Source organism: Streptomyces sp. NPDC029138, assembly GCF_055564375.1.
Genome location: NZ_JBVHWM010000071.1, coordinates 1 through 53,789, shown reverse-complemented (window position 1 = coordinate 53,789; position 53,789 = coordinate 1). Strand labels below are relative to the sequence as shown.

Below are 53,789 nucleotides of genomic sequence, written 5' to 3'. Positions count from 1 at the left end.
AGTCGTCGGGTGGCCCTGGGGGGCCGCGTGCGGCCGTGCGCGTCCGCGCGGACGCGCACGGCCGCACGCGGCCCCCCAGGGCCACCCGACGACTTACGGAGAATCCCATGACCCACCCTGAGACCGGGCCCATCGTCCTCGTCGCGCGCATGCAGGCGCGTCCCGGCAAGGAGCAGGAACTGCGGGACGCGCTGCCTGCTCTGGTGGCCGCTACCCGGCAGGAGGACGGTTGCCTCACCTACGTGCCGCACCAGGGCCTGGACGACCCCGGGCTGCTGGTGATGCACGAGGTGTGGCAGAGCGAGGAGCACCTGCGCGCCCACGCGGGAAGCGACCACCTGCGGCGGTTCGCGGAGCTCGCGGAGATGCTGACGGTGGGGGGCATCCAGATCGAGCGGCTGACCGAACTCGCCGTGTAGACGGTACGTCCGGGCCGGCTCACCAGGCCAGGATCAGGTCCTGAGCCGCGGGGCGCTAGCGTTGCTCACCGTTCGCGCCCCGCCCGGGGCGCACCGAGGTTGGGACCCCGATGTTCACCAGCGTTCTTCTGATCGAGCAGCAGCTGTCGGCGGCGGACGTCAAGTTCGTCACCACTCTCCACGACGACGAGACGTTCTTTGTCGTCCTCATGCAGCCCCGGGGCGCCGAGAACCGGCTGCTGCGCTCCCTGGACGACATCGCGCTCGGAGAGCTGGAGCAGGCTGCCCGCGAAGGTGAGGAGCCGGAGGGCGAGGAGGCCCGGCAGCAGGCCGCCCTGGCACTGGAACACTCGGTCCGGAGCCTGCGGGCGGCCGGCAGCGAGTCCGTCGGGCAACTGGTCGGCGGCCACCCCCTGACCCTTCTGCGGTCGGTCGTCGAGGAGACCGGTGCCGATGAGGTGATCGTGCTGACCGCTCCGCATCTCGTCGAGGAACTCCTCCACCTCGACTGGGCCGGCCGGGCCCGTCACACGGTGGGCGTTCCCGTACTGAAGCTGTACGCACACGACGACGAGAGGTGACCGGCCGCGCGCATGCCTGCTCGACCCGGCCGGCGCGCACCACGGCGGAGCGGCGGAGGGGAAGGGATGTCCCGGCTTCAAGGACACGTCGTCGTGGCGGGCATGATCGGCACCATGTGCGTGGAATCGACGGCACGCGGCGCCATGGAGCGCGGATACCGGGTGACCTTGGTCCCGGATGCCACGGCCCCCGACGGCGGAACGGACTCCTACGGGCAGACGCTGCGGCGTTACGCGCTGATCGCGCACGAGGTGCTGACCACCGGCGAACTGCCGGGGACGGAACCGTTCCGGATCCGCTGATCCGATGTGCCGGGGCCGTCGCCGTGGCGGGACCGGCGGTCAGTCCGACTCCGGCTCCCTGGTGCCGGTGTGGAAGACGGCGGTGACGGCCTTGCCTTCGAGCGCCGGACGGGCGTGCCAGGAGTCGGCGAGGGCGGCGACGAGGTGCAGGCCCCGGCCGGACTCGGCCAGTGGGTCCGCTTCGGCCGCGCGCGGCCAGCTCGTCGTCCCGCCCTTGTCGAAGACCGTCAGCGAGGTGACGTCCCGGTCGTGATGGAGCATCAGGCCACGGACACCGGACGTGTGGGAGACCGCGTTCGCCACCAGCTCGGTGACGACGAGGAGCGCGTCCGGCAACCTCGCTCCGAGCAACTCCGCGCAGGTGTTCCGCACCGCTTCCCGGGCCCGCTGCTCCGCCCGGCCGGAACCGGCGAGGCTGATCACCCGGCAGGCGCCCGCTGAGGGCCGCACCTCCGCCAACACGCCTTCTCGCTCAGGACTGAGTGTTCTGTTCACGATCGGTGTCCTCCCACGCCAGAGCCGTTGTTGAGGCCAACCGAACCATTGAGTTGGATATTCCAACTAACTGATCGCCGACGTGCGTTGACCGCCGGGCGTGACGGACGCCGTCTCCGCGCTACGGATTCCTTCTCCCCTGGGTTCGCGAGGCGGGACTGTCGCGTGTGTTGAGGCAGAAGGGCTGCCCCAACGGCTCGTTCCTGTCTCTCCGCAGCCGCTTCCGACCCTGGCGGCAGCAGGATGAGGGCGGCGGGTTGTGGATGACTCGCAAGGAGGGGAACGCGATAGCGCCCGTTCCCCTCCACCCGCGACACGGGGTCGGTGCGGCCGGCTCGAAGCAGGCGTCTCGCACACGCTCAGCCACCCACCCGGGCGTGGTCCGGGTGGCGTCCACCCGTTTTCATCAGGTGAGAGGAACAACGATGACGTCCTTGGCCCATGCCGTACACGTCAGTCCGATGCAGCCGGTGGCGCCGACCGCCCTGCCTCCCCGGCCGGACGGCGGCCCGTTGCTGTGGTCTCCGCTGACCACCGCTCTCATCTACGGTCCCCGCGAGGCCGTCCTGGTCGACCCGGGGCTGACCACGGAGCAGGGAGTCGCCGTCGCGAAGTGGGCCGCCGGTTTCGATCGTACGATCACCGGCGTCTACGTCACACACGCGCACGGCGACCACTGGTACGCGACGGCGCCCGTGCGTGAGCAGTTCCCGGACCTGAAGGTGTGGGCCACGCCCGAGACGATCGCGGAGATGGAACGGACCACCCCCGGCGGTCAGCCGAACCCCTTCTGGGGAGCGGCCTTCCCCGGCCTGATCGGCGACACCCCGGTCATCGCCGAGGCCGTCCCGGAAGGCGGCCTCCAGGTCGACGGGCAGCCGCTCGTACCCCATGCCGCCGGGCACACCGACACCGATCACACGACGTTCCTGCACGTGCCGTCCTTGGACCTGGTCGTCAGTGGCGACGTCATCTACAACCAGGTGCACCAGTACCTCTCCGAGGCCGGCGGCCACGGCATCGACAGCTGGCTCGACGCGATCGACGCCGTGGCCGCCCTCAACCCGACCACCGTCGTGGCCGGGCACAAGAACCCCGAGCGTGACGATCCGGCGTCCATCATCGACGACACGCGCGACTACCTGCGTGCGGCCGCGGAGGTCTTCGCCACCGCCACCAGCCGGACGGAGTACTTCGAGGCGATGACGCAGAGGTTCCCGGCATGGCTGAACCCGGGCATCGCATGGCTGACCGCGGTCGGGCGCTGGGCCGAGTGAGCCAGGTGTGAGGCACCGCGACGGGTCGTGCCGGTGGCGATCAGCACCGGGTGCGGCCCCTCGCCCCGGTACACCGGCCGGCCCGTCGGAAGCGTCGGGGGACCGCCCTTGTCGCAGTATGCCTTGAGATCGTAGCCGTCTGCCCGACGCCGGACGGCGGGTGGAACGGTGTACGTGTTCACCAGGGAGACGATCAGTCCCTCCTCGTTCGGTTCGGCGGCCTCGACACCCACCACAGCGCCGATACGGCCGTCGGGGGTGCGGAACGAGGCGGCCCACTCGGCCCGCAGCGCGCCGTCCGGGTCGGCCGTGGTCTGCCACAGGCGCCGGGACTCGGCGGACGTCGTGACGAACCGACGGTGGGAGCCGCGGATCGCCGGGACGGTCCGGGCGGAGGCCGGCTGAGCCGCCGCCCGGGACGAACGCTCAGGCCGCGGGCCCGTACTCACGGTCGAACTCCTCGGCCGGCACCCCGTTGGCCCGGGCCGCACGCCGTACGAGGTCGGGCGCGAGCAGAGTCGCCGGATGCGCGAGCATGAAGCTCACGTCGCGGAAGGCCTCGGCCACCTGGCTGTCGTGAACCGCCGCGGCCATGATGTTCCCCATTGCCCAGGCGTGCGGCGTCCGCGGTCGCCGACGTCCGCCACGCCGCGGCGACGGCCACGTGTTGCAGCGCGAAGAAGTGCCGGGCAGGAGCGTCGAGGTCCGGCTCACCGCGCAAGTACTCCGACAGGCAGGACGCGTGCAGCATCGCGGAACCCATGCCCTGGCCGTAGACCGGGTTGAACGACGCCACGGCCTCCCCGGTCACCACCAGGCGGGCGGGGAGGCGTCCGAGGGCCTCGAAGTGGCGCCAGCGGTTGTCGGGGTGCCGGAAGGGTACGGGTTCGCCGATCAGCCGGCCCTTCACGGCTTCCTGGTAGACCGGTTGCAGTTCGGCGCACCGGGCCCGGAACCCCTCGGCGTCCGACACCTGCGGGTCGTCGCCGTAGGAGGCGAGCATGACGGCCCATCGCTGGTCCTCGACGGCGTTCACCGCGGCCCCGGCGAACCGCGCGGACGCGAACCGCGGGCTGTAGCGCGTGATGCCGCTGAGCGGACCGGTCCGGTCGGGTGAGCGCTCGAAATGAGCCGTGACGTAGTGGACGTCGACGTGGAGCCGCTCCAAGCGTGGCCGGGGCCACTCCCCCGCCTCCAGCCAGTCGGCCATCCGGCTGCCGCGCCCGGTGGCGTCCACGAAGAAGTCGCCGGCCCGGACGACCTCGCCCGCCCTGGCCCAGTACCTCACCGCCGCGCCGCGTCGACCGCCGTGGACCAGACCCGTGACGCGGCCGGCGACCAGCTCGACGTTCGGCAGGCCGAGGGTGCGTTCGCGTGTCAGTCCTTCGAGGAAGGGCCGGGTGCAGATGAGGGGGTCCACGTTGGGGGTGGGGATCTGCTGGACCCCGTCCACGTACGACGCGCTCCGGTCCGGACCCGGCAGCACCGCTCCCCGTGCCTCGGCCTGGCGCGCGGCTCCCGGGTACCACCGCTCCAACTGCCGGACGCCACCGGACATCAGGGTGTGGACCTGGGACCCCTGGGGCAAACCCGGGCGCGGGGCACGGCCGGTGTCCCCTTCCCCCGCGTCGGGGTCGATCACGACGACACGCTCCGCGTGGTCGGAGAGGGCCCTGGCGGCGAACAGTCCCCCGATTCCCGCGCCCAGTACATGCACGGTGCCGAACAGGACGGGGGTATCGGCGGGCGCCCGGGAGGCGCTGGAACACGGCCATGGGTGAGGCTGACGCGCGCTTCTCCAGGTCGGTCCGGGGCTCCGCGACGACATACGGATCACGGGAGACACCTGTGGCACCGACACATGCATCACACCTGCGATCCGGCACCCGGGTGGCAACCCGCCGGGGGCCCGGTCCCGGCCGCGGCCGGTGAACCGGGCCGGAACCCCGGCGGAACGGGTCGGCGGCTCGGCGAGGAGCGTTGCCGGCCTGCTGGACCGGTGCTCACTCGAAGCGGTAGTCGGACAGGTCGACGGAGACGATCAGCGGCTCCGGCGCGGGGGTGTTGTCCGGCTGACGCGGGTAGATCCGCAGCTTGGACGGCAGCGTGATCCCCTGGACCCGCACCGGGTCGATGAGGTAGCGGGCCGCGGGGTTGCTGCCCTGGATGTCCACCTCGTAGTCGTGCCGGACGAGAAGTCCGCTCCCGTTGAAGTAGTACGTCTGGACCTCACTGTGCGTCGCGATGGTGTCCGGGAAGACGACGCGCAGGCGCCGCCACTCCTCACCGTTCTCCTGCCACGGTTCGATCTCCTCGGCCGTCACGCCCGGCTGCTTGAGGAGGAAGGGCGACGTGAGGTAGGTCCACATCGTGTACCCGCTGAAGTACGCGACCTGCGCGTCGCTCCAGGGGGTCGCCATCTCGTAGCCCGCGAACGACTTGCGGGGCTCCTCCAGTTCCTCGACCACCGCGCCGTCCGGGGTCTCGATCGCGACGCGGTCCGGCGTGAAGACGGAGTGGTTCCGGGTCGGCGCGAACGGCCAGTGGGACACCCGCTCACGTGTGAGGTCGACCCGCACATGGCAGTCTTCCAGGACCGCGGGCTTGCCCTTGAGGCCCCACAGGACACCGCCCTGGTGCAGCTTGGCGGTCAGCGAGGAGAAGCGGCTGAACTGCTCCAACCCTCCATGCGCCTGGATGGCCACTTCGGCAAGATCACTCATGCTCGTACTCCTCGTGGTTCTTCCCGGAGGTTCTTGTAGCCCGGTGCGTGGCGTCCGGCACACGTGGCCCGGCGCCGGTACCCTCGCCCGGCCCTTCACCCCACTGTGCGGGCGTCCCATGGCCTCGGCATCGGCCACATGACTTAGCCGATATCACTGAAATGACCAACTGGTCATTAGGGCGGGGGGAGTCGTATCCTCCTAATGACCGTCTGGCCATTACGGTCCGACGGCGCACCTACTCTCAGGAGTTGAGACGGCATGTCCGAAGACAGGGAGCCCACACGTCACCAAGTGGTCATCGTCGGCGGCGGCCCCGTCGGCCTGTGGACCGCTCATGAACTGGCCCTCGCGGGCGTACGCCCCCTCGTCCTGGAGCAGGGAGAGCACCGCAGCCCGCACTCCAAGGCCCTGGGCGTGCATCCCCGCACGATCGAGGTACTGGCCATGCGCGGCCGTCACGAGGAGATCCTGGCAGGTGGCCGGCCCGTGCCGAAGTGGCACTTCGGCATGCTGGACAACCGTCTGGACTTCAGCGTGCTGCCCACACCCTTCCCGTTCATGCTGGCCTTCCCGCAGTCGGCCACCGAGGAACAGCTGGAGCGGTACGCGGTCGAGTCGGGCGCGGAGGTCCGGCGGGGCCACGAGGTGGTCTCCCTGACCCAGGACGACGCGGCCGTCACCCTCCAGGTCCGGGGTCCCGCGGGCACCTACGAGGTGACCGCCCGGTACGTCGTCGGCGCCGACGGCACCCGCAGCACCGTGCGCCGGCAGGCGGGTGTCGACTTCCCCGGGACCGAGACCTCCGCGTACGGATACCTCGGCGAGGTCGTGCTGGACAGTCCGCCGCCGGCCGGGTTCCAGGCCCTGAACGAGGCCGGCCGCCTCCTGGTGGTGCCACTGCCGCACGGCAGGTACCGCGTCACCGGGTACGACCCGCTCAACCAGCACCGCGATCCGCTCACGCTGGACGAACTCCGGGACGCCGCACGGCGCATCGCCGGCACCGACTTCGGCATGCGCGACCCGTCCTGGCTGACCCGGTTCGGCAACGCGACGCGCCTGGCCGCGTCCTACCGCACCGGCCGGGTGCTGCTGGCCGGGGACGCCGCGCACAGCCACTTCCCCGCGGGCGGGGTCGGTCTCAACGTCGGGCTCCAGGACGCCATGAACCTCGGCTGGAAACTGGCCGCCGTCGCACAGGGCAGGGCCGGCTCGGAGTTGCTCGACACCTATCACTCGGAACGGCACGCGGTGGGCGAGGAACTCGCGGAGCACACGCTGGCGCAGAGCGCGCTGATCACGGACCTCACTCCGGACGTCACCGCGCTGCGGTCCCTGCTGAGCAACGCGATCGCCGAAGAGCCGCACTTCTCCAGGATGCTGGCCGGCAAGCTCTCGGGACTCGACACGGCCTACCCGCCGGCCGACGCGGACGCCCATCCCCTCACCGGGGTCCGGGCCTACGACCCCGAGGGCCAGGGCATCCTTCCGCTGCTGCGGGACGGCCGTCCGGTGCTGCTGACCATGGGTGACACCCCGGTCTCCGGGGAGGTGGCCGAGCGGGCGGCGACGGCCGGCGTCGCGGTCCACCGCAGCCGGCTGTCCACCACCAGCGGGGACCACTGGGCCGGCGTGACCGCGGCACTGCTGCGGCCCGACGGGCATGTGTGGTGGGCGACCGAACAGCCCGCCGCCACGGTCGGCTTCGCCAGTGAGACGGTCAAGGCCCTGGACACCCTGCCCGCGCGGTTCTGAGCGCCTGGGCGTGCCGCCGGCCGGCAGCGGACGCCTGTCGGCCGGCGGTGCGGGCGGCCCGTGAGCGGGCGGCGATCGGGGCCCGCGGGGGGCGGTTAGGGCCGGGAATGCATCACGGGGTGGTGGTGTTGAGAGAACCGTCTGACATGTTCGAGTCAATCGGCTCGGGCGGTCGGCGGAAGGAGTCCCTCATGGCACGCAGCACCACACGCCCCGTCGTCAAGCTGAAGTCGACGGCCGGCACCGGAGTCACGTACGTGACCCGCAAGAACCGTCTGAACGACCCCGACCGGCTGGTCCTGCGCAAGTACGACCCGGTGGCCGGCGCGCACGTTCTCTTCCGCGAGGAGCGCTGACCCCCGCGCACCCCGCCGCTGTCCCCCTCCGCCGCCCGCCGGCGGAGGGTCCCCCCGAGGAGGAACACCCCATGAGGTACGGCATCCACCCCGTCTCCCGCCCCGTCGTCTTCCGCGACCGCGCGGCAGGCTTCCAGCTGCTCACCCGCTCCACCATCGACACCGAGCGGACGGTCGAGTGGGAGGACGGCACCACGTATCCGGTCGTCGACGTCGAGATCTCGTCGGCGAGCCACCCGTTCTACACCGGCACCTCGCGCGTCGTGGACACCGCGGGCCGGGTGGAACGCTTCCAGCGGCGCTACGGCCGTACCGCCGCCGCCCGCCCCTGAGCGCCACCGACCACCACTGACTCCGGCATCCACGGCCCGGCACCGCACCCGCGGTGCCGGGCCGTTCCCATACCCCGCGCGTACGCCTGCCCGAAGCGTCCATCGCGCCGCACGAAGCCGTCAGTCGTTTGACCGATGCCCCGGACCGGCCGCCACCGCAAGCTCGCTCCCAAGTCTTTGTAACAGACACGTGAACGGGGTCTCGTCCCGAGTTCCCCTCGCGTGCGAGCGTCCAAGGAGAGCAGTGGCCACCAAACGCGACATGGTCGTGCGCCCCGCGCACGACCTCGGCGGACTGCCGGCCGGGCCGGTCGTCCCGTCGGACCATGAGATGACCCCCTTCGAGAAGAGCTGCCACGCGCTGCTCAACGTCCTCGCCGAGCACAAGCTCGTCAACACGGAGGAGAAGCGCCGCGGGGTGGAGGATCTCGGTGCGCAGCTCATCGGCGACCTCACCTACTACGAGAGGTGGGCCGTCTCGGCGTCCAAGGTGCTGATCGAGAAGGGCGTCATCACCTCGGAGGAACTGGGCGCCAAGATGAACGAGATCCGGGCCCGGCTGACGGAGGCCGCCGCGTGAGCACCCGCTTCGTCAAGGACCAGAAGGTGCGCATCGCCGACCGGGACGCCCCCGGACACGTACGGACCCCGGTCTACGTCCGCGGCAAGGAGGGCCGGATCGAGCGCGTCCTGCCCCGCTTCCTCAATCCGGAGCGGGAGGCGTACGGCGTCAACGAGGGTACCGACGTGCGCCTGTACCGGGTGCGCATCGAGCAGTCCGCCCTCTGGCCCGACTACGACGGACCCGCGGACGACGTCCTCGAACTGGAGATATACGAGCACTGGCTCGAACCGGTCGACCACTCCCCCACGCAAGGAGCCTGACCTCGTGACGACCACGCACGATCCCGCGGACGGCATCGTCGACCACGGCGACCACACGCACGGCGGCACCGGTGCCGCGGACCCGCACGCCCCCATCGAGAACACCGCCGGGGAACCGGACTACTTCGACGTCCTCCAGCAGGCCATCCGCGAACTGCTCGTGGAGAAGGGCCTGATCTCCGCCGACGAGGTGCGCGCCATGGTGGAGACGCTCGACGCGCACCGGCCCGCGCTCGGTTCGGCGCTGGTCGCCCGGGCGTGGACCGACCCGGCCTTCAAGGAACGCCTCCTCGCCGACGGCACGGCCGCCATCGAGGAGTTCGGCATCGACAACTACGACGGCACCAAGCTGATCGTGCTGGAGCAGACGCCCGACGTGCACAACCTCGTCGTGTGCACACTCTGCTCGTGCTACCCGCGCCCGGTCCTGGGTCTGCCGCCGGACTGGTACAAGAGCCGCCCCTACCGTGCCCGTGCGGTGCGTGAACCGCGGTCCCTGCTGAGGGAGTTCGGCACCGAGGTGCCGGACGACGTGACCATCCGCGTCCACGACAGCAACGCGAACATGCGCTACCTGGTGCTGCCCATGCGTCCCCCGGGAACCGAGGACATGAGCGAGCCGGAACTCGCCGCCCTCGTCACCCGGGACACCATGATCGGCGTCACCACGCCCCGGCTGCCGTGACCGGGTCCTTTCCACGGCCGGGCGCGGCGGCGGACACTCCGGGTCCGCACACCGCGCCCAGCGGCCAACTGCGCGAGCCGCCGCGGGCCCAGGAAGCACAGGCCGCCCGCGCGCGGTGGGTGGTGCTCGGCCGTCCGGTGTCGTCGTACCTCGCGGAGGCACTGGGCTCGGCCTGGCTCGTCCTGGCCGCTCTCACCGCGGTCTCCTTCACGATGCGGGCCGACGGCAGATACCTGTCCTCCTGGCCGCTGACCGTGCGCCTGGCCATTGTGGGGCTCGCGGTCGGCGGCAGCGTCGCGGTGTTCTCCCTCACCCCGCCGGGCAAGGAGTCCGGTGCCCACCTCAACCCGGCGATCAGCCTCTTCATGACCCTCCGGGGTGTGCTGGGCGTCTCCGATCTGGTCGCCTACAGCGCCTTCCAGCTCGGCGGTTCGGTACTCGGAGTGCTCGCCGCCCGTGGGATCTGGGGCGAGAGGGTCACCGCGGTCCACGACGGGCTGATCCAGCCCGGTCCCGGCTGGGACGATCCCGTCGTCGTGGTGCTCGGCGAGTCGCTGAGCACCGCCGTCCTGCTGTGGGTGCTGGCGGCCATGACGGCCAGGCCCCGGCCGCGGTCGACGCCGTGGATCGTCGGCGCCGCCGTCTGGGCGCTGATCACCACGACCGGTTCACGGACGGGTGCGAGCTTCAATCCGGCGCGCAACTTCGGACCGCACGTCGTCTCGGGCGACTATCGCCTGTTCTTGGCCTACATGTCGGCGCCCCTGGCCGGAGCCTTGCTGGCCGCGGCCGTGCAGGCCCTGTTCAGGCCGGGCGCGGCCTGGACCAACAAGGTGTGCTGTGAGCGCGACATCCACCGCTACCACCAGTTCCGGCCGCGTCCGCGGCACCGTCTCCCCTCTTCCCCCCGGTGATCCCATGTCCCACCCCCTCAACGGCACGGACAGCGAGCACGTGCGCCGCCAGGCGCGGTCCGTCGTCGCCGCGCTGGGCCTCGACGGCACAGAACTGGCGCCCGACCTGGTCTTCTCCTTGCTGCGCGCGGGATTCGGAGTACAGACCGACACGATGACCGGAGGAGTGGAGGTCCGCGACTGCCCCGAGCACTACGGTCCCGGGTCCGTCCTCATCAGCTGGGCCCCGCACGAGGCGGCGTACACACCACTCGACCCGCGCGTCACCCAGGTGGAGAGCATCATGACCGGCGCCCTGCTGGACACCGTGCGGGCGCTGGGGTTCCGTGCGGAGCGCCTGGGCGTGTCCTACTCGGTGCTGGTGCGGCCCGGGAGGTCCGATGTTCCAAGCTGACGTGATGGGCAGGTTCGTCAGGGAGCACCGGAGCACGGTCGCTCTGGTCTCGGTCATCGCGGTCACCACCGTGTGCGCCTTCGCGCTGCTCGCCTGCGTGGTGTCCGCGCACCGGTTCTCGGTCGGCACGCAGGTCTTCGGCACCGGGCTGGGCGTCACGGCGTACGTGCTCGGCGCCCGGCACGCCTTCGACGCCGACCACATCGCGGCGATCGACAACACCACCCGCCGGTTTCTGGCCGAGGGGCGGCCGTCGGCCGACCTGGGCTTCTGGTTCGCCCTGGGACACTCCTCGGTCGTCGTCGTGCTGAGTCTGCTCACAGCCGTCGGAGCCCGTCTGGCGACCCGGCTGACCGACGACTCGTCCGCCGCCCACCGCCTCCTGTCCGTGCTCGGCACGTCCGTCTCCGGGGTGTTCCTGTGCCTGGTGGGCGTGCTCAACCTGCTGGCGCTGCGCCGCATCGCGGCCGTGTACCGGTCGGCGCGCCGAGGGGCTTACGACGAGGAGCGGCTGGACCAGGTCCTCGACGAGCGGGGGCTGTTCTCCCGCCTGCTGCGCCGTCTCACCTCGTCGACGACACGTCCCTGGCACATGTTCCCCCTCGGCCTGCTCTTCGGGCTCGGCTTCGACACCGCCACCGAGGTGTCCCTGCTCGTCCTGTCCGGTGCCGGTGCCACGTCGGGCGTGCCGTGGTACGCGCTGATGCTCCTGCCGCTGCTCTTCACGTGCGGCATGAGTCTCTTCGACACCCTCGACGGGGCTTTCATGTCCGCCGCGTACCGGTGGGCCTTCGTCCATCCGCTGCGGCGCATCCATTACAACCTCACCACCACCGGCCTGTCGGCTGCGGCGGCGCTGCTGGTCGGAGCCGTGAACCTGATGACGTTGCTGCGCAGCAGGGTGCCCGCGGTGGAGCGGGCCGTGCCCTGGCCGGCCGGCATCGGCCTCAACGGTGTCGGCTACCTGATCGGCGGTCTCTTCCTCGCGGCCTGGATCAGCTCCTTCCTCTACTGGAAGGTCGCCGGCCGGCCTCGCGGCCTGACGCTGCCTGACAGGTCACCAGACACCGGCCATGAGGGCACTTCGGCCGCGTCGGTGTTGTGAGCCGGTGCCGGCCGCTGCCACGCTCGTGGGGCCGGTCCGGGCGTGCCCGCCGTGGACCGGCAGGCGGAGTGGCTGACCGGCATGTCCCCGGATGCCGGTTCGGCCGCCTGCGGCGCTCCGGCATCCGAGGCTTCCGGCCCTGGAAGCCGAGCGCCGCAGGCCGCCTTCTGCGCGACATCCCGTGGGTTCCCCTGAGCCCGGCTGAGTCCCCACCCCCGCGGCCGGGGGCACGTGCCCCGTGCCCAGCGCGAGGCCCGGCAGATCAGCATTCCGCTGCTGGTCCTGTTCGACGACTTCGGCAGCGAGGAGAAGAGGGCACACCTGCACCCCGTGATCCGAGCTGGAGGACGGGTGCCGGTTCCTGGACCGGCACCTGAAGCGAGGCCGGGCCGTCAGGTCGGCAGCAGGCGGTAGGCGGTACCGGCCATCGGCGGTACCGGCCGGTCGGGGCAGCGCTTGGCCACCGGTGTGCAGCCGTACAGGTCATCGGGGGAGCTGGATCTCCCGCTTCAGGATCTTGCCGGTGGAACCCTTCGGCAGGGAGGGGAGGAACCAGATCTCCCGGGGGTACTTGTAGGGGGCGACACGTGCCTTCACGAAGGAGCGCAGCTCCTCCTCCGTGGTCCGGGCGTCCGGCACGAGGACGACGGCCGCGGCGACCTCCTCGCCGAGGGACGCGTGCGGGACGCCGAGCACGGCCGCCTCCAGGACGTCGGGGTGTGCGTACAGCACGTCCTCCACCTCCCGGGGGTAGACGTTGTACCCACCCCGGATGATCAGGTCCTTCTTCCGGTCGACGATGAAGAAGTAGCCGTCGTCGTCCTGCCGGGCCAGGTCTCCGCTGCGGAACCAGCCGTCCGGGATCGCCTCGGCCGTGTCCTCGGGCCGGTTCCAGTACCCGGCCATGACGTTGTGGCCCCGGATGGCGATCTCACCGACCTCGCCGGCCTGCACGTCGTGTCCGGCCTCGTCCACCAGACGCACCTCGATCCCTTGGATCGGGGTGCCGATCGAGCCGGCCTTGCGCGGTCGGTCGAGGTGGTTGAAGGTGGTCACCGGTGAGGTCTCGGACAGACCGTAGCCTTCTCCCACCGCGCAGCCGAAGCGCTTCTCGAATCCGTACAGCACCTCGGTGGGCAGGGGTGCGCCGCCCGAGACACACACTCTCAGGGCACCCGCCTCGGGGCCGGTGGTGACCGCGGGCTCGTGCAGCAGCGCGTTGTACATCGTGGGCACGGCGACGAAGATGGTCACCCCGAACTCGCCCAGCATGGACAGGACTCGGGCCGCGTCGAAACGGGGTACGAGCACCAGGCAGGCGCCCCGGCGGATCGCCAAGTTCATGCTGCCGGTCTGGCCGAAGGCGTGGAAGAGCGGCAGGCACGCCATCATGACGTCCCGGTCGGTGATCCGGACGACGTGGTCGGCCAGGATCTCGGCGTTCCGGCCCAGGTTGCCGTGGGTCAGCGCGGCGCCCTTCGGCGTTCCGGTCGTCCCGGAGGTGTACAGGAGCGCGGCGAGGTCACCGTCGTCCCGGGGTGACGGCGTGGCGATGGGGCCCTGTTCGCCGGCCGGCGGCAGCACCGCGCCGACCGCGGTCACCGGCAAACCCGTCCCGGCGGCGGCCGCTGTCGCCTCCTGTACGACGTCCTCGTACACGAACAGGCGGGCCGCACCCGAGTCGGTCAGACAGTGCCGGATCTCCCGCTTCTTGAGCAGCGGGTTCATCGGGACGACGACTCCGCCGGCGCGCAGGATGCCGTAGTAGAGCGCCACGAACGCCGGGACGTTGGGCAGCATCACGCACACCCGGTCACCGGCCGCCAGCCCTTCCGCCCGGAGCGTCCCCGCGACGCGGGAGGCAGCGGTGTCCAGTTCGGCGTACGTCATCACGATGTCACCGAACCGGAGTGCGGTGTGATCGGGGTGAAGCCGTGCCGTCGTCGACAGGTTCTCCGCGATGTTCGGCATATGTCCTCCTGCTCGACGGCCTGGTGGCAACCCGGCGTCGGCGTCCGCGAGTTCGGCGAGGTACGGCGGGTGCCGCACGGCCGCCACACATGTACTCGGAGCAACATAGCAGTCGGTCACTGACACATGCCTTGCTGTCCGGCGAGGCACACGTGTGCGCTGTACCGCGTCGGGACGGTTCACTTCTCCCGCAACGGCGAGCCGACCGGGACGACTTGCTTCACCTCCGGTCACTCGCGGTCCGGCGCCTTGCGCGATTGCCCTACTCTGGCGTACCGCGTCCGGCGGCTCCGGTGGTGAGCGCTCGGGCCTTCCTCCAGCGGAAGAGTTGATCAGTGTGGCTTCGTTCAATGACCTCTCCGGCGCCCGGACGGACGATGTGCGGGCGGCATACCGTCATTGCGAGGAAGTGACACGCAACGAAGCGAAGAACTTCAGTTACGGTGTTCGGCTGTTGCCGGGCCCCAAACGGCGTGCCATGTCGGCGATCTACGCGTTGGCGCGCCGGGTGGACGACATAGGCGACGGTGACCTGGAGACACGGCGCAGGACGGAACTGCTCGGGCGCGTCAGCTCGATGGTGGACGGGCTGATCTCGGGGCACGCCGATCCCGGGGACGCGGCTGACCCGGTCCGCCTGGCGCTCGCGGACGCGGCCCGGCGTTTCCCGATTCCCCTGGAGGCGTTCCACGAATTGATCGCCGGCGTCACGATGGACGTCGAGCAGAGGGATTACAAGAGCTTCGCCGATCTCCTTTCCTACTGCCGGTGTGTTGCCGGCTCCATCGGGAGACTGTCTCTCGGGGTCTTCGGCTGCGCGGACCCCGACCAGGGACGGGGGTACGCCGACACCCTGGGACTGGCGTTGCAGATCACCAACATTCTCCGGGACGTCCGCGAAGACGCCGCCATGGGCAGACGCTATCTGCCCGCTGAGGATGTCGAACGCTTCGCCTGTGACGAGGCCGATTTCACGACGGGCTTCGTCCCCACCGACGCGGAGTTCGACGATCTCGTCAGGTTCGAGGCGGGCAGGGCGCGTGCGTTGTTCGAGGAGGGATTTCGGTTGCTGCCGCTGCTCGACCGTCGCAGCCGGGCGTGCGTCGGCGCGATGGCGGGCATCTACCGGGGACTGCTCGACATCCTCGAGAGGGAGCCCGCAGCCGTGCTGGCCGGCCGGGTCTCCCTGAGCACGAAGGAGAAGTCACGCCTGGCGCTCGCGGCCCTGCTGGGACGTGTGCGCTGACGTTCGCCGTGACAGCGGAGACGGCCGGCGGCGGCGTACGGTGATCAGAGCTGTGAGAGTTCGTCCACCAGGTCGTCCAGGCCCAGGGAGTCCTGTGACAGAGCCGCCATGTGCCAGGCCTTGAGGTCGAAGGAGTCTCCGTGCCGCTCGCGGGCCTTCTCCCGGCCCAGCAGCCAGTCCCGCTCGCCGAGCTTGTAGCCGATCGCCTGGCCGGGCAGCGACAGGTAGCGGGTGAACGCGCTCTCCACGAACTCCGCCGGCCGGCTGCTGTGCGCGGCGAAGAACTCCTGCGCCAGCCCCGGCGTCCAGCGTTCGCCCGGGTGGAACGGCGAGTCGGCGGGGATCTCGAGCCCCAGGTGCACGCCGATGTCGACGATGCCCCGGACAGCCCGCCTCATCTGCCCGTCGAGACAGCCCAGCCGCTGCTCGGGGTCGGAGAGGAAGCCCAACTCGTCCATCAGCCGCTCCGCGCAGAGCGCGCAGCCCTCGGCGTTGGCACTGACCAGTCCGACGGTGGCCTGGTAGCGGGAGAGGTTCCCGGCCAGGTGCACCCACTGCGCGAGCTGGAGGTGGTGGCCGGGCACACCCTCGTGGTACCAGCTGGTGACGAGGTCGTAGACCGGGAAACGGGTCTGTCCCATGGTCGGCAGCCAGGTGCGGGCGGGGCGCGAGAAGTCCTGCGACGCTCGTTCATCAGGTTCTGCCAGCCGATTGACCTCGTCGGCGCCCTCGATGTGCCGGCCGTGCTCGCGGAGGTGTACGAGGGCCTGCCACGGTGTCGCGGCACCGGGCAGCACCTACAGCTCGCGGTCCAGGCCGAGCGACAGCGACGCGCGGTAGCCCGCCAGTGCGGCCGGCACGCCCCGCAGCCGTTCGGCTATCGCGGCCCAGTCCTCCTCCGTGTTCGCCGGCGTCACCGTGAACACCTGGCGGACGGTGTGCACCGGCGGGCCAGATTGCTGACCGAGCGCAGGCCCTCGTCCGCCTCGTGCATGGCGAGTTGGGCGGTCAGCCGTTCGCGCAGCAGCCGGGCGCACCGGCGCTCGTCGGCGCTGTCCGCGCCGGGCTGCCGTTCGGCCTCGTCGAGCCGCACGAGCGTCGTGCGCGCCAGTTCGGCGGCCGATTCCTGGCCCGCGGGCGAGGTGTCCGGCAACGCGCTGGAACTGTCCCCGGCGCCGAGGAACGTACCGAGGACCGGGTTGAGGGCGATGAGGTCGTCGACGTAGGTGTCGGCGACGTGGCGGGGCAGCGGACTCTTGGTCTCGGACATGCGACGTTTTCTCTACCGTGAATTCGACGGGCCATCCCGGGGCAGCCGAAGGCCGCACGTCTGCCGTGACGTTGTCAGGCGGTCACACATCGCTGGATTCGGTGCCGGCTGTCGGCCGGGGGGCTCACATGTATCTTGTCCGGGCCGGTCACCCACACGGGCGCTGCCCGGCGCTCCGTCGCGTTGTACCGACCGTGCAGCGGTCGTATCGGTTCGGGCAGACATCCGGACGCCGTCGAACTCCTCCCTCCTTCACTGCGTCTTGTGGGTATGGATACGAATGACCACAGCACCGAGCATGTGCGGACCGTCGTCGTGGACGGGGTGCGCCAGGTGTACCGGATCGCGGGCGAGGGGCCGGTGTGCCTCGTGCACTCGGGAGGCCCCGGTGTGCACCCGGAGTACCTGCGCATGCCCGCGCTGGAACGTGAACTGACCCTGGTGTACCTCGACCCCGTGGGGTCCGGTGACAGCGATCCGCTGCCGGACGGCGACTACGCGATGGCCCGCTACGCGCGCTTCGCCGAAGCCGTACTCGACGACATCGGCGCACCGAGCGCGTACTTCCTCGGCCACTCGCACGGCGGCTTCGTCGCCCTCCAGTTCGCCATCGACCGCCCCGGCCGCCTCGACGGGCTGATCCTGTACGACACCGCTCCCGTGTACGGGGCGGAACTCATGGAGACGGCCACCTCGAAGATGGCGGCCTTCGTGCAGCGCTGGCCGGACCGGCCGGAGGCGGTCGCGGCGGGCAGGACGTGGGAGGCGGCCGTCGTGGCCGGGACGCTGGTGCGTGACGACGACGAGTCGCACCAGCGTTACCTGAACACGATCCTGCCCGCCTACTACGCCGACTACCGCAGGACGCTGGAACAGAGGGGAGATCTCGCCCTCCGGGTCAGACATGATCCGAACAGGCTCCCGGTCAGCTGGGACGTGCGGGAACAGCTCGGTACCATCGAAGCGCCGACGCTGGTGATCGTCGGTGTCCACGACTTCATCTGTCCGCCGCGCTACGCCTACGAGCTGGACGCCGGAATACCGGACACCCGCCTGTGCGAGCTGCGGGAGAGCGGCCACTTCGGGCATGTCGAGGAGGCGGACGTGTTCGCCGCCGCCGTGCTGGGATTCGTACACGACCAGGAGAAGGAGAACCAGTAATGAAGACCACCCTGCCGATCGGCCTGGGCGAGCAGACCGAGATCGAGGCCTACGCGGACTTCGTGACCGGCGCGCCGCCGTCCGTGCGGAACACGCTGGGCATCGGCTCCCAGCGTTTCGGCCCGGTGCTCGCGGTGGCGGTCCGGGAGAACCCGAGCCGCTTCTTCGACCGGGCCGGCGGGTTCGGTGCGGAGCAGCCGGTCACGGCGGACGCCGTCGCGGAGGTGTGCGACTTCTACCGTGAACAGGGCGTCGCCCAGGGCTCGCTGATGATCGCACCGGCGTTGTTGCCGCAGGACTGGGCCGCGACCGCCGCACAGCTCGGTCTCACCGAGGGGAACCGTTTGGTCAAGCTGGGGTGCGACACGGAGTCCGCGCTGGCCGCCGCCGACGGCGTCGCGGCGCTCGAACCCGGTCTGCGCGTCGGCCCGGTCCAGCCCGACCAGGCGCACGAGTGGGCCACGGTCATGATGACCACCTTCGGTTTCACCGAACCGGCCGCCCTGATCGACATGGCCGCGTCGTGTGTCGGCAGGCCTGACTGGCGGCAGTACGCCGTCTGGGAGGGCGAGAAGATCATCGCGGTCGCGAGCGTCTTCCTGAACGGTGACTGCGCCGACATGTTCGGCGCCGCGACCCTGCCGGAAGGGCGCCGTCGCGGCGCCCAGTCCGCACTGCTCACCGCACGCGCCCGGGCCGCCCGGGAGGCGGGCTGCCGATGGCTCGTCGCCGAGACCGGCGCGGAGGGCCCCGGCGACCACAACACATCCCTGCACAACATGCTGCGCACCGGTTTCGAGCGACTGTACGAACGGGTCACCTGGGTCTGGCACGCCCAGGGCACCCCGGCCCCGTGACGTCCACGGCGGCTTCGGCACACGTGTCCGGGGCCGCCACGGTGTTTCCACCGGCCGTCACCGTCCCCGGCCCTGCCCGGCGGACGCGTCCCCGGTGCCGGAATTCCCGTGGAGCAGGGCTTCGACGGAAGCGGTGAGGTGCGCGGTCAGTTGGTCCGCGCTCATCTCTGCCAGGGCTCCGGCGCGTACGACGTACCGGCTGAACGTGACGCCGACCAGCAAGGCGGCGACGAACGGCAGCCGGTGCCGCAGGTCGTGCTCGTCCAGGAGCCGGCGGTACACCTCGTCGGTACGTTCCTGCATCGCCACGTACAGGGCGGCGGCGCTGCCGGTGTCGTCGGCGGCGCTGCGCAGCAGCGCCACGAACGTGTCGTTGCCGTCGGCGCTCTCCATGCGCTGTACGTAGCCACGGGCGATGCGGGCCGCGAGCGGCTCCCGGGTGTCCTCGGCCAGGGCGTCGATGTCCCGGGTGCCCGGGACAGCCGCCAGGAACAGGCTCTCCTTGCTGCCGAAATGGCGCAGCACCGATCCGTGGGTGACGCCGGCACGCCGGGCGATGTCCCGCAGGGTGGCCCGGTGGTAGCCGCGCTCGGCGAAGGCCTGTGAGGCGGCCTCCAGAATGGCCCGTCGGTGCAGTTCCGGGTTGCGCGTACGGCGGGGCGGCGCGGGCGGGTCGGTGTCGGGTGCGGCCATGGACCGAGCCTACCGTCGCGGTCGTTCCCGGCGCCGTCGCCGGCCGCTTCCCCGCCGGCTCAGTGCAGTTCCGTGAGGGTCCCGAGGCGGGCGAGCGGTTCGCCGCCGGGCAGCGCGATGCGCGAGTGCACCCGCCCGCGTTCGAAGTCCTCCAGGTGGAGCACCCTGGCACCGCGTCGCTCCTGCCAGGACGTGAGGTAGACGTGGGGGCGGACCTCCGCCACCGTGGTGGTCACGGTTTCGGTGTGCCCGTCGGGAAGTACGCCCCCTCCGTCGACGACGGTGAGGTCCATCGTCGCATCGGCGACGTAGTGCATCTCGAAGGTGAGGATGCCGAGGTCCACGAAGTAGCGGTGGCCGTTCTGCCGGTGTGACATGTCGCGCCTTTCAGCAACGTTCGCTTCGATACGGCCAACCCTTCCTCCTTCCCGCCGCCCGGGCATCGGTCATCCGACCGAAGCGCGGCGGTCGGTCCGCCCCGGTTGGTCCGCCGTGCGTACCGGGAGCGCGAGCAGGCCACGCGAGCGCATGGACGGGCGCCGGCGCAGGTCGTGCGGGGGCACGGCGAGCGAGAGGCCGGGGAAGCGGTCGAAGAGCGCGGTGAGCGCGATGCCCGTCTCCATGCGGGCCAGCGGAGCGCCGAGGCAGTAGTGGATGCCGTGTCCCAGCGCCAGGTGCCCGGTGGCGTCACGTCCGAGGTCCAGCCGGGCGGGGCCGGTGAAGCGGCGCGGGTCGCGGTGCGCGGCGGCGAGCGACAGCAGGACCGTCTCACCGGCCGGGACGGTGACCCCGCCGATGACGATGTCCTCGGTGGGGAAGCGGCGGATCGCCAGGGGTACCGGACCGTCGTAGCGCGCCAGTTCCTCGACCGCCCGGTCCAGCAGACCGGCATCGGCCCGCAGCGCAGCCAGCTGGTCCGGGTGGGCGAGCAGTGCCGCGACCGCGTTGCCGATCAGGTGCACCGTGTTCTCGTACCCCGCGACGAGGATGAGGAAGGCCAGCGACATCAGCTCGTCCTCGCTGAGCCGGTCCTCCTCGTCGCGCACGGCGATCAGGGCGGACAGCAGGTCGTCGGCCGGACGGGCACGCTTGTCGGCGATCAGCCGGGTGAAGAAGGACAGCAGCCGGCCGACGGCCTCCCTGGCCCGATCCGGCCGCGTCGGGTCGGGTGCGACCAGGGCGTCGGTCCAGGCGCGGAAGTCGGGGCGCTCGGCCTGGGGCACGCCGAGGAGGTCGCAGATGACGATGATCGGCAGCGGGGCGGCGTAGGACGGGATCAGGTCGGCCTCGTCCTGTCCCGACAGGGAGTCGAGCAGCCGGTCCGCGGTGCGCCGGATCGGCACCCTGAGCGCTTCGACGTGCCGGGGGGTGAACACCTTGGACACCATGCGCCGGATACGTGTGTGGTCCGGCGGGTCCATGTTGAGGAGGTTGGCGTCCAGCGCGGGCGGCAGGGCCATGCCCCGGTAGCCGCCCGGAGTCGCGTTGCGCTTGTCCAGGGAAAGCCGGGGATCGGCGAGCGCCTGGCGGACGTCGTCGTACCGTGTGACCAGCCACGCGGGAAGGCCGTCCGTGCCGGTGATCCGGTGGACCGGTCCCTCCTCGCGCAGCCGGCCGTAGACGGCGTAGGGGTCCTGGAACAGCTCACCGGAATCAACGGCTGACGGCGGAGGGGCAGTTGGGTTGCTCATTGCGACAGCTAAGCAGATCCGGTGACGCGCGAGCCGGACACCCCTCGCGGACGGCCGGATTCCCGGCCCGCTGCGGATGTCAGGAGCACCGAGGCAGGTGCGGGTCTCTTCGGGCGGGCCGTTTCCCCGACGGGTCCGGCTGCCGGCCTGGCTGCCTGCCCGCCGACAAGGGACGTCCACTCCCGACTGGTCCGCCACCATGCGGGCCGCCCTGGAAGCGGCGTTCAGGGCCGAGCACGTGGAGGACATGGCGCGGACCCATCACGGCCTGGCCGGCGCCCTGCGTCACCTCGGTGACCTGCCCGGTGCGCTGCGCCACCTGGAACGCGCACGTCGCCGAACAACCGCGCTCCACCGCCGACCTGGCACACGTCCCGCGGAACATCGGGCTCGTGCATCACACCCAGGGGGACCACCTTCGTGCCCTGCGCCATCTGGAAGCGGCCCTGGACCTGCTGAGCGGGCCCGAGCCGGGGCCGCTCAAGGCCACGATCCTGTCATGGCCGGGATGGCCCGGATGGAACTCGGTGACCCGGAGGTGGCCCTGCGGCTGCTGCGCACCGCTGTCGCGATCTTCCGCGACCTGCGCGACCTCAACGGTGAGGACTGACCCTGACGGTCATCGGACAGGTGTTCCGCCAGCAAGGCGACTTCGCGCGGTCGGCCTCTTGCTACGAGCGGGGCATCGAACTGCTGCGGCCGGCCGGCAGCCGGGCGAACGTCGCGGAGGAGCTGATGGCGGTCGGCGACATGCGGCTCGATGCCCGGGACGCGGCCGCAGCCGGCGGGCCTGGACCGACGCCCTCAGGAGCCTGGACGATCCGGACCTGCCGCTGGCCATGCAGGCCAAGGAGAAACTGGCCGGGCTCGACGCGGTGGAGGAATGGCGGGGCGCGGCCCCGGTCAGCGGGGGAGCGGCATCGGTCATTTGACTGCCCGGGGGGTTCCCGGGCCGTGCCGGGACCGCCGCCGACGGCCCCGGTGCCGCGTCGACGGACCGAAGTGTGTCCTCGTCAGCGTGAAACGCACGGGGTACCGCGAGGGGCGGACCATGTGTGCCAGCCTGCTGCGCGGGCCTCGATGCGGGCCGGGACCAAGAGATAAGTCGTTAGACAGATTCGGCCGTGCCCGCCACCGGGAGACGGTTGGTGCGTCGCCCGGCGGTGCGGTTCCCCCGCGCCGCCCCACACTTGAAAGGCCACCACCATGCCGTACATCACCGTGGGCCAGGAGAACAGCACCGACATCGAGCTGTACTACGAGGACCACGGAACCGGCCGTCCGGTCGTCCTCATCCACGGCTTCCCCCTCGACGGACACTCCTGGGAGAAGCAGACCGCGGCCCTCCTCGACGCCGGTTACCGCGTCATCACCTACGACCGCCGCGGCTTCGGCCAGTCCAGCCAGCCCACCACCGGCTACGACTACGACACCTTCGCCGCCGACCTCAACACCGTGCTGGAGACCCTCGACCTCCACGGCGTCACCCTCGTCGGCTTCTCCATGGGCACCGGAGAGGTCGGCCGCTACCTCGGCACCTACGGCTCCGCCCGCATCGCCAAGGCCGCCTTCCTCGCCTCCCTCGAGCCCTTCCTCCTCAAGACCGACGACAACCCCGTCGGCGCCGCCCCCGTCGAGTTCTTCCAGGGCATCTCGGACACGGCCAAGAGCGACCGCTACGCCTACTACACCGACTTCTACCGCGACTTCTACAACCTCGACGAGAACCTCGGCACCCGCATCAGCGAAGAAGCCGTCCGCAACAGCTGGAGCGTCGCGGCCGCCGGCGGCTCCCACGCCGCCTCCGCCGCACCCCTGACCTGGTTCACCGACTTCCGCGAGGACCTCCCCAAGATCACCGTCCCCACCCTGATCCTGCACGGCACCGCCGACAGGATCCTGCCCATCGACTCCACCGCCCGCCCCTTCCACAAGGCCCTCCCCCACGCCGACTACGTCGAGGTCGACGGCGCCCCCCACGGCCTGCTCTGGACCCACGCCCAGGAAGTCAACGACGCCCTCCTCACCTTCCTCGCCAAGTAATCACAGCCAGTGCGACGGTGGCCCCACTCCAGCGAGGCCAGGGGTGCGGGCCACCCGGGCACACCACCAGGTCGTACCCGAGGCGGCGCCGGCGGGCAGGGGAACACCTGCCGGTCTGTCGTCGACCACGTCGAATGACAGATGTCAGGGACCTCACACGTGTCTAGGTTGGAATGGTCTCTCTGCCCGGGACCCCCGGCCCGTCTGGTCGTGCGGCCCCCTCGGCGGTCCCGGTGCCGGGCGGGAAGGCCATCGAACCAACCGGAGACACGGCATGAAGCCGGACACCCACCCCTGCCGGCGGCGCGCGGCCGCGCCGGCTCGTGTGCCGGGTGTCCCCGTCGACGGCGGACCCGCGAGCCGAAGAGAGGAACGAGCCGATGACGACCACTTCTTCCCCGTACCGGGGCACGTGGGCCGACGCGGCCCCGCGTTCCTCCTCGGCGCCGGACGGCGCCCGGCACGCCGAGCCGGCCGGCAGGGGTGGCGACCTCGACACCTGCTGGCGCGCCCTCGGCCGGGGCGCGCAGGGCCGGGGTGCCGCGGTGGTGGTGCGGGGCGAGGCGGGATCCGGCAAGAGCACGCTTCTGCGGAGCGTCGCGGACCGGGCGGCCGGCGACGGGTGGCGGGTACTGCGTGTGTCCGGCGGCGACGCGCGCGCCAGGGGTGCCTTCGGCGCGTTCGAATCCTTGGCCGGCGAACTGCTCGCTTTGGCCGTCGGACTGCCCGACCTGCTGTGCACGGCTCTGAGGAGGGCGCTGAGCGGAGACCCGGCCCCGGACGCGCTGTCCACGTACGCGGCACTGCGGCAGGTGCTGGCGTCCGCGGCACAGCACGGTCCCGTTCTGCTGGTCGTCGACGACTGCCATCTGCTCGACACCGCCTCGGCCCGAGCCGTCACGTTCCTCACCAACCGGCTGCCGGGTACGGCCGTCGCCGTACTGGCGGCCACGGCGGTCGATGTCCACGACCCCTTCGACGGGTGCGAGATCACGGAGGTCTCGTTGTCCGGTCTGGACCGGCACCGGGCCGGGCGCCTGCTGGCGGATCGTTCCCCGGGCCTCGCCGCGGTGGTGCGTGCCGCGGTGATCTCGGCGGCGCAGGGCAATCCACTGGCCCTGCTCAGCCTTTCCGACGCGCTGACCCCGGCGCAACGCGACGGCAGCGCGCCCCTGCCCGATCCCCTGCCGGCGGGCCCGCTGCTGGACGGCAGGCTGGGCGGACTGTTCCGGTCGCTGCCGTCGTCCACCCGCGATCTCCTGGCGCTTCTCGCCCTGACCGAGGCGGGCATGAGCACGATGGATCTCGCGCACGCGGCGGAGCGGCTCGGCACGGGTCTCGACGCCCTCGACCCGGCGGAGAAGGCAGGGCTCGTCCGCGGTGACCGTACGGTGCGCTTCACGCGCCGCTTCCTCCGGACTCTGGCGTACTCCACGGCGTCGCCGGCCGCGCGGCGGCGGGCCCACACCGCCTGGACGAACCTCGGCCTGGCGCTGTGGAGCACGCCGGCGGCCGACGGAACGCATACCGCCCGGGGCACCGACGCGAGCGCGTCCTTCGACCGGCTCGCCCGGGCGGCGGCGGCCAGGGGGCAGTGGAGCGCCGCGCTGCGCGCGTGGCAGCGGGCCGCCGACGCCGGCTCGGACCCGGCGGGCCGTTCGCGCAGGTACGCGGCGGCGGCGACCATGGCCCTGCGCTGCGGCCGCCCGGGCCTCGCGATGGCGCTGAGCCGTCAGGCGCAAGGGGGCCGGGAGCCGGCGCTGGACCGCACCGTCAGCATGGTCCAGGCGAGCGCTGGGTTCGACACCGCCTTCACCGCCGAGACGAACCGGGCGTCCCTCTCCTCGGCTCTGACACATGGCCAGGTGCTCGGGTCCGACGGGCGTGAGTGGGCCGCCTTCCAGTTGGCCCTGCTCGGCTCGCTGACCCATCGGCCCGGCCCGGCACGCCAGGCGCTGGACTGGCTGGGCGCGCAGCCGGCGCCCAGCGCGGCGCTGCGCACGGCCGTACTCGCCCATCTGGATCCGGTGGGCCGGCTCCAGGAGATCAGGTCCGGTCTGGCCGCGGCCGCCGGTCCGGCGGCCGCGGGGGCCGCTCGCTCGAACGCGCGGGAACTGACCTGGCTGGCGGACGCGGCCTGGCGCATCGACGACATCGCGCTCAGCGAACACCTGACGGCGGCCGCCCTGCGGCGCGGCGGGCCGGAGGACCGTACTCATCTCTCGCATGCCTCCGCCCTCCAGGTCGCGCTGATGGTGGCGGCCGGACGGTGGTCGGAGGTGCACACCGTGGTGCCGGCGCGGCTGCGGGAGGCCGAGTGCGAGGGCCTGACCCGGTACGGCGTCTCGCTCAAGGCCCAACTGCTCCTGGTCTGCGCCTTCCAGGGGCGCGCCGAGCAGGCGGCCGAACTGCTGGCGGATGTCCGCCGGTGGGCTCGTGCGTACGACTCCCCCCACCATGGCCAGATCGCGTCCTACGCCGCGTACCTGCTCGCCGGGTCCGGCGCCGCCACGGCCGGCGGCGGGAGCCACGCGCCGCTGCCGTCCGGTCCGGTGAGTGACGTGGTGGCGCGCTATGCCTACGTGGACACCGTACGAGCCGCTCTGGCCCGCGGCCGGACGACACTGGCCCGGGCCCAGGCCGCGCGTGCGTCGTTGCACGGTCTCGAGGCGTTCTCGGCGGACATGCGGCTCGCGGTCCGCCACGGCCGGGCGCTCCTGGCCGCCCACGACGGCCGGAACAACACCGGAACGCTGTTCCGCGCCGCCGCCGAGGCGGCCCCGGCGGCCTCCCGCCCCTTCGCCCGCGGCAGGCTCGCCCTGGATCACGGGATATGGTTGAAGCGGCAACGGGAGACGGTCGGGGCGCGCGGTCAACTGCGGTACGCCTACGACGTGTTCACCCGGCTGGGAGCCACTCCCTGGCAGGAGTCCGCGCGTGCCGAACTGCGGGCGGTCGGCGTGAGCCTCCCGGGCCCGGGCGCCGTCGCGCACCTGGACCCGGGGCGCCCCGTCCTGACCGCTCAGGAACTGCGGATCGTCCGGATGGCCGCCCGCGGGCTGTCCAACCAGGAAATCGCGGACCGGCTGGCCGTCTCGCCACGGACGGTGGCTTCCCATCTGTACAAGGTGTTTCCGCGGCTGGGCGTCAGCTCCCGCCGGGAACTCGACCGTGCACTGCAGGAAATCGGTGATCACACATGACACGAAGCGCCGTCAAGGCACCGGTGCGGGCGCGTACGGGTCCGGCCGGCCGGTTGCGTCTGACGTCCGTGCCGGACGCGCCGACGATGAGGGCCCTGGGAGGGGGCGAGGACCGGGACGCCCTGCCGGTGACGCTCACCCTGACGGCGAGCGACGTGCTCACGGAGGAGGGCGCGCAGGCCTGCCTCCGTGGGGCGCCGGGTGTGCGGGTGGTGCCCTGGGAGGACCGGTACGGTGCCGACGTGGCGCTGGTACTGGCGCACAAGGTCTCCCTGGCGACGCTCAGACGTGTCGAGGAGGTGGCCGGGTCGGACCAGGGGCGGGGGATGCCGGTGCTGCTGGTGGTGGACTCGATCAGCGAGCGGCACCTGTTGTACGCGGTCGACCGCGGGGTGGTGGGTGTGCTGCTGCGCGGCGAGGTCGGTTACGCCGACATCGTGCGGGCGAGCCGCAGGGCCCTGCAAGGGGAGTCGCCGTTGCCGCCCACCCTGGTGCGCGCCCTGGTCGAGCGGTTGCGCTCGCTGCCCGGGGACCAGCCGGGCTCGTCCGGTCTGTCCGCCCGGGAGGTGGACGTCCTGCGACTGCTGGCCGAGGGGTTGAGCACCGCGGAGGTGGCGGGACGCCTCAACTACTCGGAACGCACGATCAAGAACGTGCTGCACGACGTCATCACCCGGCTGGGCCTGCGCAACCGGACGCAGGCGGTGGCCTACGCCATCCGCAACGGCGCACTGTGAGCGCGGTACCGCGGACGGACGGCCGTCGGGGCACGCCGTCGAGCGCGGCGCGACCCCGTAGAGGCCGAAACACTTCCGTGTCGTCTCCGCGCACAAGGCGATAACAGGCCGATGCCGCCTTGTGCCGTCCGACGGCACACCCGGCCGGCACGACCGCCCGCCGCCGGCGGGCCGTCAGGTCCTCGCGCGGTCCCCCGGAAGCGGTGTGCGGACGCGCGCCGGAGCACCGGGTCGGCGGCCCGCACGGCGGACTCGTCGCCGCCCCGGCCGGCGGACCCGGAGCCGACTCCCCCACGGCAGGATCACGCCAGAGCACTGGCGCACTCCACTACCCGCGGAGGCGGCGCATGCGAGCACTTTCCTACGACCCACAAGGTTTCCGGTCCGGCCCGCCCGGGCCGGACCGGGGGGCGAACCCGCCCGGCGGCGCCGACGGGACGGGCACGGACCAGGACGCGCTCCGTCCGGCTCCGCAGGCGCGATCGGCCCTGTTGGGCCGAGAGACGGAGATGCGCCTGCTGAAACGTTTCCTCTCGGATGCGCGGGCGTCGGCTGCCGCGCTGGTCGTACGCGGTGCCTCCGGCATCGGCAAGACGGCGCTGCTGGAGGAGGCCGCGCGACTGGCCGGAACCGGATTCACCCTGCTCGACGTCCGCGGCCTGCGGGCCGAAGCCGACCTCCCGGCCGCCGCCGTCACCCGGATCCTGCTGCGGTGCGGGTCCGGCACCGGCCACTCCACCCCGCCCGGCGGAACCGACGACTGGCTTCCGGGGCACGGAGCGGCGAACGTGCCACACGACGCGGGGACGGTTCTGGCCCGGGCCCTCCACTCGGTGCGGACCACGGCGCGAAGACCCGTACTCCTGGTCCTCGACGACGCCCACTGGTTCGACGCCGAGTCGCTGGACGCCCTCGGCCACGCGCTGCCCCGGCTGGCCGGGAGCCGGGTGAGCGTGCTGCTGTCTGCCGATCCGGCGGCCGGACCCGCCGTCCTGCCCGGACTGCCGGGCCTCTCCCTGGGCCCGCTGGACCACCGGTCGAGCGCGCGGCTGCTGCACCGGCACGGCCCCGGCCTCTCTCCCTCCCTGCACGAACGCGTCCTGCGCGAGGCGTGCGGGCACCCGGCCGCTGTCGTGAGCCTCGCCTGGAACCTCCAGGTCCGCGAGGTGACGGCGGCGGCGCTGCTGGCTCCCGCCCTGCCGCTGGGGAAGCGCTTGCAGGAGAAGGTGACAGCCCGGTTCGACGCGCTCCCCCCGGCCGCCCGTGACTTCCTGCTGCTGACGGCCGAGGCGCACACCGACCGTCTGCCGACCCTGCGTGCCGCCGCGCGGGTGGCGGACGTACCCGCATGGGGGCTGACGGCGGCCGGAGAAGCGGGCCTGGTGACCGTCGACGGGGATTGGCTGCGGTTCAGCTGCCCCCTGCTGCGCTCCGCGCTGCACTGGAGCGCCTCGCTCGCGGAGCGACGGCGGATGAACCTCGCCCTGGCCGCCGTGCACACCGACGACGACTACCGGCACGCGCTGTACGTCACGGCCGTGACCGCACAGCCCGACGAGGCCACCGCGGCCGCGCTGGAGAAGGGAGCCACGAGGGACCCCGCTTCCGCCGCCACCGTCCTGGAGGCCGCCGCCGAACTGACGCCCGATCCCCGCCGCAGAACGCGGCGGCTGGTCCGGGCCGCGCAGGCGGCGGAGATCAGCGGACAGCCGGACGACGTACGAAGACTGCTGGACCTGATCAGCGACGCACTGGTCGACGACGCCCTGGTCGGCGGCGCTCCCGTGGACGCCTCGCTCGCGGCGGTCGTGGCGGCGCTGGAGGCCGGTGTCGCCTACCACAGCGACTCCGTGCCGGCCCACGCGCTGTCGCTCCTGCTGCGTTCGGCGACGGCGGAGACCGCCGGCTGGCCGCCGCCGTTCCTGCCGCTGACCGGCGCCCTCGCACCGGAGCTGTGCGAGCCGGTCGGGAGCGGAGCCGTCGGTCCGCTCTTGGAAGGGCTGCTGCGGAGGAACCCCGACCGCGCGGACTGCCCCCTCCTCGTCTCCGCGCTGTGCTGGACGGACCGCGGCACCCACTCCGCGACGGCCCGTGGGCTGCTGGCGGAAGCGGCACAGGCGGTGCGTGAAGGAACGTTCCCCCGGGACCCCGTCCGGGACGCGGCACTCGTCATCGCCGCGTCCGCGCTGGACGAGCCGGTCGCCGCCGAACAGTACGCCACACGCCTGCTCGCGCCGCTGACCACGCGCGGGCAGTTCGGCCTCGCCCTGATGGTGCTGGCCCATCTGCAGATCGCCCGCGTCCACCTCGGCGACCGCGACGGCCTCATGCAGGACGCGCGGACCGGCCTGCGCTGGGCGCGCTCCTCGGCCAACGCCCACGCGGAGATGGTGTTCGAGACCGGAGTGGCGCACGCGCGGGCCTGGACCGGCAACGAGGAGGGCCACCGCGAACTGACCGACCGCATCCTGGCCTTCGCACTCCCCCGCCGTCTGCACATGCTGGCCGCCCGCGCCCGCTGGGCGCGGGGACTGCTGGCCCTCGCCCGCGGCCGGCCGGAGGAAGCCTACGAGGAGCTGCGGATGCTGTCGGCCGCGGACGGAGACGCCCGTCACCCGGTCGTCGCGGCCTGGGCCCTGGGCGACCTGGTCACGGCCGGCGTCGCCACCGGGCACGCGGACGAGGCGCGTCGCCAGGTGGACCGGGTACGCGAGGCCAACCGGGCTGTCGGCTCAGCCCTCCTGCGGCACCTGATCGGACGCTCGGAAGCACTCCTCAGCGAAGGTCCGGACGCGGAACGGCACTTCTCGGCCACGCTCGCCGCACAGGACGACGCCCTGCGCTACGAGTCGGCACGCACGCATCTCGCCTTCGGTGAGTGGCTGCGCCGCCGGCGCCGGGTGCTGGACGCACGGCCCCACCTCCAGCGGGCCCGGGAGCTGTTCGGCACGCTCGGCGCGACCGCGTGGGAGCGGCGCGCGGCCTCCGAGCTGCTGGCCGCGGGCGAGACGGGGGACACGTCCCGTCCCGCATGGGCCGAGACGTACGACCTGACGCCCCGCGAGGCCGAGGTGACCCGCCTCGCGGCCGACGGGCTGTCGAACCAGCGGATCGGCTGGCAGCTGGGAATGAGCCCTCGCACGGTCGCGAGCCACCTGTCACACGTCTTCGCCAAGACAGGTGTGACCTCGCGCAAACACCTGCCCGCGGCGCTCCGCGACTGACGCCCGCGGCGACAAGCCGCATCGCCGCCTTGACAGGGAGAGTTCGATGAAGAAACCCTGGGCAGCGGAATGTGCACCCCTCACGCACCGGGTCTTGGCCCGCTCGCCGAGCGGGCCAAGACCCGGTGCTGGGCCGTCGCGGAAGCGGGAAACAGGTATGACCGACTGGCACAAGACAGCGTGCAGCCTCTGTTACGTCAACTGCGGTCTTGAGGTCGCGATCGACCAGCGTGCGATCACCCGCGTCCGCGGCGACAAGGAGAACCCGCGCACCCGGGGCTACCTCTGCCAGAAGGCGCAGCGGCTGACGTGGTACGGCGACCACCCGGACCGTCTCACCACACCGCTGCGCCGCCGCCCCGACGGCGGCCACGAGCCCGTGGACTGGGATACCGCGCTGACCGAGATCGCTGGGCGCCTGCGCGACATCCGGGACACCACCGAACCGGGAGGCCCCGGCGCGCTCGCCTACGTCGGCGGCGGGGGCCAGGGCAACCACTCCGGTGGTGCGTACGGGAACGCGCTGATGAGCTGGATGAACTCCACACGGTTCTTCGGCGCCCTGTCGCAGGAGAAGACCGGGGACTTCTGGGTCAACGGCAAACTGTTCGGCGGGCAGGTCTGCCACACGTCCGAGGGCGTCGAGGAGTGCGACCTCCTGGTGGCGATCGGCTGCAACCCGTGGCTGGCGCACGGTTTCAACCGGGCCCGCACCGAGGTGAACAGCATCAAGAACGACCCCGGCCGGAAGATGATCGTCATCGATCCGCGGCGTACCGAGACGGCGGATGCGGCCGACGTCCACCTGCCGTTGCGGCCCGGCACCGACGCCTACCTGCTGGGCGCGATCCTCGCCCTGATCGTGCGGCGCGGCGGCGCGGACGAGGCGTTCCTGCGGGAACACACCGAGGGCTACGAACAGGTCGCCGACGCCCTGCTCCGCATCCCCGTCGACGAGTGGATCGCCCAGGCCGAGGTGCCACGGTCGGAGGTGGAGCGGGCCGTGGAGCTGATCCTGGCCGCGCGGGCGATGACCGTCCGCGTCGAACTGGGCGTCCAGCAGGGGCGCAACTCCACGCTCAACAGCTACCTGGAGAAGCTGCTGTACCTGGTCACCGGGCACTTCGGCCGGCCGGGCACCAACGCCCTGCACTCCTGGCTGATCCCCTTGTGGAAGGAGTCCCACGGGGAGCGGTCGGAGATCACCGGGTTCGAGTACATCGGCGGCTACCTGCCCATGAACACCCTGGCCGAAGAGGTCCTCGCCGACCATCCGCACCGGGCCCGTGCCGTCTGGGTGGACTCGTCCAATCCGGCCAACACCGCGGCGGACACGGCGTCCGTCGAGCGCGCCCTCTCGGAATGTGAACTGTCGGTGGTCGTCGACATCGCCTACACGGAGACGGCGGCGCTGGCCGACTACGTCCTGCCCGCGGCCTCGCAGCACGAGAAGTGGGAGTGGACGTTCTTCGACTTCGAGTGGCCGACGAACTACTTCCAGCTCCGGCGGCCGCTGTTCACTCCGCTGCCGGGCACCCTGGTGGAGGCCGAGATCTACACCCGGCTCCTGGAGAAGCTCGGCGCCCTGCCGGACCGGGCGGAGCTGGACCGGCTCACGGAGCTGGCCCGCGCCGACCGGCCGAACCTGCTGCGGCACGCCGCCGCCACCCTGCGCGAGGCCCCGGGCATCGCCCCCGTCCTGCTGTACCGCACGCTCGGCCGTACGCTGCCCGACGGCGCGGCCTCCGCGGCGGTCCTGTGGCCCGGCTGCCACACCGCCGCGCACCGGCTGGGACCCGCCGTCCAACGGGCGCTGGACACCGAGGCGTCCGGGACCGCACTCGGCGAGGAACTCTTCGACCGCGTCCTGCGGTCACCGAGCGGTCTCGCCTTCAGCAAGCACGCCTACGACGAGGTGTGGAGCCTGATGCGCGGCGAACGCGTCACGCTCGCCGTGCCGGAACTGCTCACCTGGCTCACGTCCCTGGACCCGGCCGCCGACCGCCGCGACCCAGCGTTCCCGCTGTCCCTGATCAACGGCCAGCGCCGCAGCCACAACGCCAACCAGATCCTGCGCCCGCCCGCGTGGCGCAGGAGCGACCCGGACGGCGCGCTGCGCGCCCGCTCCGAGGACCTGTCCGCCGCCGGTGTCGCCCCGGGCGACTGGGTGGCCGTGGTGTCGAGGACCGGCCGCCTGGTCGCGCGGGCCGAGGCCGACGAGACGCTGCGGGCCGGGCAGGTGGCCCTGCCCCACGGCTTCGGCATGTCGGTCCCCGACGGCCGCGGTGGGCGTGTCACCCACGGCCCGCGGATCAATCTGCTCACCGACGCCACCGACCGCGACCCGATCGCCGGCACGCCGCACCACAAGGACATGCCGGTACGACTGGAGCGGCCGACGCCCGAGGAACGGGAGACCGCCCAGCGGGACAGCGACCGCGTGCACGCGCTGATGCGCACCTGACCGGCGGCGACGGCGGGCCTGGCACGGCACGGGTCTCGAGCCCCCTTCGGGGTGCGCGTCCCTGACGCCGCCGTCTCGGCGCCGGTCAGGCGTCCGTGGCCGGGAGCGTGTCCGTGCGCAGCCAGGGGGACGCGAAGTCCACGTGTTCGGCGCCGAGTCCGTGGGGCTCGTCGGTGTAGAACCGCAGCCGGACACCGTCGGGGTCGGGAACCACCAGGAGGTGGCCGACCAGGGCGACGATGACCGGTGAGTGCGGCACGCCGAGCGCGTCGAGGTGACGGATCCAGCCGTCGAGTTCGGCCCGGCCCGTCACCGTGAAGGTCAGCGGGTCGAAGCCGGCCAGCCGTCCGGCGGTCGCCGGGTCGAGACGCAGTTCCACGGGCACGGCCGCACCGGGGACGTCGAGGATGACGGCGAACAGCTCCCCGTCCCGGGTGACGTGGTCGAACTCCTCAAGGCGGCGTGCGCCCAGGACGGAGCCGTACCAGGCGATGCTCCGCTCCAGATCGGACACGGGAATCTTGATGTGGTGCAGGCCCCGCACCACGGGTCGGGCGGACATATGGAACACACTCCTCGGATACACGTGCCCCGCTGTCAGGGGCACCACCGAACATACTCCTCGGGCATGTGGAACCGTTCGTGCACGCACACTGTCCTCGCGTGCACATGTGCGCCGCCTGAGCCACACACGGAGGGCGATCCGTGGCCCGGCGGTGTGACCCGGTGGCATTCTTCGGGCATGGCAACCTCATTCCCCGAGATCGGTGATCGTCCCGACGATCTCGCCACCGCCGCCGAAGTGCGCCTGGACGACGGTCAGCTCGCACGGGCCGCCCAGTACGCGAGCCGCGAGGAGGTCCGGGCAGGAGACGTCCTCTACCAGGTGGAGGACGATTCGGTCGACCTCTTCCTGTGCGAGACGGCGACGCTGGAGGCGATCATCCCGTCCTCGGAGGGCGGTGACGGGCACCTCTTCATGACGCACGGCCCCGGCCAGTTCGCCGGCGAACTCAACCTGCTCACCGGGCAGCGGCGCGGGCTGACCGTACGTGTCGCGACCGGCGGCACGATCCACCGGGTCGAACCGGCGGCCTTCCGCCGGCTGATGGCCCAGGAGACCGAACTCTCCGACCTGCTCCTGCGCGCGATCCTCGCCCGGCGCCGGCTGCTGCGCCAGGCGACGGAGCAGACCCTGCGGATCGTCGGCGACGCCGGATCGGCCGCGGGCCTGGCCATGCGCACCTTCCTGGACCGTCAGGGTGTGCCGCACCGGTGGCTGGACAGCGGCTCCCCGCAGGGCGCGGACGCGATGCGTTCGTCCGGTCTCACCGAGGAGGACCTGCCCGCGGCTCTGTCGTCGCGCGAGGCGACGCCCCGTGTGACGCCGGGCGTGCTGAGCCAGCAGCTCAACCTCGCCTACCGCCGTACCGGGCGCGGCTCGGCCGACCTCACCGTCGTGGGTGCCGGTCCGGCGGGGCTGGCGGCCGCGGTGTACGGCGCCTCCGAGGGCCTGGAAACGGTGCTGCTGGACGGGGTGGCCGTCGGCGGCCAGGCCGCCACGAGCGCACGTATCGAGAACTACCTCGGTTTCCCCTTCGGGCTCAGCGGAGCCGATCTGACCGCGCGTGCCGCCGTACAGGCGCTGAAATTCGGTGTGCACCTCGCCAGTCCGTGCGGTGTCGTCGGGCTGAGCACCGAGGGCCCGGACCACGTCGTGACCCTGGTGGACGGAACCCGCATCGAGACGCGGGCGGTGATCGTCGCCACCGGAGCGGAGTACCGGGCGCTCCCTCTCGACGGCTGGGCGGAACTGACCGGCTGCGGCATCTACTACGCGGCCACCGACCTGGAGGCCCAGGCGGTCGCGGGCCGGCCGGTCGCCGTGGTCGGCGGCGCCAACTCCGCGGGCCAGGCCGCCCTGCACCTGGCCCGGTACGCCTCCGAGGTCACCCTGGTGGTACGGGGACCCGATCTCGGTGCCCGCATGTCCGCGTACCTCGTGGAACGCATCGTGAACGATCCGCGGATCACCGTGCTCACCGGCACCGAGGTGACGGCGCTGCACGGCAGGCCCCACCTGGACGGTGTGTCCCTGACCACCCGGGCCGAAGGCACGGGGGCGCGCCGTATGGACTGCGCGGGTCTGTTCTGCTTCATCGGGGCCCGTCCGGCGACGACATGGCTCGGTGGAGTGGTCCTGGACCCGGACGGGTTCGTGCCGACGGACCGGCAGTTGTCGACGGAGGACCTCGGACCGCGCTGGAAGGAACTGGGGCGCGAACCGCTGCCGTACGAGACCAGCGTGCCCGGCGTGTTCGCCGCCGGTGACGTGCGTCTGGCCTCGATGAAGCGGGTCGCCGCCGCCGTCGGTGACGGCGCCAGTGCCGTGCGCTCGGTCCACCAGTACCTCGCGACGATTCGAGGCGGGAACACTCATGAGCGAGCGACTGCGCGATGACGACATCGTCCACATCGGCCACGGTGTCCATCTGGTGTCGGGCAGCAGCACCAACTGGGTGATCGTCAAGGACGGTGCCGACGCCACACTGGTGGACACCGGATATCCGAACGACCACGAGCTGCTGCTGGCCTCCCTGGACGCGCTGGGTCTGAAGCCGGAAGCCGTGCGCGCGATCCTGGTGACGCACGCCCACAACGACCACATAGGTGCCGCGGAGCGCCTGCGGCTCGCGTACGGCACACCGGTCCTGATGCACGAGGAGGAGGTTCCCCACGCGCGGCGGGACCACCTGCACCAGGTCTCCGTAGGACAGGTGCTGACGCAGGCATGGCGCCCGGGTGTGCTGCCCTGGGCCGTCCACGCCATCCGGGCCGGGGGCACCGCACATGTGCCGGTCACCGAGCCCGCGCCGTTCCCCGCACCGGGTCCCCTGGACCTGCCCGGCGCGCCGGAGCCGGTGCACACTCCGGGGCACACCGAGGGGCACTGCGCCTATCTGCTGGCCGGCAGCGGCATTCTGATCAGCGGTGACGCCCTGGTCACCGCCCATCCGACGTCCCGGATCGCCGGCCCTCAGCTCCTCCCCGCCATGTTCGACACCGACCGGTCCGAAGCCCTGCGCTCCCTGGACGTGCTGGAAGGTGTCGACGCCGAGGTCATCCTGCCCGGACACGGACCGGCGCACCGGGGAAGCGTGAAGCGGGCCGTCGCACGCGCCCGGCAGCACGCCGTACGATGAGGCCGGGGGACGAGGTCCCCCCGGCCTCCCGATTCCCGCGCTACGCCTCGAAGACCTCGCGCAGCCTGGCCTCCTCCTGCTCGGACAGGTTGCTGTGGATCAACCGGGCGGTCCCGTGGGGGAACGCCTCGTGGACGCGGTCCACGACCGCGTCGGAGGTGAGCAGGAACAGGGCGGACGTGCCCAGCCCGACCTCGCCACGGACGCTCTCGATGAAGTCGTCGTCGATGCCGACGTCGGCCAGCGAGCCGCCCAGCGCACCGCTGAGAGCGCCCACGGCGGCGCCGAGCAGGGGCACGAAGAAGATCAGGCCGAACAGCAGGCCCCAGAAGGCGCCCGACAGCGCGCCCGCGGCGGTGAGGTTGTGAAGCTGCTTGGTCCTGGGCCGTTTGCGCCCCTCCGGCCAGGTGACGACCGCCGCGTCGTGGACCTGCACGAGCCCCTGCTTCTGCAGGGACAGCAGGGTTTCCTCGACGCGGTCGGCGCCGTCGGGGGTGGGGAACTTCCACACGGTGAGAGTGGCCACGGGGGCTCCTTTCGAGGATCGCCTCACATGACGACGGCCCGGAAGGCGTCGTGTGCGATCACGCGAGAACAGAAGAAGGCCGGTACGCACCGGGGTCCGCGGCCCGGCACCGTGCCGGCGCGGTCCGCCGGCGAGACGCAGGGGAAGACATGTACGCGGCCCGGATCGGTGGACAGCATACCCAAGACAGTCACCGCTGCAGATATGTATGTCGGTGCCGCGCCGGGTCAGCTCCGCAGCAGTTCGTCCGGCACGTCCGTACCGAGGAAGTCGAGGAGGGCGGCGAGCTTCCGGTCGAGTTCGACACCGACCTCGGTCACCTCGGGGATGCCGAGTCCGGCGAAGTGGGTGCTGGGTTGGTCCACGCTGAACCAGGCCGCTCCGGCCTCGTCCTGCCAGATCACAGTGCGCAGCGGCGCGTAGAGCATGGTCCGCGGGTCGTGGCGGTACATGCGCTCGGCGATGGTGTGGTTGCCCATCAGGTACCAGAAGCAGACCGCCTGGTGTCCGGCGCGGCGGAAGAGGGGGTGCGCCGCGTTCTTGGCGAAGATCATGAAACCGTGCGGGGCCGCCGAGGCGATGAGCCCGGTGATCTCCGACCAGGAGGCTTCCCGGCGGATCAGCGACTCCAGCTCCTCCTCCGGTACTGGTGGTACGGCGGCCTCGTAGCTCTGCCGGAAGTCGGACACGGACGGCACGGACACATCCAGACGCCGCACGGGGAACGTAGTCATTTCGCCTCCTGGCTGGTGCTCGGTCGATCGATGTCGACCATAACGGCGCGGTGGCTGACGCGCGGCGCACACGTATCCGACGGGCGGCCCGGCGGCCCGATTCTGCACCATCGGGCAACCGTGCCAAGAAGAACGACCGCCGTGCGGCACGGCTGTCAGGTGCCGTTCCCTTCGTCGAAGGCCTGCAGCGCGTCGCGCAGGGCGGCGCGGGAGGTGATGCCCAGCTTGGGGAACACCCGGTAGAGGTGGGCGCCCGCGGTGCGGGGCGAGATGTTGAGCTGCCGGCCGATCTCCTTGTTGGACAGACCGCTCGCCGCGAGTTCCGCGATACGACGCTCCTGTGCGCTCATCTTCACCCCGGTCCTGGCGTCAGCGACCCCGACGCCCACGCCGGCCGCGCGCAGTTCGTCCCGCGCGCGCTGCGCCCAGAGCGGGGCCTTCAGCTGCTGCTCGAACACTTCCAGCGCCACGCTCAACTGGACGCGCGCGGCCGTGTACTCCCGGCGCCGGCGGAGCCACTCGCCGTACCACAGCCGGAGACGGGCGTGTTCGAAGGGCCACAGGGAGGCGTCCGGGACCGCGAGGGCCGCCTCGTACAGCGCGCCCGCCTCGTCGTCGGGCGCGGCGACCGCGGCGGCCGCGGCGAGGATGACCGCGTGGTGCGGTGAGATGGTGTCCAGACGCGCCTGCCGCCCCGCCTCGACGTGTGCGCGGGCCGCCTCGGTCCTGCCGGTGCGCACCGCGGACTCCACCAGGTCCAGGAACACACGCGAGAAATGGGGGAAGTGGGAGGGCAGTTCTCCCGGCGGGGTCAGCGCGGAGGTCAGCAGATAGGCCTCCTCGAAGTCCCCGCGGCCGACCGCGGCACGGGCCCAGGTCTCGTTCACCGTGGACATCAGCAACTGCATGCGTCGCGGCTGGGCCCACGCGGTGATCGTGTCGCAGTGCCGGCGCAGCGCTGCCTCGTCCCCGCGGCCGGACGCGACCATGGCGAGTCCGTACGTGAAGATGATGTGGATGAGGTTGTACTCGTGCTCGTTGGCATCCGCGAAGCCCTGGGACGCGATCGCCTGGATCTTGTCCCATTCACCCCGCATGAAAGCCTCGTGGGCCCTGGCCACCACGCCGAAGCGCAGGCTGTCGTACGCGCCGTGCCCGACGGCCTCCCGCCACACACCGTCGTAGTACGTGAAGCAGTCGAGGTACATGGCCGTGTAGATCAGCCAGGTGACACGCCACAGGGGCGTGTCGGGAGACAGCGCGGCCGTCGCTTTGTCCAGTCGTTCCCGCACGTCATGAGCGGTCCGCGCGGGGTCGGCGACGCAGTCGAAGCACATGCGCGCGGACTCGGAGATCCGGTCGAGCGCGCGGTACACGGGGGGCCACAGTTCCGCACGGCCTCCCCACACCGCCGCGTTGAGCAGGACGTAGAACGCGTCGTCGTACGCGTCCACGTCCTTCGGGAGGGTGCTTCCGCGCGCCGCCTCCATGGCGGGGGGCAGGATGCGGTAGACCGCGTCGATGTCTCCCTCCCGGTGGAACTGCACGTAGCCCGCGGCCGCCGCCCCCCGCAGCGATTCCGCGGTCTGGCCGGCCAGTTCGTGGGCCGTTCCCAGGAGACCGGCGATGCCGGCGGCGAACGCGGCCTGCTCCAGTCGGCGTCCGCGTTCGGTGGGGTCCTCGCTCAGTTCGACGGCACGGCGGTACGCCGTGACGGCCTCCGCGGCACCGCCACGGGCCATGGCCCGCTCCGCCGCGCGGGTGAGTTCGACGGCGACCGCCTCATCGGGGTCGTCCGCGGCGTGGGCGAGATGCAGGGCGCGTCGCTCCGGCTCCGTCTTCAGGACCTCGGCCAGCGCACGGTGTGCGGCTCTGCGGCGCCCGGCCGGGGACATGTGCACCACGCAGGAGCGGACCAGGGGGTGCCGGAAGGTGACCTGCTCCGCGACGTGGTCGACGCGGACCAGTCCGGTGCGCTCGCCCGTCTCCAGCAGGCCGTCGTCCCACTCCTCGGCCCCTGTGCCGAAGGCCGCCCGGATGTCCCCCAGGTTGCCGGGGCGCTCCCCGTCCAGGGCCGTCAGCAGCAGGGCGAAACGTGTCACGGAGCCGAGCTGCCGGATGCGGTCGGCGAACACGCTCTCCAGCCGGCTGTTGAGCGGCAGGTTCGCCGGGAGGGCTTCGGCGCCGTCACGCTGGGCGTCGGTGAGCTGGCTCGGCAGCTCCACCAGGGCGAGCGGGTTGCCCTCGGACTCGTCCAGCAGCCGCCGCCTGGTCGTCTCGGCCAGCCCCGGGTGACTACTGTCGAGCAGCACCAACGCGTCGGGGGCCGGCAGCGGACCGACGTCGAGCACGCGCAGGCCCGTGGGGTCGAGGGAGCCGTGTGCTCCGCTCCGCGCGGCCATGATGAAGGCCGCCCGGCAACTGCTGAGCCTGCGGGTGATGAACGTCAGCACCTCGGCGCTGGAGCGGTCGATCCAGTGCACGTCGTCCACCACCACGCACAGGGGCCGCCCCTTGGACGCGGCTTGGAGGAGCGCCAGCGCCGCCGCCGAGATGGCGAAGCGTCCCGGCGCCGAGCCCTCACGGATCGAGAGCGCCTGTTCCAGCACGCAGCTCTGGAAGGCCGGCAGGTCCGCGAGGTGATCGAAGAGCGGATAGAGGAGCTGGTGCAGCGCGGAGAACGCGAGCCCCTGTTCGCTCTCGACTCCGACGACCTGGAGCAGGCGCAGTCCGCTCGCCCGGGCGTGGGCGGTCGCGGCTTCCAGCAGAGCGGTCTTTCCCACCCCGGGGTCGCCTTGCAGCAGCAGCGCTGCTCCTTCATTCTCCGCCTCGGCCAGCAGTGCTTCGAGAGCGTGTGACTCGGACGTACGGCCCACCAACGACAACGTTCCTCCCACGCCGGAGGACGGTTGCCCCTGCCGACACTCACATAGTGGCTGCCGGCGGGTAGGTAACGCATCTGTCGGTCGACTGGTATCGGCCAGGTTTCAGGCTCCTTCGGCCAGAAAGGTCAGCACATCCCGCGCGACCTCCCCGTGGTGCTGGAACAGGAAGCCGTGACCGGAGTCGGGATACGTTTTCAGCCGTGCGTCGGACAGCAGGCCCGCGAGCACGCGGGACGCGGCGGGCGGCGTGACAAGGTCGCTGTCCCCGTGCACCACGAGCGCGGGCTGCCTGATCGCGGAGAGCCTGCGCAGAGCGCCGTGGTCCGGGATGCCCCACTCGTTCATCGCCTCGTACTGCGCCTGCCTGGCCGCTCGGCGCGCCGGCAGGTCCCGGTCGTGCTCCCGCTCGATGTACCTGCCCAGGAACTCCAGCCCGCTGCGCTGGCTGGACTCGGTGTGGTTGAAGAAGACGTACAGGTAGTCCGCCAGGCTCGGCTGGTCGGCGTCGGCGCGGGCGAAGATGCCGTCGGGCCAGCCGAAGACGCCCGGGCCACCTCGCGGGGCGGTGGCCGCCAGCACCAGGCGGCGGACGACTGCGGGGCGCAGCAGGGCCAGCTCCTGTGCCGTGCAGCCCCCCATCGAGAATCCCAGCAGGTCCGCCTGCCGCACCCCGATGGCGGTCATGAAGGCGAGGGTGTCCACCGCCGTTTCCGCGATGGTGCGGGGGGTGTGGCCGGTGCTCAGACCGACCCCGGCGTTGTCGAAGGCGATGACGTCGCGTTCCGTCGCCAGGGCGTTGACCAGTGCCGGGTCCCAGCTGTCCAGGGTGCCGCGGAAGTGGTGGAGCATGAGCAGCGGCGGCTGTGAGCCGGAGGGACCACAGCGCCGATAGGCGTATGTGACGCCGTTGGGGGCGTGGACGACGTCGTTCGGTGCGTCGGTGTACATCTCGGAGCCTCCGCCGTGGCCTTGCCTCCCGTTCGGGTGGGAGGCGACGTGTGCCGTCGAGTGTGACGACGGGCCGGGGCCGGGGCATCGGACATTTGACCATGAGGAAGGCGTGACCGGAGCCAGTGAGGATCCGGTGTCAGACGGGCGGCAGCAGGCTCTCGGTGAGGGTGGCCCAGTCCAGGAGCGCGCCCTCGCCGGCGGAGGGGACCGTGAGATAGGTGTCTTCCAGCCATCGGCGGAGCACGGTCAGGTCGGCCGCGGACGTCGCATGCCCGTCGAACCGGCACATCGAATACCGCTGCCAGACCGGAGAGGTCACACCCGACCGCGCCGGCCGGCCGGGAGCCGGAAGGGCGCGGTGGCTCCCGGTGGGGGGCGGACCCGGCGGCGGGAGTGTCGGAGGGGTGGGACACGGCCGTGCCCCGTCGAACGCTTCCATCGTCACACCTCCGCGACGAGCCTGTGTTCCCACCAGCCTTTCGGACCGGCGCGCGGCGGGCCTCCGTCGTGTGACTGGCCCCTCGGCGGAAGGCGTGTCCCGGACCTCGGGGTGTCGCCACCCTCTCGGAAAGCACAGTCAGTCGACTGATGGATCCCCGGGTGAGGGCTCCTAGCCTGAACGAGACCGCGGCCCCTGACCCCTCGACGGCCGCCCGTGCGCGTATCCGTGTCCCAAGTGGTTCCGTACAAGAGACCGAGGCAGGTCCGAAGTGACAGACTCCTCCCCCGTCGCCCTGGCGGCTCTACAGGTGGCGCGTTCCGAGCCCGACATCGACCTACGACTGCTGCGGGCGTTCCTGGCCGTCGCCCGGGACGGTCACTTCGGTCGTGCCGCGGACCGTCTCATGGTCGCCCAGTCGGCGTTGAGCAGGCAGGTGCAGCAACTCGAACGCCTGCTGGGGGCGCCCCTGTTCACCCGCACGTCCCGGGGTGCCCGGCTGACCACCGTGGGACGGCTCGTGCTGCCGCATGCCGAACAGTCCATCGCCCAGAACCGTCGGCTCGTCCGCCTGGTGAGATCGGCGGCGGGGCAGTACGGAGCGCGCACGCTGACGATCTCCGCTCCCCTGCCCAGCCCTCCCGGCGGACTGCTGGCCGAGGCGGTGCGCCATTTCCGTGCCACGCACCCGGACATGCAGGTCTCGGTCGTCGGACTGGACGACTGCGATGTCGCCGCCGCACTGCGGGACGGCCGCGTCGACGCGGCTCTGACCTGGGGCGGGGACCTGTACACCGATCACTCGCAGGTGCTCCTCGAAGAGGGCGCCGACGCACTCGTGAGCCGGCACCACGCCTGGGCCGGGGCGCCGGAGATGTCCTTGGCCGCGCTGACCGAGGACCCGCTTCTCTTCCCGGTCCGGGAACGCGGGCACTGCTGGGACTCGCTGAACGAGCTGGCCGCCGCCGCACAGGTACGGCTGACCCCCGTGCCCACGGCTCCCTCCGCCGTCCCGGACCTGGTCGCGGCGGGCCTGGGGGTGTCCGTCGTACCGGCGTCCTTCGGTTTCGCCGGCTACACGGACGTGGCCTTCGTACCGCTGCCCGGTCTGCACCACCGGATGAGCGTCGTGTGGCACGGCGGTGACGGCTCCGCCGTCGCCGAGGCCTTCGTCGCGTCCTGCCGGTCCGCGGCCGCCGGGCTGACCGCGGCGCACCCCGATGTCTGGAGACTCCCCGCCACGTCTCGGCCACGTTGACGAAAACCCGGGTTTGCGTCGACGCGGGAAATCGCGCATCGTGTCCACGGCAGGGCGGCGGCCCGCGCGGGCGGCTTGTGGAATGAATCTGGAATGTCTCCCCCATTTTCTTGATTATTTCTGGAAGGGCGGCCGCCTGCGCGTTCTTGACTTCCCGGCGAAAAGGAAGAATCCGAACCCCCTGGGTGTTACGTGATAGTTTCCGCTCAATTCCGAGGAGCCGGGGAGGAACAATGGTCCGTGGACGCGTGGACGAGGACCCGCTGGACGGGATCGTCGGGCGTGAGCCGGAGATGTCCCGTGTCCTGCGAGGCCTTTTCCCGGAGCGGGCCGAGGAGGCCGGCGCCCTCCTCCTCGTGGGCGAGTCCGGCATGGGCAAGACCACACTGCTGCACGCCGTGGCGGCGGAGGCGGGCCGCCGCGGGACCGTCCTGCGCTGCGCCGGCAGCCAGGCCGGGCGGACGCTCGCACACGGCGCCCTGCACCAGTTGCTGAGGCCCGCCCTGCATCACCTGCCCCGGCTGCCGGCCGCGCAGGGCGCTGCCCTGTCCCGCGCCCTCGGCATGCGGCACGCGCCGGCCCGTACCGCTGACGCCGAAGGCGGTGACGAGCGGCAGCTCGTCGGGCTCGCTTCCCTGAACCTGCTGCTGGCCGCGGCCACCCACCGCCCGGCCACGATCGTCGTGGACGACCTCCAGTGGCTGGACGCCGCCTCTCTGGAGACCTTGCTGTTCATCGCGCGACGCATAGCCGGCGAACCGGTGGGTCTGCTGGCGGCCGTACGCGGCGACGTCGCGTCCGCACCCGGGTGGTCCGATCTCGAGCCGGTGCCGGTCGGGCCCTTGTCCGGGGAGGCGGCCGGACGCTTGCTGGACGCGCAGCCCGTGGTTCCCCGGGGCTGGGTGCGCGGGCAGGTGCTGCGGCTGGCGGCGGGTAATCCGCTGGCCTTGGTGGAGTTGGCGCGGGACGCCGCGGAGCGGGGCTTTTCGAGGTGGGACACGGCGGTGGGGGCGGGATTCTCGCTGCCGGCCCGGTTGGAGAAGGCCTTCGCGGAACGGTTGGACGGATTGCCGGAGGCCACCCGCCGGGTGCTGTTGTTCGCGGCGGCCGCGGACGGGCCGGACATGCGGGCGGCGCTGTCGGCGGCCGCGTCGCTGCCTGGCGGCGGCGCCGAGGCGTGGGCGGCCGCGGAGGACGCGGGGCTGGTGCGCCTGGTGAGCGGGAGGGTCGAGTTCCGGCATCCGCTCATGCGCTCCGTGGTGTATGGGACGGCGTCGTTCGCGGAGCGTCGCGAGGTGCATCTGCGGCTGGCGGACGGGCTGGCGGAGGATCCCGACCGGCGGGCGTGGCATCTGGCCGCGGCGTCCCTGGCGCCGAACGAGTCGGTCGCGGGCGCGCTGGTGGAGACGGCGGACCGGGCACGTCGGCGGGGCGGCTATCGCGTGGCGGCCGCGGCGCTGGAGCGCGCGGCGCAGTTGAGCGAACGGGGATGGTCGCGGGCGCGGCGGTTGCTGGACGCGTGCGATCTCGCCGTGCACGCGGGCGAGCCGTGGTGGGTGGAGGCGCTGACGGGCGAGGTTGTCGCGGCGACGGACGACACCGGGATGCTGGCCGAGGCGGCGCTGCGGAGAGGGTGGGCGCTGGCGGCGACCGGCCGGCAGAGGGCCGCGCTCTCGCATCTGCTGCCGTTGGCCGCCCACATGACGGACGCCTCGCCGGTGACGGCGCTGGACGCGGTCAGTCACAGCGCGGTGGTTCTGTACTGCAGCGGCGACGAAACCTTCCGCCGCCAGGCACAGGGGCTGCTGGCACGTATCCCGGACGACGTGGGCAGCGCGTACGAACAGGTGTGGGCACGTGCCTGCTGTGACCCCTTCGGTGACCGTCGCGGTGTGCTGGCGGCGCTGGAGCGCGCCGCGGCCGCCGCGGACGACGTGCCCGGACGGTTGAGCGTGCTGGGAGGCGCGGCCTGGATCCTGGACGAGACGGCGCTGGGGGTGCGGTTGCTGAGTGCGGTGATAGAACGTCTCCGGACGGTGACGACCGCGGGCTCCAGCGCCATGGTGGGACAGACGCTCGCGTTGGCGCAGTTCGACGCCGGTGCGTGGGAGGCGGCGTGCGAGTCCGCCGAGGACGCGCGGCGGGTGGCGGAGGAGAACGGGCTGGAGTCGGCGGCGTGGGTGGCCGTGTACGTGAGCGCGATGGTGCTGGCGTTGCGCGGGGAGGACGCCCGGGGGCTGATGGCGCGGGCCGTGCGGGGGCTCGACGTGTCGGAGAGCCGGGCGCTGGGTGTGCGTATGGCGACGGTGCGTGCGGCGGTGGCCGCCGCCGAGGGTGATCACGCGCTGGAGTTCGAGTTGTTGCGGGGGCTGTTCACGGCGGGGCCCGACCCACGGCCGGTGCACTACCACTGCTCCCTCTACGGCGTGGGGGACCTGGCGGCCGCCGCCGTCCGGGTGGGGCGGCCCGAAGAGGCGGTCGCGGTGGTCGACGCGGTCGAGCGGTGGGTGGGCGAGGGGATGTCGCCGCGCCTGCGGCTGCTCGTCGGACGGGCGCGGGCGTTGCTGTGCGAGGGGGAGGAAGCGGAAGGGCTGTTCCGTACGGTCGTGGGGGACCCGGTGGGCGAGCAGTGGCCGTTCGAGCGGGCGGTGGTGTCGCTGGAGTTCGGTGAGTGGCTGCGCCGCAGGCGCCGGATGAGCGAGGCGCGGGCCGAACTGGCGCGGGCGCTGACGGTGTTCGAGCGGCTGAAGGCGCATCCGTGGGTGGAGCGGACGACGGGAGAGCTGCGCGCCTGCGGGGTACCCGTGCGGGACGCGGAGGGGCACCCGGGGTCGGTTGAGCGTCTGACCCCTCAGCAGTTGCAGATCGCGCGGCTGGCGGCGGCGGGGCTCACCAATCGGCAGATCGGCGAACGGTTGCTGCTGTCCGCCCGTACCGTGGGCTTCCACCTGTACCAGGTCTTCCCCAAGCTGGGGGTCAGCAGCCGGACCCAGCTCCACGACGCGCTCAGCCGCGCCGGACTGCCACGGGAGCGGACACCGGACCCCGCGTCCGGCACCGGGGGCGTGCCGGCGACGCGCCCCGGCGCCGACCCCGACGAGACGTCGTCACGGCTGGTGAGCCGGCGGTAGTGCGCACACATGCAGGCACCGGCGTCCCGATGACACGTGTGCGTCTGCGGAGCAAGTGACCGGCGGCTGAACGTACTTGGGCTCGGCTATGATCGCGCACATGCACTCCACCGTCGCATCCCCGGCCTCAGACGTGTCCGAGCCGGGGACAGACCGATGAGAATCAGCATCGTGGGTGGGGGCATAGCCGGCCTGACCTGCGCCCTGAGTCTGCACGCCGCCGGGTTCCAGCCGCGGGTCCGGGAGGCGGCACGGACCATCGAGGCCGTCGGCGTGGGGATCAACCTGCTGCCGCACGCCGTCCGGGAACTCGCCGAACTCGGCCTGGCCGACGAACTGGCCGCCATCGCGCTGCCCCCGCAGCGGCTGAGTTATCACGACCGGACCGGCGCACCCGTGTGGGAGGAGCCGCTCGGACTCGCGGCCGGTTACGCCTGGCCGCAGTACTCCGTGCACCGCGGGCGGCTGCACATGATGCTGCTGGCGGCGGTGCGCGAGCGCCTGGGGCCGGACGCCGTCCGCATCGGCCTGCTGTTCCAGCGCTTCGAGGAGACGGCCGACGGCATCCGGACCCGCTTCCTGGACCGGACGAGCGGTGAGCCGACGGTCGAGGACGCCGACCTGCTGATCGGTTCCGACGGCATCGACTCCGCCGTCCGCGCCCAGCTGTATCCCGACGAAGGGCCCTCCCCCTGGAACGGCGTCCACATGTGGCGCGGGATCGCACGGTTCCCGCACATCCTCGACGGCCGTTCGATCGTGGTGGCCGGCGGCACACCCGGCGAGAAATTCGTCGCCTACCCGCTCGACGACCCGCCGACCGAGGGCGGCGAAGCCCTGATGAACTGGGTGCTGGAGGTGCGGCACGCACACTCCGCCGAAACGCTGGACCGCTCGAACCGCCGTATCACGCCGGCCGAGGCCCGGGCCGGCCTGGCGGACTGGAGCCTGCCCTGGATCGACCTGGAGGCGCTGGCCGAGCGGTCCTCGGCTGTCTTCGAGTACCCCATGCTCGACCGCGACCCGTTGCCGCGGTGGAGCTTCGGACGGGTCACCCTGCTCGGCGACGCCGCACACCCGATGTTCCCGATGGGCATGAACGGCGGATCCCAGTCCGTCGTCGACGGCCGGGTGCTCGCCTGGTACCTGGCCCGGGACGGCGACCCCGACACCGCGCTGCGCCGCTACGACGAGACGCGCCGCCCGGTGGTCAACGCGATCGTGCTGGGCAACCGGGAGCTGGGACCGGAGGCGATCATCGCGCGCGCCGCCGAGCACGGGGGTCCCCTGCCCGCCGGTGAGGCCGAGAAGATCGCGCGCGGCTACAAGGAGCTGACTCAGGCAGAGGTGGCCGAGGTCAACGGCCATGGGTCATGGACGGTCCCGGGTCACGTCACCGACGACTTCCGTCCGAGCCGCTAAGTCGGACGACGGATCACCCCGGACGGCGCGAAGGGAAGAATCGGGGCTGACCCACCGCGTCTGACGCGCGACGGCCAGACCGCCCCACCCTCGATGAACCAGGAGACCACACCCGGACCAGTGCTGGGACCTGCTGCGGCAGCGGCGGGCCAGGACCGAGTTCGGGGAAGACCCCGACGAGGCCCGTGTACGGCCGCAGTCCCAGGTGGAGAACTACCGGTCCTGACGGAGCCGTGGCACGCGGCAGGACGCGCGAGGCCGGCGCGGGTCACGGGGTATATCCGGAAGTTGGGTCGTTTGAGCCCCTGATTCCCCGCCCGGACGCGTCTGACGTGCAGGATTACGCAGCATGCCGACAGCGACCGAAGAGTTTTCGGTCGCTGCCGGCGTTGCGGACGGCGGGCGGCGCCCGCTGCTCAGTCCACCCAGGAGGCGAACAGCGCGTTGAGTCCCTCCGCCATGGTCGGGTGCGCGATCATGCCGTCCCGCAGGCGGGTGAACGGCATCTCCGCCCACATGGCCGTCTGCACCACGGACAGCACCTCCGCCGATTCCGGGCCGAGCAGGGCGGCACCGAGGATCTGCTCGGTGTCCCGGTCGACCACTGCCTTCCACAGACCCCGCGTGTCCCGCAGTGTGCGCGCCCGCGGGATGGCCTTGACCGGCAGTTTCGCGACCCTGACGGAACGGCCCGTGGCGCGGGCCTGCTCCTCGGTGAGACCGACGCGGGCGAGTTCCGGGTCGGTGAACAGGTTCCAGGGCACCAGCCGGCCGGCCGTACTGCGGGCACCGCCGTTGATGTTGGCCTTGACGATGCGGTAGTCGTCCAGCGACACGTGGGTGAACTGCGGGCTGCCGGCCACGTCGCCCACCGCCCAGGTGTGCGGGGCGTCGGTCGCCAGCCGGTCGTCCACCCGTACGAACCCGCGGTCGTCGGTCCGCACCCCCGCCGCCTCCAGGCCCAGGTCGCGCGTGACGGGGTCCCGGCCGGTCGCCGCGAGGATGTCGTCGGCGGTCAGGCTCCGCCCGTCCTCCAGCAGCACCCGCACCGTCCGCCCCTCCCGGACCACTTCCTTCACCGTGACGTCGGTGATCAGTTCGACGCCGTCCTCCTGTAGGTATGCCGCCAGGGCCGTGGCGATGTCCCGGTCCTCGTTCCGCAGCAGGTGGGGGCCGCGTTCGAGGACCGTCACCCGGCTGCCGAACCCGGCGAACATGTGGGCGAACTCCAGTCCCACGTATCCGCCGCCGAGGACCAGGAGGCTGTCCGGGATGCGGCGCAGGTCCATGATGCTCTCGCTGGTCAGCGGTTCCGCCTCGGGGAGCCCGGGGATGGCCGCGATGTGCGGGATCGTCCCCGTGTTGATCACCACGTCGGTGCCGCGTACGACACGGCGGCCCCCGTCGTTGAGGTGGATCTCCACCGTCCGCTCCGCCACGAAGCGCGCGGTGCCGAGGACGAAGTCCATGCCGCTGTCCAGGAACTGCCGGTGGTTGAGCTCGACCATGTCGGAGACGACGCCCTCCTTGTGCGCGCGCAGCAGCTCCAGGTCCACCTGGGGTGTGCCCAGCCGGAGCCCCAGCGACTCGGCGCTGCCGGCCCTGCGGGCCAGCCGGGCACTCGTCACCAGCGTCTTGGTGGGGATGCAGGCGACGTTGATACACGTGCCGCCGATCATGCCCCGCTCCACCATGAGCACCCTGCCGCCGGCCCGCGCGGTGTCCATGGCGAGGGTCTTGCCGGCTTTGCCGCCACCCACCACCAGCAGATCCACGTCCTCCACGAGTTCCTCCGTAACGTTCATTCCCTCTCCGTCCTCCTCGGCCGTGAACAAGTGGTGCGGCGGGGCGGCCGGCGCGTCACACACCGGCTGCCCCGGTCCATGCTCGCCGCTCTCACGGGTGAACGCATCAGTCGAATGACCACCCACCGCGCGGCGCGATGCGGGAAACCCTTCCCTTCCGGCCGTGACGGAGTGCGGAACGACGGTCACCGGCGACAGGGCGACATGCCCGCCGGCCCGCCCCGGACCCACGTCGCGGGTCGTCACGGGCGTTGCGGCGGCCCCGACAGCGGGAGGCCGGGCGCCGTTCACCGCGGTGAGTCAACCGACTGATGACCTCTGAACGGCCCGGACCTACCGTTTCGGCGTGGCCGCCGAACGGAGCACCACCTCGGTGCAGGAGTACAGCGGTGCGCAGGCGGCGGACCCGCTGCCGGAACACCGTCCGGACGGTGAAAGGAGGACGCCTCGATGCCCGTGACACCACGTCGACGCAGCGGCGAGGAACAGGATCCGGCGCCAACGATACGTTTCACGCTGCTGGGGCCGGTACGGGCCTGGCGGGCCGGGGAGGAACTCCCTCTCGGCCCCCGCCAGCAACGCCTGCTCCTCGCCGCGCTGCTGGCGGGCGCGGGACGGCCCGTCCCGCTGACGGAGCTCATCGGCCTGCTGTGGGACGGTGACCCGCCGGTCAGCGCGATGAACGCGGTCCACCGGTATGTCGGCTCACTGCGGCGGCTGCTCGAACCAGGCCTGCCGATCAGGTCGTCGGGCCGGTGGCTCGTCCGGCAGGCGGGGAGCTACCTGCTCCGTGTCGACGCGGACAGTCTGGACCTGCTCAGGTTTCGCGACCTCGTCCGGCAGGCCCGCGCCACGGCCGCCACGGGCGACCTGCCGGCGGCCGTCGACATGTATCTGGAGGCGCTGGGACTGTGGCAGGGCCACTGCGCGGAGGACCTGGGCCCTGTCACCTCGGTACATCCGGCCTTCGCCATGGTGGAACACGAATACGCTCCGGTCGTGTGCGAGGCGGCCACCGCGGCCCTGGGCTGCGGCCGGGCCGGCTCCGTCCTGCTGCCCGTGCGGCAGGCCGCCGACCGCTGCCCGCTCGACGAAGCGCTCCAGGCGTCCCTGCTGCTCGTGCTGGCCGCGGACGGCAAGCAGGCGGAAGCGATCGCGCTGTACCGGACCATCAGGACCCGGTTGTCGGACGAACTGGGGGTCGATCCCGGGGCGGAGCTGCGGGCCGCTCACCAGAGCGTCCTGCGCGGCAGCCCGGCGGAGTCCCGGGTACCGGCGTCCACCGGTTCCTCGGCACCGCCCGCGGCGTCGTCCCCGCGATTCCCGGCGCCGTGGATCGACCCCGCCCAGCTACCGCCGGACCTGCCCTTCTTCACGGGACGCGAGCAAGCCCTCGACCAGGCGCTGGACACCGCGCAGCGGGTCGGCGACGGCCTGCGCGTCCTGGCCGTCGACGGCATTCCCGGGGTCGGCAAGACCGCGCTGGCGGTCCACTTCGCCCATCGCGTGGCGGCGGACTTCCCCGACGGACAGCTCTACGCGGACCTGGGCGGCTTCGCGGCCCACGGTGACCCCGTGGATCCGGGTGAGGTGCTGCACGGGTTCCTGGAGGCCCTGGGCGTGGAGCGGCACCGCATTCCCGTCGCCGTGGAGGCCAGGTCGGCCCTCTTCCGCAGCGTCCTGGCCGGGCGTCGCGTGCTCGTGGTGCTCGACAACGCGTTCGACGCGGACCAGGTACGGCCGCTGCTGCCCGGAACCTCCGAGTGCATGGTCGTGGTGACCAGCCGGAGCCGGCTGACCGGCCTTGCCACCGCGCACGGAGCACGGTCGCTCTCCCTGGACGTGCCCTCGGTGGCCGAGGCGACGGCGTGCTTCCTCCAGCGTGTCGGCCCCGCGCGGACCGACGCCGGCGTGGCCGTCGTCGAGGAGATCGTGGCGCGCTGCGGCCGGCTCCCCCTCGCCCTGGCCCTCGTGGCCGCCCGCGCGGCGAGCCGTCCCGAGCAGCCGCTGACCCGGTTGGCCGCCGAACTGGCCGCCGCGCAGGGCAGCCTCGGAGGCTTTGACGAGGACGACAGCGCCAACGCCGTGCGCGGTGTCTTCTCCTGGTCCTACCGGACGCTCGGTGCCGAGGCCAAGCGGGTCTTCCGGCTGCTGCCCCTGCACCGGACCTCCGACATCAGTACGACCACCCTGACGCGTGCGGCCGGTATCCCGCGGGACGCGGCGGCCACGGCCGCCGGGGAATTGGTGCGCGCCCGCCTGCTGGACGTCCGGGGCCGTGACTGGTACGTCGCGCACGCGCTCGTACTGGCCTATGCGGCCGAGCTCGAACGTGCCGGGGAAGCGGATCGTTCGGCCGCTCCGCGCCGCTCGTACGTGCGCTCCCGTCGTTCCGCGCGGCCCGTGGCGCGGCCGCTGCCCGGCCGGGCCGACGCACACCTGGGGTAATGGGCCTTCTGAACACCTCGTGCGGCGAAGGTATGCCCGCGGGCCACGGTCGAGCCGGGGACCTCCGGGGAGAGCGCCTGGCGCGGGCCCTCGACGCCGGGCCCGCGTCGGCCCTCACGGGTCAGCCTGGTACCGTCCAGGCGGCGTTCGGCGTAGGGAGGCACCGCGGGCCCATCGGCGCCGGCAGCCTGTCTGTCGCCGCCCGGTCGGTCACGGCCCCTGTGGGAGCGGAGCCTGACCGGCGCGTCCACGACGGATGCCCGTATCGGCAGATGCCGGTACCGCATGCCTCCCCGGTGCGCCGGACCTCCCGCGGCGACACCGGGCACGCCGGTTGCCGACCCATGGCCTCCGTCAGAAAGGGCAGCCAGCTGTGAACACGTATGAGGCGGACACGTGGCCGGCCGTCGCCGAGCCGGACATCGACCCGAGACTGCTGCGCGCCTTCCTCGCCGTGGCCAGGGAAGGGCACTTCGGGGATGCCGCCGCCGCCCTGGGCATCGCCCAGCCCGCGCTCAGCAGACAGGTGCGCCGGCTGGAACGTCTCCTGGGAACCGACCTGCTGGCCCGCACGCCCCGGGGCGCCGAACTCACCGAGGCCGGCCGGACGGTCGTACCGGAGGCGGAGCGCGCTCTGGCCTACAACCGGCGCCTCGTACGGGCCGCCCGGTCCGCGGCCGACGCCGGGCCCGCCGTCCTGACGGTCTCGGCCCCCATGCCCAGCCCGCCGGGCGGGCTGCTCGCCGAAGCGGTACGCCGTCTGTGGTCCGGCCGCACCCGCACCCGGGTGTCGGTCGTGGAACTGCGCGACGGACAGCAGGCGGCCGCTCTCGCCGACGGACGTGTCGACGCCGTCCTCACCTGGGATCCGCCGGCGGCCGACGGGCTGGCCGGCGAGGTACTGGTGGAGGAGCGCACCAGCGCGCTCCTGGCCCAGGGGCATCCCCGTGCCGGAGCGCGGCTGATGCCGCTCGCCGCGCTGGGAGCGCAGGCCGTGCTGTTTCCCGTGCGCGAGCGCAGCCACTGCTGGGCCCAGCTGGACGCCGCGGCAGGCGCCGAGGGGGTGGGCATCACCGCCGTGCCCACGGCGCCCTCGGCGGTGGCCGACCTGGTGGCGGCCGGCCTGGGTGTCTCCGCCGTACCGGGATCGTTCCGGTTCTCCGGGTATCCGGGCGTGACGTTCGTGCCGCTGGAGCGGCTGTCCGGCACGATGAGCGTGGTCTGGCGGCGCGACGACGCCTCCCGGGCCGTGGCCGGCTTCGTGGCGGCCTGTCGCGACGCGGCCCGGTCCCTGGCCGCCGCGCACGGGGACGTCTGGCGGCTCCCGGAGACGACCGGTCCCCTCGTCCGGCGGGCGGGGAGCGGCACGGAAGTGATCCCCGCCGTGTGACACGCTCTCCGGCGCATCAGCCCGGTGGTCGTGTACACCGGGCCGGCTGCCTGGCCCCTCTCCGGTACCGCGTCCGCTGCTCCACTCTCCCCGGTCGCCCTCCTCCCGGGTCGCCCCGCCCACCTCCCGGGCAGCCCCCACTCTCCGGTCAAGACACCCGCCTCCGGCCGAGGCACACACCGTCCGGTCACGACACGCACCACAAAGATTCCACTCCCGATCCGCATGCTGTTCAGGAGGCAGCGCGTGGCCCGTTCCGGAACGGACGGCGAGCCGCGGAAAGCCGCCCCGGCTCCACCACCCCAGATTGCGATCCGTTCCGGCAGGGAGAAACATGTCCGCTGTTACCCACCACACCGCTCCCACGCAGTTCGTCGAGGCCGACGGTGTCCGCTACGCCTACCGCAGGCTCGGCTCAGGCGGCGAGGTCCCCCTCGTCATGCTCCAGCACTTCACCGGCAACCTCGACAACTGGGACCCGGCGCTCGTCGACGCGCTCGCCGCCGAACGCGAGGTCATCCTGGTCGACTACCCCGGCGTCGCCTCCTCCACCGGTGCCTTCGCCACCACCATCGCGCAGATGGCCCAGCAGATCATCACCTTCACCGCCGCCCTCGGCCTGGAGCAGATCGACCTGCTCGGCTTCTCCATCGGCGGCTTCGCCGCCCAGGACATCGCGCTGATCAGGCCCCGCCTGGTCCGCCGCCTCGTCCTCGCCGGGACCGGTCCCAAGGGAGCCCCGGGCATGCACGGCTGGCGCAAGGACATCGAGACGCACGCCCGCGCCGAGGTGCCCACCGGCGAGGACCT

General features: G+C 72.1%; 43 protein-coding genes and 2 pseudogenes. 30 read left to right on the top strand and 15 right to left on the bottom strand.

The window, feature by feature from the left end:
* Window positions 1-107 precede the first annotated feature (107 nt).
* The 3 genes from ACZ4WH_RS36555 to ACZ4WH_RS36545 all read left to right on the top strand — a co-directional run bounded on the left by ACZ4WH_RS36555 (window position 108) and on the right by ACZ4WH_RS36545 (window position 1,303).
* Complete coding sequence (locus ACZ4WH_RS36555) at window positions 108-419, top strand: putative quinol monooxygenase (protein WP_468189027.1); 312 nt, start codon at window positions 108-110, stop codon at window positions 417-419.
* A 110-nt stretch (window positions 420-529) separates the two neighbouring features.
* Window positions 530-1,000 (top strand): indole-3-glycerol phosphate synthase, encoded by a 471-nt coding sequence (locus ACZ4WH_RS36550; RefSeq protein ID WP_468189025.1) that lies wholly within the window; start codon window positions 530-532, stop codon window positions 998-1,000.
* 66 nt (window positions 1,001-1,066) lie between these two features.
* Complete coding sequence (locus ACZ4WH_RS36545; RefSeq protein ID WP_468189023.1) at window positions 1,067-1,303, top strand: isochorismatase family protein; 237 nt, start codon at window positions 1,067-1,069, stop codon at window positions 1,301-1,303.
* A 39-nt stretch (window positions 1,304-1,342) separates the two neighbouring features.
* On the opposite strand, the gene ACZ4WH_RS36540 is transcribed toward ACZ4WH_RS36545, so the two are convergent.
* On the bottom strand, window positions 1,343-1,798 hold the full coding sequence (locus tag ACZ4WH_RS36540; RefSeq protein WP_468189021.1) for an ATP-binding protein: 456 nt from the start codon (window positions 1,796-1,798) through the stop codon (window positions 1,343-1,345).
* 425 nt (window positions 1,799-2,223) lie between these two features.
* On the opposite strand from ACZ4WH_RS36540, the gene ACZ4WH_RS36535 reads away from it, so the two are divergent.
* Complete coding sequence (locus ACZ4WH_RS36535; protein WP_468189019.1) at window positions 2,224-3,075, top strand: MBL fold metallo-hydrolase; 852 nt, start codon at window positions 2,224-2,226, stop codon at window positions 3,073-3,075.
* A 445-nt stretch (window positions 3,076-3,520) separates the two neighbouring features.
* On the opposite strand, the gene ACZ4WH_RS36530 is transcribed toward ACZ4WH_RS36535, so the two are convergent.
* The gene (locus tag ACZ4WH_RS36530; RefSeq protein WP_468189016.1) at window positions 3,521-4,792 is read right to left on the bottom strand and encodes an FAD-dependent oxidoreductase; all 1,272 of its coding nucleotides are present in this window, start codon (window positions 4,790-4,792) and stop codon (window positions 3,521-3,523) included.
* A 286-nt stretch (window positions 4,793-5,078) separates the two neighbouring features.
* A complete protein-coding gene (locus ACZ4WH_RS36525) occupies window positions 5,079-5,798 on the bottom strand; it encodes a hypothetical protein (protein WP_468189014.1) in 720 nt (239 codons plus the stop codon).
* Between the two features lie 261 nt (window positions 5,799-6,059).
* Here ACZ4WH_RS36525 and ACZ4WH_RS36520 point away from each other — a divergent pair, with 261 nt between their 5' ends.
* The 9 genes from ACZ4WH_RS36520 (at window position 6,060) to ACZ4WH_RS36480 (ending at window position 12,227) form a co-directional block, all read left to right on the top strand.
* Window positions 6,060-7,556, top strand: coding sequence for an FAD-dependent monooxygenase (locus ACZ4WH_RS36520; protein ID WP_468189011.1), 1,497 nt, complete (start codon window positions 6,060-6,062; stop codon window positions 7,554-7,556).
* A 191-nt stretch (window positions 7,557-7,747) separates the two neighbouring features.
* Window positions 7,748-7,912 carry a 50S ribosomal protein L33 gene (gene rpmG, locus ACZ4WH_RS36515; protein ID WP_014669330.1) on the top strand — a complete coding sequence of 55 codons (165 nt, stop codon included), beginning with the start codon at window positions 7,748-7,750 and terminating at the stop codon, window positions 7,910-7,912.
* A 71-nt stretch (window positions 7,913-7,983) separates the two neighbouring features.
* Entirely contained in the window at window positions 7,984-8,244 is a 261-nt protein-coding gene (locus ACZ4WH_RS36510) for a type B 50S ribosomal protein L31 (RefSeq protein WP_468189009.1), read from the top strand.
* 244 nt (window positions 8,245-8,488) lie between these two features.
* The gene (locus ACZ4WH_RS36505; protein WP_468189008.1) at window positions 8,489-8,824 is read left to right on the top strand and encodes a nitrile hydratase; all 336 of its coding nucleotides are present in this window, start codon (window positions 8,489-8,491) and stop codon (window positions 8,822-8,824) included.
* Window positions 8,821-9,129, top strand: coding sequence for an SH3-like domain-containing protein (locus tag ACZ4WH_RS36500; protein WP_468189006.1), 309 nt, complete (start codon window positions 8,821-8,823; stop codon window positions 9,127-9,129). Before ACZ4WH_RS36505 ends, ACZ4WH_RS36500 begins: the two co-directional genes overlap by 4 nt.
* Window positions 9,130-9,133: 4 nt before the next feature.
* On the top strand, window positions 9,134-9,814 hold the full coding sequence (nthA, locus tag ACZ4WH_RS36495; protein ID WP_468189003.1) for a nitrile hydratase subunit alpha: 681 nt from the start codon (window positions 9,134-9,136) through the stop codon (window positions 9,812-9,814).
* Window positions 9,811-10,728: an MIP/aquaporin family protein gene (locus ACZ4WH_RS36490; protein ID WP_468189001.1), complete on the top strand. Its 918-nt coding sequence runs from the start codon at window positions 9,811-9,813 to the stop codon at window positions 10,726-10,728. The genes nthA and ACZ4WH_RS36490 overlap by 4 nt, the downstream gene beginning before the upstream one ends.
* A 4-nt stretch (window positions 10,729-10,732) precedes the next feature.
* Window positions 10,733-11,122 (top strand): hypothetical protein, encoded by a 390-nt coding sequence (locus tag ACZ4WH_RS36485; RefSeq protein WP_468188998.1) that lies wholly within the window; start codon window positions 10,733-10,735, stop codon window positions 11,120-11,122.
* Window positions 11,109-12,227, top strand: coding sequence for a HoxN/HupN/NixA family nickel/cobalt transporter (locus ACZ4WH_RS36480; protein WP_468188996.1), 1,119 nt, complete (start codon window positions 11,109-11,111; stop codon window positions 12,225-12,227). Before ACZ4WH_RS36485 ends, ACZ4WH_RS36480 begins: the two co-directional genes overlap by 14 nt.
* Before the next feature lie 483 nt (window positions 12,228-12,710).
* Here the strand turns inward: ACZ4WH_RS36480 and ACZ4WH_RS36475 are convergent, their stop codons facing one another.
* On the bottom strand, window positions 12,711-14,198 hold the full coding sequence (locus ACZ4WH_RS36475) for a long-chain-fatty-acid--CoA ligase (RefSeq protein WP_468188993.1): 1,488 nt from the start codon (window positions 14,196-14,198) through the stop codon (window positions 12,711-12,713).
* Between the two features lie 337 nt (window positions 14,199-14,535).
* Here ACZ4WH_RS36475 and ACZ4WH_RS36470 point away from each other — a divergent pair, with 337 nt between their 5' ends.
* Window positions 14,536-15,444 (top strand): phytoene/squalene synthase family protein, encoded by a 909-nt coding sequence (locus ACZ4WH_RS36470; protein WP_468188991.1) that lies wholly within the window; start codon window positions 14,536-14,538, stop codon window positions 15,442-15,444.
* 44 nt (window positions 15,445-15,488) lie between these two features.
* On the opposite strand, the pseudogene ACZ4WH_RS36465 reads toward ACZ4WH_RS36470, so the two are convergent.
* Window positions 15,489-16,714 (bottom strand): annotated as a pseudogene (locus ACZ4WH_RS36465) (DUF885 domain-containing protein).
* 270 nt (window positions 16,715-16,984) lie between these two features.
* On the opposite strand from ACZ4WH_RS36465, the gene ACZ4WH_RS36460 reads away from it, so the two are divergent.
* Window positions 16,985-17,875, top strand: a complete 891-nt coding sequence (locus tag ACZ4WH_RS36460; RefSeq protein ID WP_468188988.1) for an alpha/beta fold hydrolase — start codon at window positions 16,985-16,987, stop codon at window positions 17,873-17,875.
* Window positions 17,875-18,732, top strand: coding sequence for a GNAT family N-acetyltransferase (locus tag ACZ4WH_RS36455; RefSeq protein ID WP_468188985.1), 858 nt, complete (start codon window positions 17,875-17,877; stop codon window positions 18,730-18,732). Before ACZ4WH_RS36460 ends, ACZ4WH_RS36455 begins: the two co-directional genes overlap by 1 nt.
* 57 nt (window positions 18,733-18,789) lie before the next feature.
* Here ACZ4WH_RS36455 and ACZ4WH_RS36450 read toward each other — a convergent pair whose 3' ends face one another.
* The 3 genes from ACZ4WH_RS36450 to ACZ4WH_RS36440 all read right to left on the bottom strand — a co-directional run bounded on the left by ACZ4WH_RS36450 (window position 18,790) and on the right by ACZ4WH_RS36440 (window position 21,116).
* Window positions 18,790-19,425 carry a TetR/AcrR family transcriptional regulator gene (locus tag ACZ4WH_RS36450; protein WP_468188983.1) on the bottom strand — a complete coding sequence of 212 codons (636 nt, stop codon included), beginning with the start codon at window positions 19,423-19,425 and terminating at the stop codon, window positions 18,790-18,792.
* Between the two features lie 59 nt (window positions 19,426-19,484).
* Window positions 19,485-19,802, bottom strand: a complete 318-nt coding sequence (locus ACZ4WH_RS36445) for a MoaF-related domain-containing protein (RefSeq protein WP_468188980.1) — start codon at window positions 19,800-19,802, stop codon at window positions 19,485-19,487.
* 69 nt (window positions 19,803-19,871) lie between these two features.
* The gene (locus ACZ4WH_RS36440) at window positions 19,872-21,116 is read right to left on the bottom strand and encodes a cytochrome P450 family protein (RefSeq protein ID WP_468188978.1); all 1,245 of its coding nucleotides are present in this window, start codon (window positions 21,114-21,116) and stop codon (window positions 19,872-19,874) included.
* A gap of 1,206 nt (window positions 21,117-22,322) precedes the next feature.
* On the opposite strand from ACZ4WH_RS36440, the gene ACZ4WH_RS36435 reads away from it, so the two are divergent.
* The 5 genes from ACZ4WH_RS36435 (at window position 22,323) to ACZ4WH_RS36415 (ending at window position 32,787) form a co-directional block, all read left to right on the top strand.
* Window positions 22,323-23,159, top strand: a complete 837-nt coding sequence (locus ACZ4WH_RS36435) for an alpha/beta fold hydrolase (protein WP_468188976.1) — start codon at window positions 22,323-22,325, stop codon at window positions 23,157-23,159.
* A 380-nt stretch (window positions 23,160-23,539) separates the two neighbouring features.
* Window positions 23,540-26,362 (top strand): helix-turn-helix transcriptional regulator, encoded by a 2,823-nt coding sequence (locus ACZ4WH_RS36430; RefSeq protein ID WP_468188974.1) that lies wholly within the window; start codon window positions 23,540-23,542, stop codon window positions 26,360-26,362.
* A complete protein-coding gene (locus tag ACZ4WH_RS36425; RefSeq protein ID WP_468188972.1) occupies window positions 26,359-27,099 on the top strand; it encodes a helix-turn-helix transcriptional regulator in 741 nt (246 codons plus the stop codon). Before ACZ4WH_RS36430 ends, ACZ4WH_RS36425 begins: the two co-directional genes overlap by 4 nt.
* Before the next feature lie 347 nt (window positions 27,100-27,446).
* Entirely contained in the window at window positions 27,447-30,323 is a 2,877-nt protein-coding gene (locus ACZ4WH_RS36420) for a helix-turn-helix transcriptional regulator (protein ID WP_468188970.1), read from the top strand.
* Between the two features lie 157 nt (window positions 30,324-30,480).
* Complete coding sequence (locus tag ACZ4WH_RS36415) at window positions 30,481-32,787, top strand: molybdopterin-dependent oxidoreductase (RefSeq protein WP_468188968.1); 2,307 nt, start codon at window positions 30,481-30,483, stop codon at window positions 32,785-32,787.
* An 85-nt stretch (window positions 32,788-32,872) separates the two neighbouring features.
* Here ACZ4WH_RS36415 and ACZ4WH_RS36410 read toward each other — a convergent pair whose 3' ends face one another.
* Window positions 32,873-33,349 (bottom strand): VOC family protein, encoded by a 477-nt coding sequence (locus ACZ4WH_RS36410; protein ID WP_468188966.1) that lies wholly within the window; start codon window positions 33,347-33,349, stop codon window positions 32,873-32,875.
* A gap of 180 nt (window positions 33,350-33,529) precedes the next feature.
* Between ACZ4WH_RS36410 and ACZ4WH_RS36405 the strand changes: the two genes are divergently transcribed.
* Together ACZ4WH_RS36405 and ACZ4WH_RS36400 are read left to right on the top strand one after the other, a co-directional pair.
* Window positions 33,530-35,248, top strand: a complete 1,719-nt coding sequence (locus ACZ4WH_RS36405; RefSeq protein WP_468188963.1) for an FAD-dependent oxidoreductase — start codon at window positions 33,530-33,532, stop codon at window positions 35,246-35,248.
* The gene (locus ACZ4WH_RS36400; RefSeq protein ID WP_468188960.1) at window positions 35,226-35,990 is read left to right on the top strand and encodes an MBL fold metallo-hydrolase; all 765 of its coding nucleotides are present in this window, start codon (window positions 35,226-35,228) and stop codon (window positions 35,988-35,990) included. Before ACZ4WH_RS36405 ends, ACZ4WH_RS36400 begins: the two co-directional genes overlap by 23 nt.
* A gap of 40 nt (window positions 35,991-36,030) precedes the next feature.
* Here the strand turns inward: ACZ4WH_RS36400 and ACZ4WH_RS36395 are convergent, their stop codons facing one another.
* The 5 genes from ACZ4WH_RS36395 to ACZ4WH_RS36375 all read right to left on the bottom strand — a co-directional run bounded on the left by ACZ4WH_RS36395 (window position 36,031) and on the right by ACZ4WH_RS36375 (window position 41,405).
* Entirely contained in the window at window positions 36,031-36,516 is a 486-nt protein-coding gene (locus ACZ4WH_RS36395) for a DUF1269 domain-containing protein (protein ID WP_468188958.1), read from the bottom strand.
* Window positions 36,517-36,743: 227 nt separating this feature from the next.
* Window positions 36,744-37,250, bottom strand: coding sequence for a DUF302 domain-containing protein (locus ACZ4WH_RS36390; RefSeq protein WP_468188955.1), 507 nt, complete (start codon window positions 37,248-37,250; stop codon window positions 36,744-36,746).
* A 155-nt stretch (window positions 37,251-37,405) separates the two neighbouring features.
* Window positions 37,406-40,147, bottom strand: coding sequence for an ATP-binding protein (locus tag ACZ4WH_RS36385; protein ID WP_468188952.1), 2,742 nt, complete (start codon window positions 40,145-40,147; stop codon window positions 37,406-37,408).
* 90 nt (window positions 40,148-40,237) lie between these two features.
* Window positions 40,238-41,083 carry an alpha/beta fold hydrolase gene (locus ACZ4WH_RS36380; protein ID WP_468188950.1) on the bottom strand — a complete coding sequence of 282 codons (846 nt, stop codon included), beginning with the start codon at window positions 41,081-41,083 and terminating at the stop codon, window positions 40,238-40,240.
* 139 nt (window positions 41,084-41,222) lie between these two features.
* Window positions 41,223-41,405: a hypothetical protein gene (locus ACZ4WH_RS36375; protein ID WP_468188947.1), complete on the bottom strand. Its 183-nt coding sequence runs from the start codon at window positions 41,403-41,405 to the stop codon at window positions 41,223-41,225.
* 391 nt (window positions 41,406-41,796) lie between these two features.
* Here ACZ4WH_RS36375 and ACZ4WH_RS36370 point away from each other — a divergent pair, with 391 nt between their 5' ends.
* The 4 genes and pseudogenes from ACZ4WH_RS36370 to ACZ4WH_RS36355 all read left to right on the top strand — a co-directional run.
* Window positions 41,797-42,783 (top strand): LysR family transcriptional regulator, encoded by a 987-nt coding sequence (locus ACZ4WH_RS36370; RefSeq protein ID WP_468188945.1) that lies wholly within the window; start codon window positions 41,797-41,799, stop codon window positions 42,781-42,783.
* 233 nt (window positions 42,784-43,016) lie between these two features.
* Window positions 43,017-45,914: an ATP-binding protein gene (locus ACZ4WH_RS36365; protein WP_468188943.1), complete on the top strand. Its 2,898-nt coding sequence runs from the start codon at window positions 43,017-43,019 to the stop codon at window positions 45,912-45,914.
* A 156-nt stretch (window positions 45,915-46,070) separates the two neighbouring features.
* Window positions 46,071-47,336, top strand: a complete 1,266-nt coding sequence (locus ACZ4WH_RS36360) for an FAD-dependent monooxygenase (protein ID WP_468188940.1) — start codon at window positions 46,071-46,073, stop codon at window positions 47,334-47,336.
* Window positions 47,337-47,451: 115 nt separating this feature from the next.
* A pseudogene (locus ACZ4WH_RS36355) lies at window positions 47,452-47,562 on the top strand (DUF2630 family protein); the annotation flags it as partial.
* Window positions 47,563-47,752: 190 nt separating this feature from the next.
* Here ACZ4WH_RS36355 and ACZ4WH_RS36350 read toward each other — a convergent pair.
* The gene (locus ACZ4WH_RS36350; protein WP_468188937.1) at window positions 47,753-49,141 is read right to left on the bottom strand and encodes a dihydrolipoyl dehydrogenase family protein; all 1,389 of its coding nucleotides are present in this window, start codon (window positions 49,139-49,141) and stop codon (window positions 47,753-47,755) included.
* Window positions 49,142-49,591: 450 nt separating this feature from the next.
* On the opposite strand from ACZ4WH_RS36350, the gene ACZ4WH_RS36345 reads away from it, so the two are divergent.
* The 3 genes from ACZ4WH_RS36345 to ACZ4WH_RS36335 form a co-directional block, all read left to right on the top strand.
* Window positions 49,592-51,589, top strand: a complete 1,998-nt coding sequence (locus ACZ4WH_RS36345; RefSeq protein WP_468188935.1) for an AfsR/SARP family transcriptional regulator — start codon at window positions 49,592-49,594, stop codon at window positions 51,587-51,589.
* A 373-nt stretch (window positions 51,590-51,962) separates the two neighbouring features.
* The gene (locus tag ACZ4WH_RS36340) at window positions 51,963-52,979 is read left to right on the top strand and encodes a LysR family transcriptional regulator (protein ID WP_468188933.1); all 1,017 of its coding nucleotides are present in this window, start codon (window positions 51,963-51,965) and stop codon (window positions 52,977-52,979) included.
* A gap of 334 nt (window positions 52,980-53,313) precedes the next feature.
* Window positions 53,314-53,789, top strand: a 476-nt coding sequence (locus ACZ4WH_RS36335; protein ID WP_468188931.1) for an alpha/beta fold hydrolase, incomplete at its 3' end; no start/stop codon positions are given.

Bases quoted from the DNA above. Each gene is read 5' to 3' on its own strand.
- ACZ4WH_RS36450 (WP_468188983.1), bottom strand. From the start codon at position 19,425: ATGGCCGCACCCGACACCGACCCGCCCGCGCCGCCCCGCCGTACGCGC.
- ACZ4WH_RS36390 (WP_468188955.1), bottom strand. From the start codon at position 37,250: ATGACTACGTTCCCCGTGCGGCGTCTGGATGTGTCCGTGCCGTCCGTG.
- ACZ4WH_RS36550 (WP_468189025.1), top strand. From the start codon at position 530: ATGTTCACCAGCGTTCTTCTGATCGAGCAGCAGCTGTCGGCGGCGGAC.
- ACZ4WH_RS36380 (WP_468188950.1), bottom strand. From the start codon at position 41,083: ATGTACACCGACGCACCGAACGACGTCGTCCACGCCCCCAACGGCGTC.
- ACZ4WH_RS36350 (WP_468188937.1), bottom strand. From the start codon at position 49,141: ATGAACGTTACGGAGGAACTCGTGGAGGACGTGGATCTGCTGGTGGTG.
- ACZ4WH_RS36435 (WP_468188976.1), top strand. From the start codon at position 22,323: ATGCCGTACATCACCGTGGGCCAGGAGAACAGCACCGACATCGAGCTG.
- ACZ4WH_RS36430 (WP_468188974.1), top strand. From the start codon at position 23,540: ATGACGACCACTTCTTCCCCGTACCGGGGCACGTGGGCCGACGCGGCC.
- rpmG (WP_014669330.1), top strand. From the start codon at position 7,748: ATGGCACGCAGCACCACACGCCCCGTCGTCAAGCTGAAGTCGACGGCC.
- ACZ4WH_RS36460 (WP_468188988.1), top strand. From the start codon at position 16,985: ATGGATACGAATGACCACAGCACCGAGCATGTGCGGACCGTCGTCGTG.
- ACZ4WH_RS36345 (WP_468188935.1), top strand. From the start codon at position 49,592: ATGCCCGTGACACCACGTCGACGCAGCGGCGAGGAACAGGATCCGGCG.
- ACZ4WH_RS36455 (WP_468188985.1), top strand. From the start codon at position 17,875: ATGAAGACCACCCTGCCGATCGGCCTGGGCGAGCAGACCGAGATCGAG.
- ACZ4WH_RS36360 (WP_468188940.1), top strand. From the start codon at position 46,071: ATGAGAATCAGCATCGTGGGTGGGGGCATAGCCGGCCTGACCTGCGCC.
- ACZ4WH_RS36405 (WP_468188963.1), top strand. From the start codon at position 33,530: ATGGCAACCTCATTCCCCGAGATCGGTGATCGTCCCGACGATCTCGCC.
- ACZ4WH_RS36420 (WP_468188970.1), top strand. From the start codon at position 27,447: ATGCGAGCACTTTCCTACGACCCACAAGGTTTCCGGTCCGGCCCGCCC.
- ACZ4WH_RS36440 (WP_468188978.1), bottom strand. From the start codon at position 21,116: ATGAGCAACCCAACTGCCCCTCCGCCGTCAGCCGTTGATTCCGGTGAG.
- ACZ4WH_RS36410 (WP_468188966.1), bottom strand. From the start codon at position 33,349: ATGTCCGCCCGACCCGTGGTGCGGGGCCTGCACCACATCAAGATTCCC.
- ACZ4WH_RS36400 (WP_468188960.1), top strand. From the start codon at position 35,226: ATGAGCGAGCGACTGCGCGATGACGACATCGTCCACATCGGCCACGGT.
- ACZ4WH_RS36510 (WP_468189009.1), top strand. From the start codon at position 7,984: ATGAGGTACGGCATCCACCCCGTCTCCCGCCCCGTCGTCTTCCGCGAC.
- ACZ4WH_RS36475 (WP_468188993.1), bottom strand. From the start codon at position 14,198: ATGCCGAACATCGCGGAGAACCTGTCGACGACGGCACGGCTTCACCCC.
- ACZ4WH_RS36425 (WP_468188972.1), top strand. From the start codon at position 26,359: ATGACACGAAGCGCCGTCAAGGCACCGGTGCGGGCGCGTACGGGTCCG.
- ACZ4WH_RS36555 (WP_468189027.1), top strand. From the start codon at position 108: ATGACCCACCCTGAGACCGGGCCCATCGTCCTCGTCGCGCGCATGCAG.
- ACZ4WH_RS36445 (WP_468188980.1), bottom strand. From the start codon at position 19,802: ATGTCACACCGGCAGAACGGCCACCGCTACTTCGTGGACCTCGGCATC.
- ACZ4WH_RS36520 (WP_468189011.1), top strand. From the start codon at position 6,060: ATGTCCGAAGACAGGGAGCCCACACGTCACCAAGTGGTCATCGTCGGC.
- ACZ4WH_RS36485 (WP_468188998.1), top strand. From the start codon at position 10,733: ATGTCCCACCCCCTCAACGGCACGGACAGCGAGCACGTGCGCCGCCAG.
- ACZ4WH_RS36415 (WP_468188968.1), top strand. From the start codon at position 30,481: ATGACCGACTGGCACAAGACAGCGTGCAGCCTCTGTTACGTCAACTGC.
- ACZ4WH_RS36525 (WP_468189014.1), bottom strand. From the start codon at position 5,798: ATGAGTGATCTTGCCGAAGTGGCCATCCAGGCGCATGGAGGGTTGGAG.
- ACZ4WH_RS36545 (WP_468189023.1), top strand. From the start codon at position 1,067: ATGTCCCGGCTTCAAGGACACGTCGTCGTGGCGGGCATGATCGGCACC.
- ACZ4WH_RS36365 (WP_468188943.1), top strand. From the start codon at position 43,017: ATGGTCCGTGGACGCGTGGACGAGGACCCGCTGGACGGGATCGTCGGG.
- ACZ4WH_RS36480 (WP_468188996.1), top strand. From the start codon at position 11,109: ATGTTCCAAGCTGACGTGATGGGCAGGTTCGTCAGGGAGCACCGGAGC.
- ACZ4WH_RS36535 (WP_468189019.1), top strand. From the start codon at position 2,224: ATGACGTCCTTGGCCCATGCCGTACACGTCAGTCCGATGCAGCCGGTG.